Below are 55494 nucleotides of genomic sequence, written 5' to 3' on the forward strand. Positions count from 1 at the left end.
GAACTTCTTCTGGATGTCGGGGACGAAGAACGTCCAGCCGTATTGCAGGTTGGCGATCATCACCATGCAGATCACGCCGATCACCAGCTGACCCCAGCGCCCGAAGGGCGGTGCGGACGCCGTGCCCAGGGTCGGTTGGGCGGTCCCGCCCGAACGTGGGGTGGCGGCGCGAACGGTCATGACCGTCTTCCTCGGTGTCTCGTCTGTTGTTTGCCGAGTTCTAGCCGGGAATATTTTGAATTCAAGAAACTTTGCTGGCAATGGCGCCGCAAGCCGAAACAAAAAATTTGGATCACCCGTATAAAAAATTCAAACTCTTGCTGCCGAGGCCTTTAACTTCACACCAGTGCTGCGATGCGGAGTTCCTCACCCGGATCGGTCGGGAATCGTACAATTCCACGGCCTCGGATCGGAACATTTCAGCAATTGTTATCGTTCGGCTTTCGACTTCGCGGTGCCCGGCGCATGCCGCGTCCCGGCCTCCCCACGCGATCATGAGGATCATTTCGATGAGCAGCACCACCGACAAGATCAAGGGTCTCGCCAACGAAGCCGTCGGCAACATCAAGCAGGGCGTCGGCTCGGTCACGGGCAACGAGAAACTGCAGGCCGAAGGCAAGGCGCAGGAGCTCAAGGGCGAGGCCCAGAAGACCGTGGGTGATGCCAAGGACGGGATCAAGGGCGCGGCTCAGAGCGCAGCCGACGCCGTCAAGAAGATCTGACGATCCGGCCCGAAGGCCAGTCCGGAGAGGGAAGTATCCGTCCACTCACCGTTGGACCGACGTCCAGGCGACGTCCGGCCGAGACAAGATCGAAGACCGAACAACGATTCCGGAGCCTAGACCATGGTTCAGGGCCGAGGCCCGGATCGGTGCGACGGCAGGATGGATCGGGCTTACGCCCTTCCATCGGATCGCGAAAGGAGATGTGTCCATGAACAGAGATCATTTCGACGGTAGCGTCCGCAACCTTCAGGGTCGCGGCAAGACGGCTCTCGGCGCGGTGACCGGCCGCGCGCGTCAGCAGGTCGAAGGCGCGTACGATCAGGCCGCCGGCGCAGCGCAATACGCGTATGGCGAAGCGCGCGACACGGTGAACGACCTGCGTCGCGATGGCGAGCGCTTCATCGACGAGGCGAGTGCGCGTGCCCATGCCCTGGCCGACGAGGCAGAGCAGCGTCGCCAAGCGATCGCCGACCGTGGGTATGCGCTCGCTGACGAAGCTCAGCGCCGCGGCCGTCATTACCGGGGTGAAGCCGTGCGGCACAGCCGGGCCGTGGCGGCTCGGGCGGACGAGAACAAGGCCGTCACGCTCGCCCTCGTGGCGGCAGCGGCCTTCGGGCTGGGATGGCTGCTGCGCCCCTCGCGCTGAGTCCGAGATCCGGACACCCTTCTTGTAGAGCCCCATTCGGCCTAGAAGACCACCCTGGCGGCGCGGGGCCGCGAGGGACACGACGACCATGGCGGTGCGGAACTGGTTCGATCTCACGACCGGCGAGATCGCGTCCGCCATGGACCGCTCGATCGCGGTTCTCCCCGTGGCAGCGGTGGAGCAGCATGGACCGCACCTGCCGCTGTCCACCGACGTCACCATCGCCGAGGGCTATCTCGCCCGGCTGGCCGAACTCGATGCGGGCGACCTCGATATCCTGGTCCTGCCGGTCCAGAGTATCGGCAAATCGGACGAGCACGATGCGTTTCCCGGCACGCTGACCCTCACGGCCGAGACGGCCCTGCGGGCGTGGGGCGAGATCGGCCGCAGCCTCCATCGCGCCGGATGCGGCAAGCTCGTCATCGTCACCTCCCATGGTGGCAATAGCGGGCTCATCGATCTCGTGGCGAGCGACCTGCGCAGTCTCGGCATGCTCGCCGTCACCACGGCCTGGAGCCGGTTCGGCTACCCGCCGGGCCTCTTTCCCGACGACGAAATCAGACATGGCATCCATGCCGGCGCCGTCGAGACGGCGCTGATGCTGGCGCTGAAGCCCGATGCGGTGCGCCGTCCGGCCGTCGCCGATTTCGAGCCCCGCACGGTGGCGATGGAGCGAGACTTCACCCATCTGCGCGCCAGCCGCCCGGCAGCCTTCGCCTGGAAGTCGCAGGACCTTCACCCTTCGGGCGCCATCGGCAACGCGACGCTCGGCACGCGCGAGGCCGGCCTCGCGGCCCTCGACCACGGTGCGAGAGCCTTCCTCGAACTTCTGCGCGACGTGGACCGCTTCCGCCTCGATCCGTGAGGCGCCTTCGCGGCGCCTAATCCTCGTCCTCGGTCTCCGGGGTGCGGCCGGGCCAGGTGACGATCTGGTCGAGGAGTTCGTCGGTGGTGAACTCCTCTTCGTTGCCCGAGATCCGGCCGCGCACCGAGATGCCGGCTTCGTGGACGCTGGCCTGGCGGCCTGAGACGAGGGGATGCCATGGATAGAGATCCTGCCCGTCGCGCACGAGGCGATAGGCGCAGGTCGGCGGCAGCCAGGGGATGGTGCGGACCGCCTCCGGCGTCAGGCGGACGCAATCGGGCACCCGTCTCTGGCGGTTGACGTAATCGCGGCAGTTGCAGGCGAGCCCGTCGAGGAGGGTGCAGCCGACATCGGTGTGGTAGACCTCGCCGGTATCGTCATCCTCGAGCTTGAGCAGGCAGCACCGGCCGCAGCCGTCGCACAGGCTCTCCCACTCGGACGACGACATCTCGTCGAGGGTCTTCTCCCGCCAGAACGGCTTCGATGGCTCGGGCGCCATCGCGTCCGGGGCAAGGAGGGGGGATGTGCGGTCCCTCATCGGGAGCACCTTCGGGGTTCGGAACGGGAGGGCGGAGCGCGCAGGCTCCTTGACGCATGTGGGCCTGATCGGCAAGCCGCGCCACCTCCGCGCCCCATTCCCGGATCAAGGTTGACGAAGGGTTATTCTCGCCGACGTCGCGACGTTTTCGCTTTCCGACGCATTATGATGGGAAGCCGGCCGTGCCGCCCCCGCGGAAGGGCGGACGATGTGCTTTGCCGGGCCTCGCGAAGACGCGCGGAGCTTGGTAGTGCTTGACCTGCGGCATCGGTGAGCGGTGCCGGCCGTGCGTTGAGGGACAGAGATCACGTCGTGCGCCTGCCCAAAGCCACCTCGCTCCTGACGCGCCTGAAACGCGCCGCCCTCGGCTTCGACGCCTGGGTGAATGCGAGCCTGTACGACAGCGGCCGCTCCACCGCCGAGATCTACGAGCGTTTCCAGCAGCGTATGCAGGTCTTCTCGGTGCGCGGCTGGAAGCGCGTCGCCCTCGACCTCACCAGCGAGGGGGTGACGCTCGGCACCGGCGGCGCCGTGCTGATGCTGGCCCTCGCGCAGCCCGCCTTCAACCTCACCAGCGAGAATTGGCTGAAGCAGCAGGATCTCGCCGTCACCTTCCTCGACCGTTACGGCGTCGAGGTGGGGCGGCGCGGGATCAAGCACGACGACTCGCTGAAACTCGACGACTTTCCCGACAGCATGATCAAGGCGCTGGTCTCCACCGAGGACCGGCGCTTCTACGAGCATTGGGGCATCGACCCGATCGGCACGGCGCGCGCGCTCGTGTCGAACTCGCGCGGCGGCGGCAACACGCAGGGCGGCTCCTCCATCACCCAGCAGCTCGCCAAGAACCTGTTCCTCACCAACGAACGCTCCCTGGAGCGCAAGATCAACGAGGCGTTCCTGGCGCTGTGGCTCGAGAGCCATCTCAGCAAGAACGAGATTCTCAAGCTCTATCTCGATCGTGCCTATATGGGCGGCGGCACCTTCGGGGCGGTCGCAGCGGCCGATTACTATTTCGGCAAGCCGCTGAAGGACGTGAGCCTCGCCGAAGCCGCGATGCTGGCCGGCCTGTTCAAGGCGCCGACGAAATACGCGCCGCATGTGAACCTGCCGGCGGCCCGCGCCCGCGCCGTGGACGTGCTGCACAACATGGTGGAAGCCGGCTTCGTCACCGAAGGCCAGATCCAGACGGCATTGCGCAACCCGGCGACGCCGGTGACCCGCACCCGCGACATCACCGCCGATTACTACCTCGACTGGGCCTTCGGCGAGATCAAGGGCATGGCGGATTCCGGCAAGCTGCGCGGCGACCGCGTGCTGATCGTGAAGACCCCCCTCGATATCAGTATCCAGAAACGTGCCGACCAGGCGGTGGAGAACATCCTGCGCCAGTACGGCGACCAGTACGACGTGGACGAGGCTGCCATGGTCATCCTCGATCCGGACGGGGCGCTGCGCGCCATGGTCGGCGGGGCCGATTACGGCGAGAGCCAGTTCAACCGGGCCACCGATTCCCTGCGCCAGCCGGGCTCCTCGTTCAAACCCTACGTCTATGCGGCGGGCCTCGCCGCCGGCCTCTACCGGCCCGACACCCGGGTGGTGGACCGGCCGATCTGCCTCGGCAATTGGTGCCCGCAGAATTACGGCCGCTCGTTCTCCGGCGCCACCAACCTCACCGTGGCGGTGGCGAAATCCATCAATACGATCCCGATCCAGATCTCGATCGCGCTGGGCAAGGCCATCGGCATCAAGGGCGACTTCCCCGCCGCCAAGGCCGGGCGCGCCAAGATCATCGACATGGCCCATCGCATGGGCATCACCACCCCGCTCACCGATTCCGTTTCGCTTCCCATCGGCTCGGCGGAGGTGAACGTCATCGATCAGGCGGCGGCCTATGCGGTGTTCGCCAATGGCGGCCGCAAAGCCAAGCCCTATGCGGCCATGGAGGTGAAGAACTCCTCGGGCGAAGTGATCTACCGCCATGCCGACGAGAAGCCCGAGCAGATCCTCTCGCCCCAGGTCGTGGCCGACATGAACTTCATGTTGAACAAGGTGGTGGAGGAGGGGACCGGCCGTCGCGCGCAGCTCGACGGCATCAAGGTCGCGGGCAAATCCGGGACGACCAACGCCTACAAGGACGCCTGGTTCGTGGCCTATACCGGCAATTACGTGGGCGCCGTCTGGTTCGGAAACGACGATTCCACCTCCACCAACAAGATGACCGGCGGTTCGCTTCCCGCCATGGCCTGGCACGACGTGATGGAGACGGCCCACCAGGGCATCGAGTTGAAGGCGATGCCGGGCCTCAAGGAGAACACCCGTCCGATGGCGCAGGCGGGGTCGTCCTCGCCGCCCAACGCGGCCGCCAGCGCGGCCGGCAAGCTCTCGCGGCGCTCGTTCGAGGTCATCGGCAGCATGAACGGCCTGTTCCGCACCGTGGAGGCGGGGACGCCCGCCGGCGCCCGCGCCGCCGCTGGGGAGACCACGGGCGCCGTCGCCGATGGCGCCCGCCCGGTCGGCCGCATCGGCATTCCGTAGCGACGGTGTCCACACGGCCCCAGGATGTCAGCCGCCGCATGAGCACCACAGATCACCCTGCCCGGTCCGGCGCGATGCCCGGCATCGCGGGCGTCGCCGGCCAGGGAAGCCGCGCCTTTCGCGCCGTTTTGCGCCGAACCTCGCGCGTCGGGCTCGTCTTCTACACCCTCGCCCTCGGCGCGGGCTTGGGGTTGGCGACGGCGGATTACGCCACGCGGGGCGGCTATCCGTTCGGCGGAGTTTCGGTGGGGAGCTGGATCGCGTGGCCGCGCACGGGCTCCCTCGGCGCTGACCCCTATGCCCGCGCGGTGAATGCCCGGCGCGGTGAGATTCCCCTGGCGGTGGGAGAGGGGCTGCTTCTCACCGCCTCCCAGGACGACGAGGGCCGCGCCCTCAATGCCGCCTGCACCTACCGGATCGCCGGCGCGACGCCTCCCGCCAGGGCCTGGACCATCACCGTCGCCGGGCGCGGCAAGCGTGACCCCGAGCGGACGGTGCTGCGCGAGGGCTTCACCTCCACGGAGGTTCTGCGCGACGTGGACGGGCGCTTCTCCATCGTGCTCGCCTCGGACGTCCAGCCCGGCAACTGGCTGCCCATGCCGCGCGCCGCCGGGCCGGTGCGGCTCGCGCTCCGTCTCTACGACACGCCGGTGGCGGCCAGCGCCGGCACGGTGGAGCGGTCTGCGGTTCCCACGATCTCCCGCACGGAATGCGCGGAATGAACCCGACCGGGCGTTTCCTCCTCGCGACCCTCGCCGGGCTCGTCCTGGCAGGGCTGGTCCACATCGCCGTGGTGCTGGCGATCCCGAGCCTGTCGGAATCCGACGCCCTGACGAAGGCGCGCACCAGCGAGGCCCTGGACCACGCGATGCCGGTCTATACGCTCTCCACCGGCATCAACCCGGCCCCCACCGAGGCGTGGCTGCCGATCCCCGATCCCTCGGTCGCGGTGGGTATATGCGCCTACAACCTCGCCGATGGCCCGATGCGGGTCTCCGCCCGGACCGGCGCGCTGATGCTGTCCCTGGCCGTCCATGGGCGGCGGGGAGCCTTCTACGCCGTCACCGACCAAGCGGCGGTGCGCGGCGCCCTGGACCTCGTGATCCTCACCCGCGCCCAATACGACGAGGCCCTGGCCAACGAGGACGAGAACGACGTGAGCCGCGACGTGCGCATCGTCGCCACAGAACGGGAGGGTTTCGTGGTGGTGCGCGTGGTCGCGGCCCTTCCGAGCCAGCGGCAGGCGGCGAACGAGGCGGTCCAGGCCGTCTCCTGCACCATCGACAGTCCCACCGAGGACGCCGCGAAATCCGGCGGCTGACGGCCGACCGACGCCCTGTCCGGGCGGGCAGACCGTCTCAGTATTTCGCGACGATGGGTCGGGCGGCCTGGGGGGCGGGTGCCTCCACCAATCCGCAGCGCGCTTCGGCCGCCGCCGGGAGCAGCGGGTCGAGCATCACCCGGCGCCCGTCGAGACCGGCGAGACTGCGCTCGACCGATACGGCCTCGACCGAGGGGACCTCCACGAGGAGATGCTGCAGGGCGTAGCGGTAACGCTCCGCGCGAACCCCCGTCTCCAGCCGGACCCAGGCCACGAGGCAGCGGTTCTCGGCCACCCGCATGGCGGCCTGCCGGATGCTCTCGTCGTCGAGGCTCTTCACGAAGGGCAGGCTGCGCAGGCGCAGGGTATCGGCATTCGCCACCCGCGCCGCCGTGGCCACGAAGAGCGGGATCAGGCGCGCATCCGCCGTGATGTCGTCCGCCAGTCGGCGATAGCGCGAGACGGGCGAGCGAAAGGGTTCCGCGACCAGGGCGGCATGATAGCTGGTGACGTCGTCCTCGCGCCAGCTCGGCGGCAGCACGCGGGTGCGCGTGAGGTTGGCCAGGGCGTCGGTGAAGGTCTCGCTCTCGGCCGCCGGCATCAGGAAGCGCCAGGCCCGGTCGCGCAGGGTGCGCTCGTCGTCGGTGAGGGAAAAATCCGAGGCCGGCTCGTTGCGATATTGCGCGGCCAAGGTGCCGGTGGTCGCCACGAGGCTGTTCCAGGCGCTCGGGGCCGGGCGGCCGAAATCGCCTTTCTGGGCGCAGCCGCCCATCAGCAGCATCGCGGCAGCGGATGCGGTCTTGATCAAGCGCCCAGTGGGGGGGACGGGGTGGGACGCCGGCATCGCACTTCCTCGGGTTGACGGTGCCTGCTCGGGCCTCACGGTGACCGGAGGCGTGGGGTGTCAGGAGTGCCGGCGCTGCCGGGGAGCGGACATCGCCGGTTCGGGCATGCGCTCGTAGCGGACGCCGGTGAACAGCAGGATCTCGCCGCGCGTGGCTCTGTCGTTCTCGTCATCCCGGCGGAACCGGCGACCGGAGCCCTGGCGGAACGCCACGACGCTGGCCGTATGCAGCGGCAGCGAACGGTCTCCCAGACCGCCCGACGGCTCACCGGGGTGTGTTTTGGCACTCTGGGACTTGCGGTCAGGCGTCATCGCTGGCGATCCCATCGATCCTCGATACGCACCACCCGAACCCGTCGGAAACGTCCCCTCGAACTCTCCCGGGGCGGATCCCGTCGAATTCTCAATCGATCGTGATGCAGAGCGGAGAGCATCACGAGGTGGTTAATGAAAAGTTTCCGCTCTCCATCGAATCGCGGGAGAGAGCCGGGCGGTGGCGGCAGGGACCGAATCTCCGTGGCAATATCGCCGCAGCCGCGACAACCGTCGGAACTGAAGCCACGGAATCTGCTCTGGCTTGCAACTTGCTTTGAATTTTACTGCCCATGGCGGGCGTTTCCTCCCTTGCACTCGGCCCCGCTCCGAAATGAGCGGGGCCTTTTTGTCGAGGGATCTCGAAAAACTGTGACCGGGGCGCCACGCCCATGGTTCCGCTCATATCCAGCCGGAACCGGGACGGTGTCCCGCGCGCTTGCTAAGCCATGGCTGCGCCCGATATGCCGCCACACTCCGATCCGAGCGAAGGACAACGCAGAATGCGCGTGGCGACCACACGATCCTCCAGCCCCTCGAAGGGCCGGTCCCTGGCCCTGAAGGCTGCACCCTTCGCCCTTCTGCTTCTGGCCGCCGGCCCGGCCCAGGCCCAGCGCGAAGACCAGGGCCTGCAACTCGGCTGCGCCAACGATTATTTCCGCCTCTGTGCCGGCGTCGATCCCAACAGCAACGAGGCCGAGAAGTGCATGGAGCGCAACCGTCCCCGCCTGTCGGCCGAATGCCGCAACGCCATCGGCGATTACGACCGTCGCAGCGGTGGCAAGTCCCGGTAAGGGGCAGGCCCGGTCCCGACATCTCCCGGCAAGAAGCCTGTCGACGGAAGCCAGGCCATCGAATAGGCCTGCGACTCCGGTGGAAGACCGGGGGGGCGGCCCCCCCGACCTTCTACCATGCTCGATCGTGAATGAGGCTCGTGCGCCATGGCCCTGACCGTCGCGGTTCAGATGGACCCGATCCAGGCGATCAGGATCGCCGGTGACACCACCTTCGCTCTGCTCTTGGAAGCGCAGGCGCGGGGACACGATCTCCTGTTCTATACGCCGGACCGGCTCTCCATGCAGGGTCAGGTGGTGACGGCGCGGGTCGAGCCCCTCCGGGTCCAGGACGTGGAGGGCGCCCACGCGACCCTCGGGGCCATGCAGCGTGTCGATCTCGCCGATGTGGATGTGGTCCTGATGCGCCAGGACCCGCCCTTCGACATGGCCTACATCACCGCGACCCACATGCTGGAGCGGATCCATCCGCGGACCCTGGTGGTGAACAACCCGGCCGAGGTGCGCAACGCGCCCGAGAAGCTGTTCGTCCTCGACTTCCCGCAGCTGATGCCGCCGACCCTGATCACCCGCGACAAGGCGGAGATCGAGGCGTTCCGCGCCAAGCACGGCGCCATCGTCATGAAGCCCCTGCACGGGCATGGCGGCGCGGCGGTGTTCCGGGTGTTGCCGGAGGACGCCAATTTCGGTTCGATGTTCGACCTGTTCTCGGTGACGTTCCGCGAGCCCTGGGTGGTCCAGCGCTTCCTTCCCAAGATCACCGAGGGCGACAAGCGCATCATCTTGGTGGACGGTGAGCCCCTGGGCGCCATCAACCGTGTCCCGGCGCTCAACGACATCCGCTCCAACATGGTGCGCGGCGGGGCGGCCGCCGCCTCCGATCTCACCGAGCGCGAGCGGGACATCTGCGCCACGATCGGGCCGGAGCTTCGCCGGCGCGGCCTCATCCTCGTCGGTATCGACGTGATCGACGGCAACCTCACCGAGATTAACGTCACCTCTCCCACCGGCATCCGCGCGATCAAGCGGCTCGGTGGACCGGATCTCGCGGTCTCGGTCTGGGATGCGATCGAAGGGCGGCTCTCCGTCTCGGTTTGACGGGATTAAGCCGCCTTTAAGCGCGGCAGCCTAACGATTGGGGCCGGTTTCAAACCCTCCGGCCCGGTCGATGCACCCCATCACGCAAAGCCATTCTTCCGGCCGGTTCTCCGGAACCTGTCGGTGAGTGGTCGCGCCCTGCCCATACGGCTCGCCCGGATGTTCCTGGTCGGCGGTATCGCGACCCTGCTCTATGCCTGCCTGAGCCTAGTGGGGACGACGGTGGTCGGGCTTCCGCTTCCCCTGGCCTCGCCCCTTTCCTACGGCCTCGCCTCGCTCTGGTCCTATGCCGGTCATCGCTGGCTGACCTTCGGCGACAGACGGCCGGCGCCTCGCGCGGCGTTGCGGTTTTTCCTTCTGACGATGGCCGGCTACGGCGCGGCCGCAGCGATCCCCGCCATCGTCGGCGGGATCTTCGAGGGGCCTTCCTGGCTCTCGATCCTCGCCGTCTGCACCGGGATTCCCGCTGGGAATTACGTAATCCTGAGCCGGCACATCTTTTCCGAGATGCCACAGGATCCTCGACAGCCGGTAGGGCATACGGGATGAGATCCGATCCGGCCTCCATCCCGGTCTCGAGGCAGTCCCCCGACGGGGCGTCACGACCGTTCGTGCCGGGGGCGTGGGGTGCCTCGTCGATCCTCGTGTTCCTGGTCGTGGTCCTCACGTTGTCCATCCGCGCCGGTCAGCTGCTCAACGATCCCGACAGCCAGTGGCACATGGCCATCGGCCGCTGGATCGTCGCACATCGCACCGTGCCCTGGACGGACCTGTTCTCCCACACCTTTGCCGGATCGCCCTGGATCGCGAAGGAATGGGCCTCGCAGGTGCTGTTTTATGGGGCCTATGCGGTCGCTGGCTGGTGGGGCGTCTGCATGCTCACCATCCTGGTCGTTGCCGGCTCGCTGGCCGGCCTGCACCAGTGGCTGCAACGCCGTGTTTCCGCCACCGCGGCGCTGTTGGCGGTCACGGCCGTGTTCGTGGTCCTCGCGCCGCACCTGCTCGCACGCCCGCACATCCTCACGGTGCCGGTCCTCCTCGTCTGGATGACGGGCCTCGTGGCGGCACTGGAGCGAGGGAGGGCACCGTCGTTCTGGCTCATCCCGGTGATGGTGGCCTGGGCCAATCTACACGGAAGCTACCCGATCGGCCTCGTCATCGCCGGTATCCTCGCAGGCGAGGGCGTGCTCTCCGGCCCCCGCTCCGAATGGATCGGCAGGGCTTTGCGATGGGCACGCTTCCTCGCCGTCGCCACAGTCGCGTCCTGCCTGACGCCCTATGGCTACGTGCCGTTTCTCGTGAATCTCGGCCTGTTCAACAGTGGCGAATCCCTGCCCTTCATCGACGAATGGCAACCCCTCGGACTGAACGGCGCGGGCATCGTCGCCGTCGCGATGTTCATCGGCAGTATCGTGGTGCTGCTGACAGCCCCCCGAAAAACCCTGTTCCGGCTCGGCGTGGTCACGCTCCTCGGGGTGATGATGATCCGCCACGCGCGCTTCGCGGACCTGTTCGTCCTGGCAGCGCCGATCCTCGTGGCGGGGCCTGCCATGGCGCGATTCCCTGCGCTGCGTGGCGTTCCGACCATCGCCGCCTCACGGGGGCTCGGCCTCATTATCCTGGCCTGTACCGTCGCGGCGATCACGGTGGCGGCCCTGGTCTCGCCGCGTCCCAGCGAAGCGATGACGCCACAGGCCGCACTCGACGCGGCGCGCGCACGGCGCCTCACCGGCCCGGTCTACAACGACTACGATTTCGGCGGTTTCCTGATCCGCTCCGGCGTGCCGACCTTCATCGACGGGCGCAGCGATCAGCTCTTCCTCGGCGGCTTCATGAACGGCCTCGACCGGGCGCTGGCCGCATCGGAGCCCGAGCGCTTCGCCGCCATGCTGGCGCGTTACCGCGTCACCTGGGCTCTCGTGCGGAGGGAGGGGCGAAGCGCCGATCAGCTGCGCCGCCTGGAGGGCTGGCGCCTCCTCCATGAGGACGAGACCGCTGCGGTGTATTATGAGGCCGGCGACGCGCCCGCCGCGCGGTAACAGCCCGTATGTCCCCGGCCGAAGCGAATGCCGGCCGGGATCCGCCGAGCATCGGATCCCGCGCCACTCCGCCTCGGACGCAGCGGCCTCGTCGCTTCAGCCCTTCGAGGCGTGGACCGCCAGTTCCGGCTTGTGGTTCAGGGTCTGGAACACGACGCAATAGCGCTCGGTCAGCTTCAAGAGCTGGTCGAGCTTTTCCTGCGGCGCATCGGTGTCGAGGGCGAAGTTCAGGCGGATCGCGCGAAAACCCACCGGCGCTTCCTTGTCGACGCCCAGCGTGCCGCGGAAGTCGAGGTCGCCCTCGGCGCTGACAGTTCCGGCGCGCAGCTCGATCTCGAGGGCGGTCGCCACCGCTTTGATCGTGACCCCGGCGCAGGCGACCAGCGCCTCGAGCAGCATGTCGCCCGAGCAGAGTTCGAGCCCCGACCCGCCGGTGGCCGGGTGAAGTCCGGCGACGGCGAGCGCCCGGCCGGTCTCGACCTTGCAAGCGATGGAGCTGTCGTCCAGCGTGCCCTTGGCTTTCAGCGTGATGACGGCGGATTCCGGCGCGCTGCGGTACTGGTCTTTCAGCGGGGCCTGGAGCGAGCGCAGGGTGGTGGCGTCCATCGGGTGTATCCTCGATCGTCTTGGTGCGATTGTGATCTTTTTCTTTGCTTGGGCATCTAACCTGGGATGGAGGCAGACGCCAGAGAAGCCCTCACCACCATTGCGCCGCCTCGGTGGGCGCCGCCGCCTGGGCCGGCTTCAGCGAGCGGTCCAGGGCGGCGAGGATGCGCCGGGTGGCGGCCTCGCTATGCGGCGAGGCCGGATCGCGCGGGCGGGCCAGCGCCAGGGGGATGGCATCGTCCAGGCGGCCGGGCTTGGGGCGCATCACCACCGCCCGGTCGGCCAGCGCCACCGCCTCTCCCACATCGTGGGTGACGATGAGGATCGTCGGCTTCGTCTCCTGCCAGAGGGCGAGGAGATGGCCGTGCAGGTCCTTTCGGGTGAAGGCGTCCAGCGCCGAGAACGGTTCGTCGAGGAGGAGCACGCTCGGGTTCGCCACGAAGGCACGGGCGATGGACACGCGCTGCTGCTGCCCGCCCGAGAGTTCCCTCGGCCAGCGGCGGGCATGTTCGCCGAGCCCGACCATCTCCAGGGCATGGGCGACGCGAGCCCTGCGCTCGGCCTTGGGGAGATGGCTCAGTCCGAAGCCCACATTGTCGGCGACATCGAGCCAGGGCAGCAGGCGGGGCTCTTGGAAGACGAGGCCGACTCCTGGATGCGGCGCTGCGATCGTCTCCCCGTCGAGGGCGATGCTGCCCTCGCTCGCCCGGTCGAGCCCGGCGACGAGCCGTAGCAAGGTGGTCTTGCCACAGCCCGATCCGCCGATGAGCGCCACGATCTCGCCCTGTGGCACGGCGAGGTCGATGCGCTCCAGCGCCCGCGTGCCGTCGGAATAGGTCTTGGACAGGCTATCGAGGGTGAGCATCGCGGGGCGCCAGCCTTCTTCGAACCGGTGAGGGGACCTACAACGTCTCCCGCGCCGTGTCCTGCCAGCGCGTGAGAGGCCGGGTCACGGCGACGAGAACGGTATCGGCGAGCTTGCCGAGGATGGCGAAGGCGATGATCGCGGCAAGGATCTGGTCGGCCTTGCTGAATTGCTGCCCGTCGATGAGGAGGTAGCCGAGCCCTTCGGAGGCTCCCATCAGCTCGGCGGCGACCACGAACAGGAAGCCGAGGCCGAGGCCTGTGCGGAGCGCAGTGAGGGTCGCCGGAAGCACGGCGGGGAGCAGGATGCGCCGTGCGAGCTGCAGGGTCGAGAGTCGGAAGATGCGGCCCACCTCGATCAGCTTGCGGTCGACGGAGGCGATGGCCCCCGCTACCCCGATATAGACCGGGAAGAACACCCCCACCGCGATCAGCGCCACCTTCGGCGTCTCGAGGATGCCGAGCCAGAGGATGAACAGCGGAACCCAGGCCAGGGACGGCACGGCGCGCAACGCCTGGAGCGTCGGATCGAGGATATGGCGGGCGATGGGAAGCGCGCCGGTGAGGGCACCCGCAGCGATGCCGGCCACCGCGCCGAAGGCGAAGCCGAGGGCGACGCGCACCAGCGTCGCCTGAACGTGCATCCAGAGGTCGCCGGATGCGGCGAGATCGTAGAGGGTCACCGCGATCCGGCTCGGCGGGGGCATCAGCCGCCCCTGGGCGAGGCCGGTATGGACGGCGGATTCCCAGCCGATCACCAGGGCGAGGGGCAGGATCAGGCCGAGCGCGAGACGACCGCCCCGATGCCAGGCCGTGTCTCCCCGTGGCTTGGGCGAAACCGTCCCGTCAGCCGTGTCGTGCGCGGGTGACATCGAGGACTCGGTCGCAGCGTTCTCCTGCACGGATCAGCGGGCGGCAGGTGCGAATTGCGGATCGATCAGCCCGTCCACCGCCGCCTTCACGTCGGTACCTGCAGGGATCACCCCCGCCTGCTGCAGGGCGATGCCGGCGGCGGCGATCGATTCGGCCTGGGCCCTGCCGATGGCGGGCTGGGTCAGGTCGGTGCGCTCGATCTGCCGGGCGATCACCGGTTCGGGCAGTTTCGTCACCGCCACGAGCGCGCTCTTCAGGGCGTCGGGATTCTTGATCGCATAGGTCCGGGCGGTCTCGTAGGCGGCGATCACGGTGCGGACGAGGTCCGGGTTGGCCTTGGCGAAATCCTCGCGCACGTCGAGGACGCCCCAGGTGTTGGCGGCGGCGTCCCGGTGGAACAGCACGTCGTCGTTCTCGATCTCGGAGGCCGCCATCATCGGGTCGAGGCCGGCCCAGGCATCGACGTCGCCCCGGTCGAGGGCGGTACGCCCGTCGGCATGCTGGAGCAGAACGAGCTTGGCGTCCTTCTCGGTCAGGCCGGCGCCCTGGAGCGCGCGGATGAGGAAGATGTGCGGGTCGGTGCCACGGGTCACCGCGATGCGCTTGCCCTTGAGGTCGGCGGGCTTGGTGATGCCGCTGTCCTTGCGGGTGACCAGCGCCGTCCATTCCGGCCGCGAGAAGACGTAGACCGCCTTGATCGGGTTGCCGTTGATCCGGGCGAGCAGGGCCGCGGCCCCGGCCGAGGACCCGAAATCGATGGCGCCGCCATTGAGGAATTCCAGTGCCTTGTTGGAGCCGAGGGACTGGGTCCAGCGCACCTTAATGCCCTTGTCCTTCAGGGCCTCTTCCAGGAAGCCCTTCTCCTTCAGGATCAGGCTCACCGGGTTGTAGGTCGCCCAATCGAGGCGGATCTCCTTGACCTCCGCCGCCTCACCGGGGCGCGGCATCAGCAGAAGCGACGCGGCGCCGCAGATGACACTCAGGATGGCGCGACGGGACAGAGTCATCGGTCAATCGTCTCCATGGTCCCGGCAGTGACGCGGGGCATCCGAGGTAGCCAGGACCGTTCGTTTCGTCAAACGAATTTTCCGGCAGAGAGAACGATATCCTACGGATTGCCTATCACATCTACGCAGCTGCCTAGCGTTGTCTCTGGTGTCCCTCCGGGAACATGATAACGGGTTTGCGCATGTTCGACGCCGCCGACGCCCTCAAGACGGTCCTCACCACTCTCGACCGCGACGTGCGCGAGGCGACGCAGCTGCGCGCGCTTCTCGTTCCGGAGCTTCGGCGCATCATCGAGCTCGGCCATGCCGATGCCGAAGCCCGGTTGATGGAGGAGCGCGACGGCACCGCCTGCGCCCAGCGGATCAGCAACCTCACCGATGCGGTGATCCGCACGATCCACGATGCGGTGGTGTGGCGGCTCTACCCCAACGACAATCCCTCCACCGGCGAACAGCTCGCCGTGGTGGCCACCGGCGGCTACGGTCGCGGGACGATGGCGCCGGGGTCGGACATCGATCTCCTCTTCCTGCTGCCCTACAAGCAGACCGCCTGGTCCGAGAGCGTCGTCGAGGCGATGCTCTACGTGCTGTGGGACCTCAAGCTGAAGGTCGGCCACGCCACGCGCTCGGTGGAGGAGTGCCTGCGCGAGGGGCGGGCCGACATGACGATCCGCACCTCGCTCCTCGAGGCGCGCTACCTCTTCGGCGCGAGGGCGCTGTACGAGGAGCTGGTGACCCGGTTCGACACCGAACTCGTTATGTGGACGGCGCCGGAATTCGTCGAGGCCAAGCTACGCGAGCGTGACACCCGCGTCACGAAGGCGGGCGCCTCGCGCTACCTCGTCGAGCCCAACGTCAAGGACGGGAAGGGCGGCCTGCGCGACCTCAACACCCTGTTCTGGATCGCGAAATACACCTACCGCGTCCGTGACCAGAGCGAACTCGTCCCCGCCGGCCTGTTCACGCCGGAGGAGTACCGGGTGTTCGAGCGCTGCGAGGAGCTGCTCTGGCGCGTCCGCTGCCACATGCATTTCGTCACCGGCCGGTCCGAGGAGCGCCTGTCCTTCGGCCTGCAGCCGAGGATCGCCGAGCGGTTCGGCTACGAGCCTCGCGGCGGCCTGTCCGGCGTCGAGCGCTTCATGAAGGCGTATTTCCTGATCGCCAAGGAAGTGGGCGATCTCACCGCCATTGTCTGTGCGGCGCTGGAGGCCCGCCACGCCAAGCGCACCCCGGTCCTCGACCGCTGGATCGGCCGCTTCCGCGATCGCTTCCGCGCCACCGCCATCGAAGCGGAGGATTTCATCGACGATCACGGCCGGATCAACCTGCGCACGGCGGATGCGTTCTCGCGCGATCCCGTGAACCTGATCCGCCTGTTCTGGCTCGCCGACCGCCACAACCTGCCGATCCATCCGGATGCGACGCGGGCCGCCACCCGTTCGCTCCGGCTCATCGGGCATTCCCTGCGCTCGGACACGGAAGCCAATGGGCTCTTCCTCGACGTGCTGACGTCGAAGAACTCACCGGAGACGATCCTGCGGCTGATGAACGAGGTCGGCGTGCTCGGCCGGTTCATCCCCGATTTCGGCCGCATCGTCGCGCTGATGCAGTTCAACATGTACCACCACTATACGGTGGACGAGCATCTGCTGCGGTCCGTCGGCGTCCTGGCGGCCATCGATTCCGGCACGGTCTCCGAGGACCACCCCATCGCCACGCGGCTCATCGACACGATCAGCCACCGGCGCGCCCTCTACGTCGCGGTGCTCCTGCACGACATCGCCAAGGGGCGCCCGGAAGACCATTCCATCGCCGGCGCGGCCATCGCCGAGAAGATCGGCCCGCGCTTCGGCCTCACCCAGACCGAGACCGAGATCGTGGCTTGGCTGGTGGAGCACCACCTGTTGATGTCGATGACGGCCCAGAGCCGCGACCTCTCCGACCCGAAGACGATCCAGAAGTTCGCCTGCGTGGTGCAGACCATGGAGCGGCTGAAGCTCCTGATGATCCTCACCGTCGCGGACATCAAGGCGGTGGGACCGGGCGTGTGGACCGCCTGGAAGGGGACGCTGCTGCGGACCCTCTACGACGAGACCGAGGTGCTCCTGTCGGGCGGTCATTCCGAGATCGCCCGGACCGATCGGGTCCGCCTCATCCAGATGGGGCTGCGCGAGCAGCTGGCGGATTGGGATCCGGCCTTCTTCGACGCCTATTCCGCCCGGCACAACCAGGCTTACTGGCTGAAGGTCGACGCCGTCCGCCAGTTCAAGAATGCGGGGTTCGTGCGCGGTGTCATGGAAGACGGGCGCACCGTCGCCACCGTCTACGAGACCGATCCGACCCGGGGCGTGACCGAGATCACGATCTACTCGCCCGACCACCCGCGCCTTCTCGCCATCGTCACCGGGGCCTGCGCGGCGCTCGGCGGCAACATCGTCGACGCGCAGATCTTCACCACCACCGACGGCTTCGCCCTCGACTCGATCTTCATCTCCCGCGCCTTCGAGCGGGACGACGACGAACTGCGCCGCGCCAAGCGCATCACCACGGCGATCGAGCGGGCGCTGAGGGGCGAGATCCGCATCGCCGATCTCGTGGCGGACCGGCACCCGCCGAGCAATCGCTCCAACACCTTCCTGATCCCTCCGGACATGGCGATCGACAACGCCCTGTCGAGCCGGGAGACCGTGGTGGAGATCACCGGCCTCGACCGGCCGGGCCTGCTCTACGAGCTGACCACCGCCCTCGGGCGCCTGAGCCTCAACATCACGTCGGCCCATGTGGCGACCTTCGGCGAGCGGGCGGTGGACGTCTTCTACGTCACCGACCTCACCGGGACCCGCGTCACCCAGCCCGACCGGCAGGCCGCGATCCGCAACGCGGTGATGGAGATCTTCGCCAGCGACGTTGCCGCTTTGAGGGCGGAGGGGCTGGAAGCACTGGTGGAGTCCCCGCCTCCGCGGGAAGCCTGAGCCCCCTGCAGACCTGAATCTCGCGGGGGGCTGAGGCGGAGAAGGGGGGTGGGACGGCGCTCGGCTTGATTTCATCCCGCGCGCGTCTGATATCAGCTGCGATCCCGGAGCATGGTGCCGAACCCCGTCGAGCGGGTTCTCGGCGCCGTGGCCCGGCCCCATTCCGATCGACCGCGTGCCGACGGTCTCCGGCGAACGAGACCGGCGACTGGCGCGGGGCGAGCAACCTTGCGATCGACGAAGAGCGATGATGGCGAACGACATGGAGCATGACGGGCAGCGCGCCGAGACGGCGCCGGAGACCGACGTGAAGCCCGAGGCGCGCACGGAGGACAACGCCGTCGCCTTGGCGAGCCTGATCACCGAGCGCGACGAGCTGAAGGATCGCGTCCTGCGCACCTTGGCCGAAATGGAGAACCTGCGCCGGCGCACCGAGCGCGAGGTCGCCGATGCGCGGACCTATGCGGTCACGAATTTCGCGCGCGACATGCTGAACGCGGCCGACAACATCCGTCGTGCGCTGGAGAGCGTGCCGGCGGAGGCCGCCTCCACCGCCGAGGGTCCGCTCAAGGCGCTGATCGACGGGATCGAGCTCACCGAGCGCGATCTCGCCAAGACCCTGGAGCGGCACGGGGTGAAGCTCATCGAGCCCCAGGGCCAGCGCTTCGATCCCAACCGGCATCAGGCGATGTTCGAAGTCCCCAATGCCGAGGTTCCGAACGGGACGGTGGTGCAGGTGATGCAGTCCGGCTACGTCATCGGCGACCGGGTCCTGCGCCCGGCCCTCGTGGGTGTCGCCAAGGGCGGACCCAAGGCGGCGGCCAATCCTGCGGATGCCGCCTGAGGCATCCGCCCGAACGAATGGCCTCGTCCCGGATGATGCGTCCGCGACGAGGCGACGAGGCCGTTACTTCACCTCGACGCTGTCGATGACCTCCCGGAACTTCGACAGCATGGCGCTGCGCTGGTCGGCCCGCACCACGCCGAGCGCGCGGAGGTAGCCGTCCGGCGCGAAGCGGATGGTCTGGGACACCACCACCGGCGTGTTCGAAGGGCCGTCGACCGCGCGGGCGACGATCTCGTGCCAGTCGACGCCGTTCTGGCGGTAGGTCTGCGAACGCTCCACCGCGAAATCCTTCATCGTCTGGTTCGAATAGAGCGCGGCGCGGGCGAAGGCATCGCGCTGTTCCGGCTGCGGCGGCTGCTGGACGGCCTGGGCCAGGACCAGGATGGGCTGTTCGAGATTCAGCATCTGGTCCTTCGGGCCTTGCGTCATCAGGACCGAATTGCCCGCGAGCACCCGGACGGGCCGGAACCCGGCCGACTCGCGGATGCGGAACGGCAGGGCCGCGACCTGCTCGTCCAGGGTCAGTTCCGGCCGGATCTTCACGCTGGTCAGCATGTTCCGCATGGTTTCTGGCGTCTCGGCATCCGGCACGGTCTGGGCGATGATGATGCCCGTGACCGTGGTGTCGCCGACGAGCAGGAGCCATTTCTTGATGGCCGGGGTGGCCGCGCCCTCAGGCGCTGGCTGCTCTCCGGTGAAGAGCACGGCGTCCACGTCGCCCGCCACCTTGATGGCCTCGCGCGTCGCGACGACGAACCCCTGCGTGCGCAGGTTCTCGTCCGTGAAGCTCTTCTCCAAGTCGACGAAGGCCGTCGGCGGCAGCTCGACGATGGAGAGCGTCGCGCCGCCTTCCAGCCGCTCGAAGCCGGAGAACCGCTTGGACAGCGCCATGTCCGATGCGGGCGAGAAGCCGAAGCGCGAACTCGATGGGAAGACCGTATCGGCGGCCCGAGCCACGGAGATGGCGCCCGACGAGAGCCCGGCGATCAGGGCCAGTGCCACGACCGGACGGACGAGATTGCGCAGACGCATCGGATGGATTCTCCGGGGCGGAGCCGATGATCGCGACTCCGGGTCAGGTGTTCGGACGCGAGACGTCTCCGGTCAAGGCGAAGCGCTCGCGCGGCCTTCGTGAGGAAGGCTCGCTCGACGATGGGTCGGCCCACACCTCTCCACTGTCAAGCGTCCCGGGAGGGCGGCGGCGAGCCCGTGGCGCCGCACCGCCCGGCCGAGCCCGTCCGCCTTGCCGCCTTCAAGGACACAGGCTTTCGACCGGCGGAGGGGGGCACCGCGATATGCCGTCAGGCGTCGTGGTCGATGTCCCGCTCGAGGACGGCCTTGCTCTCCACCGTGGTGTCGGCCTTGAGCTGGTAGACGAGCGGGATGCCGGTGGCGATCTCGAGGCTGGCGATGGTCTTCGTGGTCATTCCGTCGAGCACCATCACGAGCGCGCGCAGCGAATTGCCGTGGGCGGCCACCAGGACGCGCTCGCCGGCCATCACGCGCGGCAGGATCGTCTGGATGTAATAGGGCAGCACACGCGCCGCAGTGTCCTTCAGGCTTTCCCCGCCGGGGGGCGGAATGTCGTAGGACCGGCGCCACTGGTGGACCTGGGCGTCGCCCCAGCGCTCACGGGCATCGTCCTTGTTGAGGCCCGACAGGTCGCCATAATCGCGCTCGTTGAGCGCCTCGGACCGGACCGTCTCGATGCCGCCCTGGCCCATCTCCTCCAGGATCAGCGCGCAGGTATGCTGCGCCCGCTGCAGGTTGGAGGTGAAGGCGACGTCGAACGCATAGCCCTGCTGCTTCAGCCAGCGGCCGGCGGTCCTGGCCTCGGTGATGCCGAGCTCGGTGAGTTGCGGATCGCGCCAGCCGGTGAAAAGCTTCTTGAGGTTCCATTCGCTCTGGCCGTGGCGAGCGAGGACGAGCAGGCGCTCCATCGGACGTCCATCCTATTTCTCGGTGAATGGTGCGACGCAACAGAATCTGCGCCTGCGGGGCTGGTGTACCGGCCGACCTGAACAGTCAATGACCGGGCGCTCGTATCAGAGCCCGAGGACGTCGGCCATGCCATAGAGGCCCGGAGGTTTGTCATGGGCCCACAACGCCGCCCGCACGGCGCCACGGGCGAAGATCGCGCGGTCCTCGGCATGGTGGCTGATGGTGATGCGCTCGCCGGGGCCGGCGAAGGTCACGCTGTGGTCGCCCACCACCGTGCCGCCGCGCAGGGTGGCAAAGCCGATATCGCCGGGGCGCCGCGCGCCGGTATGGCCGTCACGGGTGGAGACACGGGTCTCGGCGAGGCTGACGCCGCGCCCCTCAGCGGCCGCCTCCCCGAGGAGGAGCGCCGTGCCGGAGGGCGCGTCCACCTTCATGCGGTGATGCATCTCGAGGATTTCGATGTCGAAATCCTCGCCCAAAGCCGCGGCGACCTTGCGGACCAGCCCGGCGAGCAGGTTCACGCCCAACGACATGTTGCCCGAACGCACGATGCGGGCATGGTGCGCCGCCGCAATGAGCTTGGCGATGTCCGCTTCGGCGAGGCCGGTGGTGCCGACGACGTGGACGATGCGGGCCTGGGCGGCGAGTTCGGCAAAGAACGTCGTGGCCGCCGGCGTGGTGAAGTCGAGGACGCCGTCGGTGGCGGCAAAGACTGTGAGCGGATCGTCGGTGACGGTGACACCGAGGGGCGGCAGGCCGGCCAGCGCCCCCGCATCCTGGCCGAGGGCCGGCGAACCCTCGCGCGCGATGACGCCGCTCAGGGTGCATCCCTCGGCTTCCGCCACCGCCCGGATCAGCATCCGCCCCATGCGCCCCCCGGCGCCAACCACTGCGAGCCGCATCCTGTCGCCCTTCCTCGAAACGTCGCGCCTGCGGTACAGCCTCGGCCGGCCTATGCCAAGGCGAGGGGGATGAGGGGTGAAAGCTCAGTGTCTCGTGGCGAGGATCGGTCCAAGCACGTCGCCGACGCCGTTCACGGTGATCTGAGTGCCGATGCAAAGCAGCAGGAAGGCGAAGAGCCGGCCGAGGACCCGCGCTCCCACCGGGCCGATGGCCGTCACCACCCTGTCGGCCGAGCCGTAGGTGAATCTCACCAGGATCGCGATGGCGAGGGCCGCCAGCGACATGCCGAGATAGAAGCCGATGCGGTCGGGGCCGGGAGCGGGCCGGTTCGACCCCAGGGCGATCGCTACCGCGATGGTGCCGGGGCCGGTGGTGAAGGGCAGGGTCAGGGGGAAGAACGCCACGTCGGCGACGCTGTCGGTGGTGTCATGGGTCGCCTCGGCATGTTTCCGGGCCTCGCGGACCTCGGGTGCGCTCAGCAGCGTCCAGGCTGAGGCCGCGACCACGAGGCCGCCGGCGATCCGCAGCGCACCCAGGGACACCCCGAAGAAGTTCAGGATCGGCGCCCCCGCCCATAGAGCCGCGAGCATGATCAAGGCGGAGTAGAAGCCGATGCGCTTGGCGATCTCCACCCGCTCCTGATGCGAGTTCTGAGCGGTGATCTGTGAGAAGATCAGCGCCGAGCCCACCGGGTTGACGATCGAGAACAGGCTGGAGAAGGCGAAGACGAAGCTGTGGAGCGCCGCCTCCGGGTCGATGAGGCTGAACATGGAAGCGAATGCCTTGAAGCGGGTGTTCGGGTTCAACCCGGAGAAGGGGTGGGAACGAGGACCCTCGCCGGAGCGAAGCGGGCGGCCCGTTGCACCTGACGGACCGCCACCGGACGGTAGAGCTGCTTCGTGGCGTCGATGACGTGGAGGCCTGCGAAGGGGAGGGAGAGGCCGGTGCCGACCTTCTCCCAGGCGCCGGCCGTCCTCAGCCAGAGCCGGCTGTTCACCGGAGGCATGTAGAGGGCCTCGGCCCATCCTTCCGGCGAGAACTGGGTGGTCCGCATCAGCCGTCCGAGCTGGGAGCGGCTGTAGGGCTGGCCGTGGCCGAACGGCGTCGTATCGCGGCGGGCCCAGACTCCGCGCCGATTGGGCACGACGAGGATCATCCGCCCGCCGGGCGTCAGCACCCGCCAGACGTCCTGCAGCAATTCGGTGGGGCTCTCCACCGATTCGAGGGCGTGGACCAGGATCACCCTGTCCACCGCCGCTTCCGGCAGGGGCATCATGGTCGGGTCGGCGAGGGCCGAGCAGGATCGTCCGCCGCCGGGCCAGTTCACGACGCCCTGGGTCGCCGGCATGAAGGCGAGGGTGCGCTCGGCGATCACGTGGACCGGCCCGAGATAGGGCGTCGCATAGCCGAGGCCTAGAACCCTCAGGCCGGAGACCGAGCCGAGGAACCCATGGATCGCCCGCCCGACGATGCGATGGGTCACACCGCCCAGCGGACTGGCATAGAAGGCGCGCAGATCGGTCACGTCGAGGCGCATGGGGCGGCTTGCTCCGGCGCGGCCGGACGTTGTCGAGGTTGCAGGGTTCTTTGACGCAGGGTCGGAATCGGATCAATGGGGACGAGACCGCTCGCCCACAAGCCGGCATGCCGCGTCAGGGCGGAACTCCGCCCTGACGCGTCGGTTTCTGCCTCAGGACAGCAGCGCCACAGACAGGAACGCCTCGTGACCGTCTCCCGCCCCGAGATCCGCACCTTCCTCTGCCGCAGCGACAATATCGGCGTTCTGATCCGCGACCCCGCGACGGGCGCCTGCGCCGCCATCGACGTGCCCGAGGCGGCTCCCGTGCTGAAGGCCCTCGACGAGACGGGCTGGACGCTCACGGACATCCTCGTGACCCACCGGCATCTCGACCATGTGGAGGGGATCCCGGAGGTGAAGCGGCGCACGGGCGCGAGGGTGACCGCCCCGCGCAAGGCAGGCCCGCACGTGCCGGAGGTGGACGTCTCCGTCGCCGAGGGGGATCTCGTCCGGGTGGGTGACCTCGAGGCCGAGGTCTGGGAGACGCCGGGCCACTGCCTCGACCACGTCACCTACTGGTTCGCCGAGGCGGGGGTCGTCTGCGCCGGCGATACCCTGTTCACCCTGGGCTGCGGACGGGTGGTGGAGGGCACGCCCGAATCGCTGTGGCGGTCGCTGCAGCGGTTTCTTCCTCTGCCGGACGACACCCTGGTCTTCAGCGGCCACGATTACGTACTCGCCAACGCCCGTTTCGCCCTGGCCGCCGATCCCGACAACCAGCCGTTGAAGGATCGCATGGCTCAGGCGGAGGAGGCCAAGGCCGCGGGCCGTTTCTTGATCCCGACGACCATGAAACACGAGCGCGCGACCAATCCATTCCTCCGTTCCACGGAGCCCGATTTGGCTAAAGCAGTGAATCTTGCTCCTAATTCACCATCGGAGGTAGTGTTCACTGCATTAAGGGCCTGGAAGAACAGCTTCTGACCGGCTATGGCCCTCTGGCTGTCTCGGACTCAGCGAGACAAGCGGGGACGACGCCGACTCCGGATACGGCCCGCCCTCCTTATCAGCGCCGGCTGGAGTATCGATGGAGACGGCAGGTACGTCCTTTGTGGTCGGCTATGATTCGGCCGGCAGCGATGATGCTTCACCCATGATGGGTCTTCGTCCGCCCGACAGGTCCAAGGCTCGAATTGGCCGGACCAGCCCCGCACCGCTCTCGGTGGATGCGCGCCTCCTCGCGATTGCGACGGAACATCTGGCGCGCCTGGGGCACAAACGGGTGACGGTCGTGGCCGTGGCCGCCGAAGCGGGCATGACCCATGCCAACGTCTACCGATATTTTCCTTCCAAGGACGCCCTGCTCGATGCCGTCGCGGGGCGCTGGCTCCGGGATGTGGAGGCGGAACTCGCCCGCATCGCCGATGCGCCCGATCCGGCCGACGACAAGATCGAACGCCTGCTGATGGCCCTGGCGAGCGCCCAGCGCGAGGTGCTGGCGCGGGAGCCTCACCTGTTCGCGGTCCATCTCGACGCGACGGTGGCGGCACGGCCCATCGCCCGGCGTCATCGGGTGCGCCTGCGCAGCCTGGTCGAACGGGTGGTGGAGGAGGGGATCGCGGCGGGCGCCTTCGTCGCCAGGGACCGCGAACGGGCGATCGCCTACATCTTCGACGCGAGCTACCGGTTCACCCATCCGCTGGCGATGCAGCACGATTCCGACCTGCCCGTCGACCTGATTCAGGCACGCTTCGGCGCCGTGATCCAGGCCATCCAGAAAGTGCTACGGATGGGCGCACTTTAGGCGAAGTGACAATTATCTCAGCCTGTCACCGAAGCTTTGCCGTCGAACCGGCGGGAGCTTCGGCTGCCTAAATCCTTCGACCAACAGGATTTTATCACAACCACCTTCTTTCGGCCCGATCCGCCTCTGGCCCGAACTCTGCTTGGCGCCGACCACGTCGGGTTGAAGCATGGGGACTTTTCCGCCACACCGTCGCGGCGAAATCAACGTGCGATCGCGACCTCGACAATGAGCCCGTCCGTTCGGACGGAGCATCGCGGATCGGCACCGATACTGGAGGTTCGTTTTCCATGGCACGCAGCAAGATCGCGCTTATCGGCGCCGGGCAGATCGGCGGAACCCTCGCGCATCTGGCGGGCCTGAAGGAACTCGGCGACGTCGTCCTGTTCGACATCGTCGACGGCGTTCCCCAGGGCAAATCCCTCGACATCGCGGAATCCGCTCCGGTCGACGGGTTCGATGCCACCTATACGGGCGCCAGCGATTATTCGGCCATTGCCGGGGCCGACGTGGTGATCGTCACGGCCGGCGTGCCGCGCAAGCCCGGCATGAGCCGCGACGACCTGATCGGCATCAACCTCAAAGTGATGGAAGCCGTCGGTACCGGCATCAAGGAGCACGCTCCGGACGCGTTCGTGATCTGCATCACCAATCCGCTCGACGCCATGGTCTGGGCCCTGCAGAAGTTCTCCGGCCTGCCCACCAACAAGGTCGTCGGCATGGCCGGCGTGCTCGATTCGGCGCGGTTCCGCCACTTCCTGGCCGACGAGTTCAAGGTCTCGGTGGAGGATGTCACCGCCTTCGTGCTTGGCGGCCACGGCGACGACATGGTGCCGCTGGTTCGCTACTCCACCGTGGCCGGCGTGCCGCTGCCGGACCTCGTCAAGCTCGGCTGGACGACCCAGGAGAAGCTCGACGCCATGGTCGAGCGGACCCGCAAGGGCGGCGGCGAGATCGTGAACCTGCTCAAGACCGGTTCGGCGTTCTACGCCCCGGCCGCCTCCGCCATCGCCATGGCCGAGAGCTACCTGCGCGACAAGCGTCGGGTGCTTCCCTGCGCCGCCTATCTCAGCGGCGAGTACGGCATCGACGGCATGTATGTCGGCGTCCCGATCGTGATCGGTGCCGGCGGTGTCGAGCGCGTCCTCGAGGTGGAATTCAACGCCGACGAGAAGGCCATGTTCGACAAGTCGGTGGGCGCCGTGAAGACCCTGATCGAAGCCTGCAAGACCGTGAACCCGGCGCTGGCCTGAAATCTCACAAGAAGCGTCGCGCGCCGGCGGGTTTCCCGTCGGCGTGAACGAGGCCGGTGTGTCGTGTCTTCCAATCCCGCGCGTTGCCGCGGGACGAGGCGAGGAAATGTCCTAATGAACATCCATGAATATCAGGCGAAGGCGGTGCTCAAGGAGTTCGGCCTGCCCGTCTCCCGCGGCGTGCCGATCTTCAAGCCGGAAGAGGCCGAGGCAGCCGCCAAGGAGCTGGGCGGTCCGGTCTGGGTGGTGAAGTCGCAGATCCATGCAGGTGGACGTGGCAAGGGCACCTTCAAGGGCGCGCCCGCCGGTGCCAAGGGTGGCGTGCGCGTCACCAAGTCCATCGACGAGGTCAAGCAGTTTGCCGGCGAAATGCTGGGCCAGACGCTGGTCACGATCCAGACCGGCGAGGCCGGCAAGCAGGTCAACCGCCTCTACATCGAGGAAGGCGCGCAGATCGCCGCCGAGTTCTACCTGTCGATGCTCGTCGACCGCGAGACCGGACGGGTCGCCTTCGTCGTCTCCACGGAAGGCGGCATGGATATCGAGACCGTGGCGCACGACACGCCCGAGAAGATCATCACCTTCTCGGTCGATCCTGCCACCGGGATCATGCCGCATCACGGCCGGGCCGTCGCCAAGGCTCTCGGCCTCACCGGCGCGCAGGCCAAGGAAGCCGGCGACCTCACCACCAAGCTCTACGCGGCGTTCACCGCCAAGGACATGAGCATGCTGGAGATCAACCCGCTGGTGCTCACCGGCGACGGCCATCTCAAATGCCTGGACGCCAAGATCTCGTTTGATTCGAACGCGCTGTACCGTCATCCGGACATCGTGGCGCTCCGCGACGAGACCGAGGAGGACGCCAAGGAGATCGAGGCGTCGAAATACGACCTCGCCTATATCGCGCTGGATGGCACCATCGGCTGCATGGTCAATGGCGCGGGCCTGGCCATGGCGACGCTGGACATCATCAAGCTCTACGGTGAGGAGCCGGCGAACTTCCTCGATGTCGGCGGCGGCGCGAGCGAGGAGAAGGTGACGGCGGCGTTCAAGATCATCACCGCCGATCCGCAGGTGAAGGGCATCCTCGTCAACATCTTCGGCGGGATCATGAAGTGCGACGTGATCGCCAACGGCGTGATCGCCGCGGTGAAGACGGTGGGCCTCGAAGTACCCCTGGTGGTGCGTCTGGAGGGCACCAACGTCGAGAAGGGCAAGGAGATCATCCGGAATTCCGGCCTCAACGTGATCCCCGCCGACGACCTCGACGATGCCGCGCAGAAGATCGTCGCCGCCGTGAAGAAGGGCTGAGAGTACCCATGTCCATCCTGATCGACGCGAACACCAAGGTCATCTGCCAGGGCTTCACCGGCAAGAACGGGACCTTCCATTCCGAGCAGGCCATCGCCTACGGCACCAAGATGGTCGGAGGCACCTCCCCGGGTAAGGGCGGCGCGAGCCATCTCGGCCTCCCGGTCTTCGACACCGTGGCCGAGGCACGCGAGGCCACCGGTGCCGATGCTTCCGTCGTCTACGTGCCACCGCCCGGTGCCGCCGATGCCATCTGCGAGGCAATTCAGGCGGAAATCCCCCTCATCGTCTGCATCACCGAGGGGATTCCGGTCCTCGACATGGTGCGGGTGAAGCGCTCCCTCGAAGGCTCGAAGTCGCGCCTCATCGGGCCGAACTGCCCCGGCGTGGTCACGGCCGGCGAGTGCAAGATCGGCATCATGCCCGCCAACATCTTCAAGCCGGGCTCGGTGGGCATCGTCTCGCGCTCCGGCACGTTGACCTACGAGGCCGTGTTCCAGACCACGAATGCCGGTCTCGGCCAGACCACGGCGGTCGGCATCGGCGGCGATCCGGTGAAGGGCACCGAGTTCATCTCGATGCTCGAACTGTTCCTGGCCGACGACAAGACCGAATCGATCGTCATGATCGGCGAGATCGGCGGCTCGGCCGAGGAAGAGGCGGCGCAGTTCATCGCCGACGAGGCCAAGCGCGGCCGTCGCAAGCCGATGGTCGGCTTCATCGCCGGGCGCACGGCCCCTCCGGGCCGCCGCATGGGCCATGCCGGTGCCATCATCTCCGGCGGCAAGGGCGGCGCCGAGGACAAAATCGCGGCGATGGAAGCCGCCGGCATCCGAGTTTCGCCCTCGCCGGCACGCCTCGGCAGCACCCTCGTCGACGTCCTCAAGGGTTGAGGCTGAGGGGAATCTGTCACTTGTGTTGCGGTGCAAAATCGTCCCGCAGCCTCTATCTAAGAAGCGACGCGGCCTGAGCGCCGCGTCGACTCGGACATCCCCATCGAAGCGCCCGTCGGCGCCACGGGGGGGAGCAGGGGCGGGCCGCAGGGGCGGCTTCCCCGACAAAAGCGGTAGGATGATCGACGATGGCCCGCCAGGACGCGCTTCTCGAAACCTCGTTCCTCACCGGCGGCAACGCCGCCTATCTCGAGGAATTGCAGGCGGCCTATGCCCGCGATCCGCATTCGGTCGATCAGCAGTGGCAGGATTTCTTCAAATCCCTCGGTGACGAGAGCGGCCTTGCCGAGAAGAACGCCGCGGGTGCCTCCTGGCAGAAGCCGAACTGGCCGGTTCATGCCAATGGCGAGATGGTCTCGGCCCTCGACGGTAATTGGGCCACGGTCGAGAAGGCGGTGGGCGACAAGATCCGCGCGAAATCGGACACCGCCAAGCTCGATGGCGCCAAGGTCGCCAACGGCGCGGCGGTGGTCGCTGCCAGCGGCGTATCGGTGGAGCAGGCGACCAAGGATTCCGTCCGCGCGATCATGTTGATCCGCGCCTACCGCATGCGCGGCCATCTCCACGCCAAGCTCGATCCCCTCGGCCTCGCCCCGCGTGGCGACCACGAGGAGTTGCATCCCCAGCATTACGGGTTCGAGGAGAAGGATTGGGACCGTCCGATCTTTCTCGATAACGTGCTCGGCCTGCAATATTCGACCATCCGCGAGATCGTCGAGATCCTGGAGCGCACCTACTGCCAGACCCTCGGCGTCGAATTCATGCACATCTCCAACCCGGAGGAGAAGGCGTGGATTCAGGAGCGCATCGAGGGCAAGGGCAAGGAGATCTCCTTCACGCCCGAGGGCCGGCGCGCGATCCTGAACAAGCTGGTGGAAGCGGAGGGCTTCGAGAAGTTCCTCGACCTCAAATACACCGGCACCAAGCGCTTCGGTCTCGACGGCTCGGAATCGATGATCCCGGCGCTGGAGCAGATCATCAAGCGCGGCGGCGCGCTGGGCGCCAAGGAGATCGTTCTCGGCATGGCCCATCGCGGCCGGCTCAACGTGCTCTCGAACGTCATGTCGAAGCCGTTCCGCGCGATCTTCAACGAGTTCAAGGGCGGCTCGGCCTCGCCCGCCGAGGTCGAGGGCTCGGGCGACGTGAAGTACCATCTCGGTGCCTCGTCGGACCGCACGTTCGACGACAACAACGTCCACCTCTCGCTGACCGCCAACCCGTCCCATCTCGAGATCGTCGATCCGGTGGTGCTGGGTAAGGTCCGTGCCAAGCAGGACCAGCGGGCCAAGCCGAACGTGCAGCGCACCAGCGTCGTGCCGCTTCTCATCCATGGCGACGCGGCCTTCGCCGGCCAGGGCGTGGTGGCGGAGTGCCTCGGCCTGTCGGGCCTGAAAGGACACCGCACCGGCGGCTCGATCCACTTCATCATCAACAATCAGATCGGCTTCACCACCGATCCGCGCTTCTCGCGTTCGTCGCCCTATCCGTCGGACGTCGCCAAGATGGTGGAGGCGCCGATCTTCCACTGCAACGGCGACGACCCGGAGGCCGTGACCTTCGCGGCCAAGATCGCCATCGAGTACCGCCAGAAGTTCGGCAAGCCCGTCGTCATCGACATGCTGTGCTACCGTCGCTTCGGCCATAACGAGGGCGACGAGCCGGCCTTCACCCAGCCGAAGATGTATCAGCGCATCCGCAAGCACCCGACGGCGCTGGAGACCTACGCCAAGAGGCTCATCGCCGAAGGCGTGCTGACGCAGGAGCAGTTCGACACGCGCAAGGCCGAATTCCGCGCCATGCTCGACGGGGAGCTGGAGGTCGCTGGCAACTACAAGGCCAACAAGGCCGATTGGCTCGACGGTCGCTGGTCCGGCTTCAAGGCGGTGCGCGAAGACGTGGACGATCCGCGCCGTGGCAAGACCGGCGTGCCCGCCGACACCCTGCGTGAGATCGCCCAGCGCATCACCACGCCGCCGCCGGGCTTCCATCTCCACCGCACCATCCAGCGCTTCTTCGACAACCGCGCCAAGGCGGTCGAGACGGGCAAGGGCATCGATTGGGCGACCGCCGAGGCTCTGGCCATCGGATCGCTCCTCATCGACGGTCACCGGGTCCGGCTGTCCGGCCAGGACGTGGAGCGCGGGACGTTCTCGCAGCGCCATGCCGTGGTGATCGATCAGGAGAACGAGCAGCGCTACACCTCGCTGAACTCGATCCGCGAGGGCCAAGCGAATCTCGAGGTCATCAACTCGATGCTCTCCGAGGAGGCCGTGCTCGGCTTCGAATACGGCTACTCCCTGGCCGAGCCCAACGCCCTGGTGCTGTGGGAGGCGCAGTTCGGCGACTTCGCCAACGGCGCGCAGGTGGTCATCGACCAGTTCATCTCATCGGGCGAGCGCAAGTGGCTGCGCATGTCCGGCCTGACGCTGCTGCTGCCGCACGGCTACGAGGGCCAGGGGCCGGAGCATTCCTCCGCGCGCCTCGAGCGCTTCCTGCAGATGTGCGCCGAGGACAACATGCAGGTCGCCAACTGCACCACGCCCTCGAACTACTTCCACATCCTGCGCCGACAGCTGAACCGCGAGTTCCGCAAGCCACTGGTGCTGATGACCCCGAAATCGCTCCTGCGCCACAAGCGAGCGGTGTCGAACCTCGACATGCTGGCCGAAGGGTCGACCTTCCACCGCGTGCTCTGGGACGATGCCGAGCACGAGGAGGACGGCGTCCGGCTGGTGAAGGACGACAAGGTCCGCCGCGTCGTGCTCTGCTCAGGCAAGGTGTATTACGACCTCTACGACGAGCGCGAGAAGCGCGGCGTCAACGACGTCTACCTGATGCGCGTGGAGCAGCTCTATCCGTTCCCGCTCAAGGCGCTGGCCAACGAGATGGCGCGATTCCGCAACGCCGAGGTGGTGTGGTGCCAGGAGGAGCCCAAGAACATGGGCGCCTGGTCCTTCGTCGATCCGTATCTCGAATGGGTGCTCGGCCAGGCCCAGTCCCAGGTGAAGCGGGCCCGTTATGTCGGCCGCCCGGCCTCGGCCTCGACGGCGGTCGGCCTTCTCTCGAAACATCAGGCCCAGCTCCAGGCCTTCCTCAACGAGGCGCTGGCGGCCTGACGCCTCCGGCACTCCCCTTCATCCGACACGACCAACCATTCGGGCGGACTACACACCATGGCAACCGACATCATCGTCCCCACGCTTGGCGAATCCGTGAGCGAGGCCACCATCGGCCGCTGGTTCAAGAAGCCGGGCGACGCGGTGGCGGCGGACGAGCCCCTGGTGGAGCTGGAGACCGACAAGGTCACCCTCGAAGTCAACGCTCCCGCCGCCGGCGAGCTCGGTGAGATCTTGGCGAAGGACGGCGAGACCGTGGAGCCCGGCGCCCTGCTGGGGTCCATCGTCGAGGCCGGTGCCGGCGGTGGCGCGAAGGCCGCCGCTCCGAAGAAGACCGAGACCAAGGCCGAGACCCGCACCGAGGAGCCGGCGAAGTCACAATCCGAAGGGGCAGCGAAGGCGCCGGCTGAAGAATCCTCTGCGGCTTACGGCAATCACGGCGACGCCGCCGCGCCGGCATCCGATCGCCCGGCGGGAGATAACGGCCCGGCTGTCGCCAAGATGGCGCGGGAATCCGGCATCGACCCATCGACGGTGAACGGTTCCGGCAAGGACGGCCGCGTCACCAAGGGCGACATGATCGAGGCGACCTCCAAGGCGCCGTCCGCTCCGGCCCCTGCTCAGGAGCCGGCCCGCCAGGCCAAGGCTCCCTCGCCGCCGCGCCCCGCCTCGAAGCCCGACGATGCCGCGCGCGAAGAGCGCGTGAAGATGACGAAGCTGCGCCAGACCATCGCGCGCCGCCTGAAGGACGCCCAGGACACGGCGGCGATGCTGACGACGTTCAACGACGTCGACATGTCCGCCGTCATGGCCCTCCGCTCCCAGTACAAGGACATCTTCGAGAAGAAGCACGGCACCAAGCTCGGCTTCATGGGCTTCTTCACCAAGGCGGTGATCGGCGCCCTCAAGGACGTGCCCGCGGTCAATGCCGAGATCGACGGGACCGACCTCGTCTACAAGAACTACTACCATATCGGCATCGCGGTCGGGACCGATAAGGGCCTCGTCGTGCCGGTGGTGCGCAATGCCGACGACCTCTCCATCGCAGGCATCGAGAAGACGATCGCCGGGTTCGGCAAGAAGGCGCGGGACGGCAAGCTCTCCATCGAGGAGATGCAGGGCGGCACCTTCACCATCACCAATGGCGGCATCTACGGCTCGTTGATGTCGACCCCGATCCTCAACGCGCCGCAATCGGGCATCCTCGGCATGCACCGCATCGAGGAGCGTCCCGTCGTTCGCGCCGGCAAGATCGAGGCGCGGCCGATGATGTATCTCGCGCTCTCCTACGATCACCGCATCGTCGACGGGAAGGAGGCGGTGACCTTCCTCGTGCGCGTCAAGGAGGCGCTCGAGGATCCGGCACGTCTCGTGCTGGATCTCTGATCCGGCTTCCGGCGCAGACGCGATGAATCGGCGCCTCGTGCTCACCGCCGTCCCCGCGTTGGGGTTGGCGGCGCTGGCAGCGGTATGGTGGGGCCGGACGAGGGAGCTGCCGATTTACCCCGTCGACATACCGGCTGGCCCGAACCTTTCGGTCACGGCGCTCTCCGACACCATGCTGGCCGAGCGCGCCATCACCCGGCTGCCGCTCGGCGAGGCGGAGTTTCCGACCGGCGCCATCGTCGCCACCGATCCGGCCGTGCAGCCGGAGCGGCCCGCCTTCGCCCGCCGCGTGCCGCCGGGGCGGTACCCGATCACGATCTACAAGGCGCAGGACCGGGTTGCCCTCGCGGAAATCCGCTTCGCACGAGGCACGCCGTCTCACTGGCAGATGGCCCTGCTTCCTGGGCAGGATGCCCGGACGTTGAAGGACGACGAGGTGTACGGCTTTCCTGTCGATGCCGGGCTCGGCGCCCTGATGGACGTTGCGGCGCGGAGCGCTTTCCTGTGCCGCGACGCCCAGGAGCAGAAGCGGCCCGGTTATGGGTCCTCCTACGACGACATCATTCACGCTCCCCTCGAAGCTGCTGGCGGCACCGAGGTGATGCTCAAGCCGCTGGCTGACGACCCGGCGACGCTCGCCGTGTTCCAGAGCGGCTGGGGCGACGGCGTCTACGCCTCCTATTGGGGCCTCGACGAGGAGGACCGGCCGGTCCTCCTCGTCACCGACCTGTCCGTCATCGAGGACGGCAACGGGGCTCCGTCCAAACAACCTTCGCTCTCCGGTTCGCCGGAGAGCACCGCATCAGGAACCGACCGCCCATGAGCACCTACGATCTCGTCGTCATTGGCACCGGCCCCGGCGGCTATGTCTGCGCCATTCGCGCCGCCCAGCTCGGTCTCAAGACCGCCGTGGTGGAGAAACGGGCCACCCATGGCGGCACCTGCCTCAATGTCGGCTGCATTCCGTCGAAGGCCCTGCTTCACGCCTCCGAGGCGTTCGAGGAGGCCTCGAAGCATTTCGGTGATATGGGCGTGATCGTCAGCGCCCCTGAGCTCGACCTCAAGAAGATGATGTCGTTCAAGCAGGACGGCGTCGACGGCAACACCAAGGGCGTCGAGTTCCTGCTGAAGAAGAACGGGATCGACGCTTATCACGGCCTCGGCCGGGTCGCCGGTGCCGGCCGCGTCGAGGTGTTGTCCGAGGATGGCGGCAACCAGATGCTGGAGACGAAGAACATCGTCATCGCCACGGGCTCCGACGTGACGAAGCTGCCCGGCGTGACCATCGACGAGACGATCGTCGTCTCCTCCACCGGCGCCCTCGAACTTCAGGCCGTGCCGAAGAAGCTCCTCATCATCGGCGCCGGCGTGATCGGCCTCGAACTCGGCTCTGTCTGGCGCCGTCTTGGCTCCGAAGTGACCGTGGTGGAATATCTCGACCGCATTCTGCCGGGCATGGACGGCGAGGTCGGCAAGCAGTTCCAGCGCATCCTCGGCAAGCAGGGCATCGTCTTCAAGCTGTCGTCGAAGGTCACCGGCGTCGAGGTGAAGGACGGCGCCGCCACCGTGTCGGTCGAGCCGGCCGCCGGCGGCGATGCCGAGAAGCTCGAAGCCGACGTGGTGCTCGTGGCCATCGGCCGCGTGCCCTACACCGAGAAGCTGGGTCTCGAAACGGTGGGCGTGCAGCTCGACAACAAGGGCCGCATCCAGACCGACAGCCACTACGCCACCAACGTCACCGGCATCTACGCCATCGGTGACGTGATCGCGGGGCCGATGCTCGCTCACAAGGCCGAGGACGAAGGTGTCGCCGTGGCGGAACTCCTCGCCGGGCAATCGGGCCATGTGAATTACGGGGTGATCCCGAACGTGGTCTACACCTATCCGGAGGTCGCCTCAGTGGGGAAGACCGAGGAGGAACTGAAGAAGGACGGCATCGCCTACAATGCGGGCAAGTTCCCCTTCACCGCGAACGGCCGCGCCAAGGTGAACCACACCACCGATGGCTTCGTGAAGATCCTGGCGGATGCCAAGACCGACCGGGTGCTCGGCGTCCACATCGTCGGCGCGGATGCAGGCAACCTCATCGCGGAACTGGCCGTCGCCATGGAGTTCGGTGCCAGTGCCGAGGACGTGGCCCGGACCTGCCATGCCCACCCGACGCTGACGGAGGCGGTCAAGGAAGCCGCCCTCGCCGTCGGCAAGCGGGCGATCCACATCTGAGAAGCAGGGGCACTTTTTCCACCCCGCGCACCTCATCCTGAGGTGCGGCGACAGCCGCCTCGAAGGAGACCTCCAGGGATCGCTGCGCGAACTGGAGCCCTCCTTCGTGGCATCCGCTTCGCTCCTGCACCTCAGGATGAGGTGGCTGATGGGATGCATGTCGTACTCAGTGGTTTGAAACCTGAGCGAGCCGGATGCCCTACGAACTCTATTATTGGCCGACGATTCAGGGCCGCGGCGAGTTCGTCCGCCTCGCCCTGGAGGATGCCGGCGTCGAGTATGTGGATGTCGCCCGGGGGCGGGAGGAGGACGGACAGGGCCTCGGCGCCATTGCGGCCTTGCTGGAAGATCCGTCGATCGCCCGGCCCGCCTACGCGCCGCCCTTCCTCCGGGATGGCGACGTCGTCATCGGCCAGACCGCAGCGATCCTGCTCTATCTCGGTCCCCGGCTCGGTCTCGCACCCGCCAGCGAAGCCGACCGCCTCTGGACCCACCAGATGCAGCTGACCGTTGCAGATGTGGTGGCGGAAGCTCACGACACCCACCATCCCATCGCGGTGAGCCTCACCTACGAGGACCAGCAGCCCGAAGCGCTTCGGCGGGCGAAGGATTTTCAGGCGAACCGGATTCCGGAGTATCTCGCCTGGTTCGACCATGTGCTCGGCCGTAACGACGGCCTCCATCTCGTCGGAGGGGCCACGACCTACGCCGACCTGTCCCTGTTCCAACTCGTGGACGGGTTGCTCTACGCCTTCCCACGCGCGACGGAACGGACCCTCACCGAGAACCGCCACGTCGCCGCCTTGCACGACGCCGTCCGGCAACGGCCGAGGATCGCGGCCTATCTGGCGAGCCCGCGCCGCATTCCCTTCAACCAGCAGGGGATCTTCCGGCACTATCCAGAACTCGATCCGTAGCGCGCGCACCCGCACGGGGATGGGCTTGATCGAACGCATCCATCAGGCGTGCGGCGTCGACCTTGGTGTAGAGCTGCGTCGTCGAGAGCGAGGCGTGGCCGAGCAGTTCCTGGATCGCGCGCAATTCTCCCTGCCGGGCCAGGAGGTGGGTGGCGAAGGAGTGCCGCAAGGCATGGGGGGTGGCGCTGTCCGGCAGGCCGAGCGCGCCGCGCAGGGAGGCCACCGCATATTGGATGATCCGTGGGGACAGCTTGCCGCCTTTCACGCCCACGAAAAGCGGCCCTTCCGGATCGAGCGCATGGGGGCAGGCGGCGAGATAGGCCGCCACCGCCTCGGCCACCACGGGGAGGATCGGCACCATCCGCTCCTTGCCGCCCTTGCCCATCACCGTCACCGACTCCAATCCCGGTACGGGGGCATCGCGGCGGGTGAGCCCGAGGGCTTCGGAAATGCGCAAGCCGGACCCGTAAAGCAGGGCAAGGACGGCGGCGTCCCGCGCGAGAACCCAGGGCTCGCGCGTCTCCCCCGCGCGGATGTCGATATCGGTCAGGGCACGGGCGGCGACGATGGGGATCGGGCGCGGCAGGCGTCGCTCGACCTTGGGCGAGCGGATCGCGCCGAGGGCGGACACGCTGCCGTGGCCGTCCCGTTCGAGATGGCGCGCGAAGGAGCGCAGGCCCGCGAGTGCCCGCATCAGCGATCGACCGCTCACGCCCTCCGCTCTGCGCGCGGCCATGAACCCACGGATGTCGCGCGGCTTGAGGGCGACGAGCCCGGCGATGCGCACGGTACCGGTGCGGCTCTGCAGATGGCAGAGGAACTGCCTCAGGTCGCGGGCATAAGCCTCCACCGTGTTCGCGGCCATCCGGCGCTCGCGCAGCAGAGAGTCCTGCCACGCCATGGCGACGAACCGGACCGCATCGTCGCCGGGGAAGGCGACGGCGCAGGCTTCCGGAAATGGGGGAGGGACATGGAGCATCGCGCGGTGATCCGGAGGCGAAAAGCCCACTCAACGCCACCGAGGTTGACGGAGCGTTGCCGACGGAGCGAGTCCGTTGCGGCGATGGCCGGCCTTTTCGCGGAACGGCATGCAGGCTAGGCGCTTGACCAACGCATCCGAACCCTGTCGTTCCTCCCGATCCGAGCCCGCATGTCCGAGACACGCATCGTCTGCATCCGCCACGGCGAATCCACCTTCAACGCAGCCCATCGCCTCACCGGACGCGATCCCGGCCATATCGACGCCCGGCTGACGGACCGAGGCCTCACTCAGGTCGCGGCGGCCCGGGAGAGGCTGCGGGACATCCCCTTCGATCTGGTGGTGACGTCTCCGCTCACCCGCGCCATCCAGACCACCGCCGGCATCTTCGGCGATCATCCGGCCAAGCCCGAGATCCTGGTGGAAGTGCTCCATCGCGAATGCCAGGAGAGCAGCTGCGACGTGGGGCGCGCCGCCTCCGTGCTGAAGGCGGAATTCCCGCATCTCGATATCGATCACCTACCGGAGATCTGGTGGCATGCCGAGGGCGAGCCGATCGCGGAGGGCGTGCATGTGGAGCCGCGCCACCTGTTCGATCGCCGCGTGGCGACGTTCCGCGACTGGCTGACCGAGCGGCGCGAGCGCACCATCGCCGTCGTCGGCCATGGCACGTTCTTCTTCCACCTCACCGGCATCTGGCTCGACAACTGCCAGACCACCGAGCTCGACCTCGCATCTGGGCCGGTGGCGGGCTAACTCATCTGCCGGAGACGGCAGGCGTTCGCGCCGCGCCCGCCCGCGCCGCATCCAGCCGCTCCCGCGCCTGAACGAGATCGATGTCGGGCGCCCGTCGCCCGATGGCGAGGGCCTCGTGGAGGATGGTTGCGGCGCTGTCCCAGATGCCCTCGGCGAAGGGTGTTGCACCTTCCGCGACCTCGGCGGCGCAACGGGCATCGGTTGCCGATTTCACCGCGGCCGCCGCGCTGCGAGCGACGGAAGAGGCGAGGGCGCCCCGTCTCCAATCTCTCTGCCGCGAGGCAGCCTGCGCGATCGCACCTCCGCGCCACGCCGCGTCATGGGCCGCCGAGACACCGGCATCGAGATCTCGCGCTTCGTCGCAACGGGCGGCGAGATCCGCGAAACCCGCGCGGTCGAGGAGGGGAGGCAGGATGCGGCGGATGCTCTCGAGGGCGAGAAAGCGAACGCGCCGCTCCTCCACCTCCGGGGTATCGGCGGAGCCGGACAGGCGCAGGACGAAGGCCATCAATCGGGGGCGCTGGTCGTCCGGCATCGCATCGTTGAGGCCGAGGGCGTAGGCGGCGAGCGGTGCCGAGAAGCACGGCGGGCAATCCGACGAGGAACGGATCGCCCGGTAGGGCAAGCCTGCGGCGACGATTGCCGCCTCGTTGATGCAGGTGCCGCCATCGGGACCGGGGAAAGGGTGTGAGCCGGCCAGCAGACGCCAATGGAGGATGTGCTCGAAACCCGTTGCCATGCGTGCCGGCTCCCTCTGGTTTCACGGGAAAACCCCAGCGCGAACCGGCGGGGTACCCGGAACCTGCCACGGGATTGCGTGCCGTGACGAGGAAAATCTCAGTCGCCCACGCCCACGGCGAGCCCTGCCAGCATGGCGATGCCCAGCACGAGGACGAAGGCCCCGGCCAGGAGTTCGAGCCCGCCCACCGCAACGGCGCCGGACGCGCCGCGCCCGCCCGCGAGACGCAGGGCCAGGGCCTTGGCGAAGACCGCCAGGCTCGCCAGCACCCCGGTGGTCAGAGCCGTGCCCAGAGCCATGGCGAAAGTCGCCGCGATGCCCGCCGCCAGGATGCCCTGCGATGCGGAAAAGACGAGGATGAGGATCGCGCCGGCGCAGGGGCGTGAGCCGGCCGCCAGCACCACGCCCGCCCTCTCGCGCCAGGAATCGAGGCGGCCGATGGCGCTGGCGTCGGTGAGGTGGACATGGCCGCAGCCGGGCGCGCAGGCGGCAGCGTCACCGCCGTGGACGAGTCCCGCCAGTCGTCCGGCCTTCCGCCACGTCACCGTGAGCCCGAGGAGGGCGACGAGGGCGAAGCTCACCGTCTCGATCACCGTGCCGGCCCGCGTCATCCCGGCGGCGGTGGCGTTGAGCAGGAGATTGCCGATGGCGACGATGCCGATGGCGACGAGGGCCTGAAGCAAGGCCGCGGCGGCGCTGAGCGAGAAGCCGCGCGCCAGCGCCCGTTCTCCGGCCACGATGTAACCGGCGATCACCGCCTTGCCATGGCCCGGCCCGGCGGCGTGGAACACGCCGTAGCTGAAGCCGATGAGGACCATCGGCCCCCAGCTTCCGCCCTGCTTGATCGCGGCGACGGTGGCCTGCAGGCTGCGCGAGAAGCTCGATTGCATGGCGAGCAGCCAGCCGCCGATCCCGGTGGCCGAGGGCGCCGCCTCGCGAAATCCGACGCCGAATGGGGAGCGGGGCGGCGGCGGAGCCACGCTGGAGCCGAGGAGCCACGACAGCGCCGTGAGGACGAGGGCGACAAGGGCGATGGCCACCAGGGCCAGGGTAATCCGTAAGGCGATCCGGCCGCGCGGATGATCGGCCCATGCGGCGGCCACGCCTACGGACATGCGACGATGATCCGGTTCGCGAACTGGACGCCGTAACTCGATGCGTTGGTCAGCGCTTCGAAGAACGCTTCCGACAAACCCGGCTTGGCATCCGCGGTCTTCGCCTGCTCGGATTTGGGCCGGGTGATCGTGGCGGCGCAACCGGCCGGCGAGCCGACGAGGCGCGCAGTGTCCGCATCCTCCGAGAGGCTGAACGCGACGAAATAGGTCGGGTCGAAGACTTCCAACGCCGCGACTCCGCGCCCCTGCGCCACCGGCGATTTCAGCGGCAGAAGGAAGCTCAGGGTCAGCCTGTCGCCGTCCATTCTCATGCGCGGCTCGATCGGATCGGCGAAGGTCTGCTCCTTGCCGCCGATCTTGAGCTTCGTGAAATAGGCGAATTCCGCGAGATTGGCGGTGTTGTCCGTAGCGAGGCCCGCGAGTTCGTCGGGAGAGACCGTGCCGTCGCCGTTCGCGTCGAGCCCCTGGGTCGCCGAGGCCGAGTAGCTCGCATCGAAGGTCCAGGCGTGACGGATGCCCGTCACCTTGCCGCCCTCGCCGTAATCGATCTCGGCCTTCGAGGTCACCCAGACATGCGGATGGGCCGATGCCGGAGCGGCGGCCCCGAGGCTGAGGGCAAGCGCCGCCAAAGAGGACGCGACGACGGAGCGAGCGGAGAGGAGAGCGGTCGGCGAAGCCATGCTGGACGCTCGCGAGTCAGGGTAAAGAAAGTCTGAACGGGTGCTGCGACGGGGGCCGGGAGTCCGGCCGCCGCCTCGATCTCCTCCGATTTCAGTGGGGCGAAAGCGAGGCGCGACCTTTCGTCAAGCGGCCCGGACGCTGGCGAGAAACCCCGCAATGCTTTCGTCGAGGGCGAGGCTCGCCGCCGCCACGCGGCCGGCGACACTCCTAACCGATTCGGCGGCCTGTGCGCTGGACGCGGCGGCTTCTTCGACCGTGGCGATGCCGCCGGACACGGCGTCGGCGCTGGCCTCGGCATCGGCGACGCTGTCTGCGACGCGTGCGCCCGCGATCCGCTGGGCCTCGAGAGCGAGGGCAACGGCCGCATCCGCGCCCGCCATCTGATCCATCGTTCCGCCGATGGCCTCCACCGCCCGGAGGGTGTCCTGCGCGGCGCCCCGCATCGCTTCGATCTGTCCCTTGATCGCCTCGGTGGCGCCCGCCGTCTGGGCGGCGAGCGCCTTCACCTCGCCGGCGACCACCGCGAAGCCGCGTCCGGCTTCGCCCGCGCGCGCCGCCTCGATCGTGGCATTGAGGGCCAGGAGATTCGTCTGCGCGGCGACGGTGGCGATGGTCTCGACCACGGTACCGATCTCGCGCCCCGCTTCGGTGAGCAACGCGGCGGCGCGGCGCGTGGCCGTGACCTCGCGGTGCGCCAGTTCGCCCAAGCCATCGCGGATGCGCGACTGCCGGTCGATGGCCTCGCTACCTCCCGCGACATCCGCGCTGGCGGCCGCAGCCCTGCGCACCTGTTGTCCCGCGCCGGCCGCACCTTCCGAAACGATGGTGGCCTGATCCCGCGTGAGCCGCACGGCGTCCGACACCGCCTCCGCCGCGCCCGCCATGGCAGTGGCGGCGCTCGACAGATCCTGCGCCACCTTCTGAGCCTCCTGCTCGAAGGCCTGGGCGGCTGCCTCCAGGCGCGCGGCCCGCTCGGCTTCCAGAGCGGAATGGGCGAGCGCGCGCGCATCGCCTTCGACTTTGTCGACGATGACGGTCCGCAGCACCGCAATGGAGCGGGCCATGGTACCGATCTCGTCTCGGCGTTCCATCAACGGAATGGCCCGGGAGAGATCCATGGCGGCAAGGGCATCGATCGCCGATCCGAGGCGGGCCAGCGGTTGGCGGATCTCCTTGAGGACGAGCCAGTGAGCGAAACCGAAGGTGAAGAGGATCACCGCCCCGGAGGCCACGAGGCTTATGCTACGGGTCTGCTCGATCTCCGCCGCGGCGTCCGAGCGTTCGTCGGCGAGACGCACCAGGGTGTCCTTGCCGATCCGCGTGATCGCGGACACCATTCTGGCGCGGCTCGCCACCGTGGCCTCGTCGGTGCCCTGGATCAGCGCCGCCTTCGGGGAGATGGTGAGGCCGAGCTCCGCCGTATCGGTCTGATAGGCCAGGAACTCCTTCAGCATCAGATCGAGCTTGAGGCGTTCCGTATCGGAGACATGCCCCGTGATCCGGCCCAGGAACACGTCCTTCTGCTGGCCGACCTCGGCGAGGGCGGTCTTCAGGCCGCCGAACTTGGCCTTGGCGTCATCGGTATCGTCCGCCGTGTAGACCGTCGTTGCCGCGACCACGGTGCGTTCGATCGCGAGGGCGAGGCCCTGGGCCGACAGGGTGCGTTCCCATACCGAATCCATCTCGGCCGTCCGCGCCTGCTGATGCAGGACCATCCGATCGTTGAACAGGGACAGGGCGCAGGCACCGAGCGCCAGAACGCCCATCACAGCCGCGAGTTTGTTGCCGAGGGAGAGGCGCATGGACTCGTTCCGTCATCGAGGGCTTTCCGAAGCTGATGACGTCCCGAACCTTGCCGGGAGTTTAAATCGAGGCGGCTAACGAGCTGTAATACCTCATAAAAACGCTTGAGGCCGCCCGTTTCGGGGCGGCCTCCGGTGTTGGTGACTGATGAGGAGTCGCTGAAAAGCGTAGCTCAGTAGGCCGTGGAATCGGCGGAGGCGACGTCGACCCGGTCGCCGCTGCGCGAGAAGGCGATGGTGGTCTCGCGTCCGTCAGAACCGAGGGTTCCGGGCACCGAGAGATGCACCGTCTGCTCGGGGTTGAGGGTGGTCACGAGCCGGATCACCTGCGGCTGGTCGTTGCCGGAATTGACGCTGGCCAGGGTGGCGACGACGCGGTAGCGGCCCTTCTCGACCGTATAATAGGCTGAGCCCCGATAGGCACCGAGGTCGACGCTCTGTGCGCTTGCCGGCGAAAGTTCGGTCGCCAGGGAGGCCGTGGCGGAGGCGAGGGTGAGCGCTACGGCAATGAGGGTTTTGGACGAGATGCGCATGATGAGTGAACCTGTGCGGTTACTGTCCGCCGGGAGTGCCCGTTCGGAGAGCCGGTTGCACCGGGAGACCGACATATGCGGATTTTATGCTGCGCTGCGAAGAGGAGAATGTTGCAATGCGTCAATGCATGGATTGCATGACTCGTCAAAAAATATCTTGATACATGTCAATAATACATAGCTCGACAGCATGACAGATAGAAACTGCCGCTCCCAGGACGGGAAATGGACGTTCGATCGAAAGGCGGTTCGATTCGGGATTGGCCTAGGAAGATAACATGCTGCGATGCAGCGCGAGCGTTACGTCACTCGCGCCGGGTCAGCGCGGCGATCTCGGCTTCTTCCGCCGGGCTCAGCTTGGTCTCGTGATCCGCGCGCCGGCGCGACAGACGCCAGAGCCCAAAGACACCAAGGCCGAGGGCCATGAGGGGCGTCAGCCAGAGCAGCAGCGTGTGCAGGGCGAGGACCGGGCGCAGCAGGACGTATTCCCCGTAGCGGCCGACCACGTAATCCTGCACCTGCCGGTCGTCGTCCCCCGCCTTCAGGCGCTCTCGCACGATCAGCCGGAGATCGCGCGCCAGGGGCGCATCGGAATCGTCGATGGACTGGTTCTGGCAAACGAGGCAGCGCAGGCCGGAGGAGATGTCGCGCGCCCGCGCTTCGAGCTTGGCGTCCGGCAGGACCTCGTCCGGCTGGACGGCCAGGGTCGTGCCCGTCGAGCTGGCGAGAAGCGCCAGCGCGACGAGCAGGCGGGGAAGACGGGGCGCGCTCATTCGGCGGGGGCCATGGTGCCGGGCATGGTCTTGGCCTTTTCCTTCGCCCGTGCGGGCGCGCCCACCCGCATCCTACGGTCGGTGAGGGACACCGCCCCGCCCAGCGCCATGACGACGGCACCGAGCCAGATCAACAGCACCAGGGGCTTGTAGTAGAGCCGCAGGCCGATGGCCCCGCCGGGGACCATCTCGCCGAGGCTGGCATAGACCTGGCTGACGCCGACGGTGAGTAGGCCGGATTCCGTCACGTTCATCTTGCGGCTCGGATAGAACCGCTTGCCCGTCTCCACGGTGCCGATGAAGTCACCGGCCGTGTTGCGGATGGTCAGGAAGGCCGTCGTCTCCTCGTAATTCTCGCCCGTGCGCGGGCCGACCCGGTCGAGGGTCGCCACGTAAGGGCCGGAGGCGAGGGACTCGCCCGGCTTCACCGTGCTCAGGGCTTCCGTGGCCCAACCTTGCGCGGCGATACCGAGAACTACGATTCCGACGCCCGCATGAGCGAGCGCCGTGCCCCAGGCCGAGCGGGGCAGGCCCAGCGCCCGTCGCATGACGCCGCTCACCGTCCGTGCCCGGCTGTTGCCGTAGCCACGGGCCCGCGACACAATCTCCATGGCCGAGCCGACGACGAGATAGGCACCGAGGCCGATGCCGATGGGCGCCATCATTGGGCCGCCCCAGGTCCAGGCGAGCACCGCGAGGCCGACGGCGAGGGCGACACCCATGGCGGCGAACAGGCGCTGCGAGGCCGCGTGCACGTCGCCGCGCTTCCAGGCCAGGGTCTGGCCGAAGGGGACGATGAGGAGGAGCGGGATCGCCAGGGGGATGAAGGTGTAGTTGAAGAAGGGCGGCCCCACCGAGATCTTCTCGGAGGTCAGGGATTCGAGGAGCAGCGGGTAGAGCGTGCCGACGAAGACGGTGGCGCAGGCGGCGGCGAGGAACAGGTTGTTCATCACCAGGGCGCCCTCGCGCGAGATCGGCGCGAACAGGCCGCCCTGCCGCAGCATCGGCGCGCGCCAGGCGAAGAGGCTGAGCGAGCCGCCGATGAACAGGATCAGGATGGCGAGGATGAAGACGCCGCGCGTCGGGTCGGTGGCGAAGGAATGCACCGAGGTGAGAACGCCCGAGCGGACGATGAAGGTGCCGAGCAGCGACAGCGAGAAGGTGAGGATGGCGAGCAGCACCGTCCAGACCTTGAGCGCGTCGCGCTTCTCCATGACCACGGTGGAATGAAGCAGCGCCGTGCCTGCGAGCCACGGCATCAGCGAGGCATTTTCCACCGGATCCCAGAACCACCAGCCGCCCCAGCCGAGTTCGTAATAGGCCCAGTACGAGCCCATCGCGATGCCAAGGGTCAGGAAGCTCCAGGCGATCAGCGTCCAGGGGCGCACGGCGCGCGCCCAGACCGCGTCGATGCGGCCGTCGATCAACGCCGCGATGGCGAAGGCGAAGGTGATCGAGAAGCCCACATAGCCGACGTAGAGGAGCGGCGGATGGATCGCGAGGCCGAAATCCTGCAGCAGCGGATTGAGGTCGTTGCCCTCGACCGGCGCCGGGCTCACCCGCATGAACGGGTTCGAGGTCGTGATGATGAACAGCACGAAGACGAAGGTGATGAGACCCTGGACCGCCAGGGTGTTGGCGCGGAGCACCGGCGGAACCGAGTTCCGGGACACGGCGACCAGGGCGCCGAACAGGGCCAGGATGAGGACCCATAGCAGCATCGAGCCCTCATGGTTCCCCCACACGCCCGAGAGCTTGTAGAGGAAGGGCTTGGCCGTGTGCGAGTTCTCGATCACGTTCTGGACCGAGAAGTCCGAGGTGGCATGGGCGTAGGTGAGCGCCCCGAACGAGAACAGGATGCAGGCGAAGGTGCCCAGCGCCGCCGGAGTGGCTACGGCGCGCAGGGCCGCATCCCCAGAGCGGGCGGCCCAGACCGGCATCACCGCCTGGACCAGGGAAAGCGCCAGCGCCAATGCCAGCGCGAAATGTCCGACTTCGATCAGCACGTCGGATTGTCCTTCCTCAGGGTCATACCGGTCATCGTTCGCTGCGTCGTCCGAGCGTCGGCTCGCCGTCGGCGGTCCTCACGCCCTCGGCGGCTTTCCCGGCGGAGGCTCCCTTGGAGCCGCCCTCCTGCCACCGTCCCTGCGCCTTGAGCGCATCGGCGACCTCGCGGGGCATGTAGGATTCGTCGTGCTTGGCCAGCACCGTGTCGGCGCGGAAGATGCCGCCCGGCTCGAGCCGCCCTTCGGCGACGATCCCCTGGCCTTCGCGGAACAGGTCGGGAAGCAATCCGCGATACTGCACTTGGACCGTCGCGTTGGTGTCGGTCACGGTAAAATTGATGTTCTGGTCCGTGCCGCGCTGGAGCGAGCCTTCCTTCACCAGCCCGCCGAGGCGGAAGCGGGTGCCCGGCGCCACGCCCTGCGCGGTCACCTCGGTGGGCGACCGGAAGAACACGATCGACCCGCTCATGGCGGACAGGATCAGGCCGAGGGCCAGGGCGAGCACGGCACCGCAGGCGGCGATCAGGATCAGGCGGCGGCTCTTGCGAGTCACGAGTTTCGTCCCGTTTCTGTTCCGGCGCCTCATGATGGGCGCTGAGGAGGCCCGGATTGGTGGATCCGGCTGTCCTGTCGTCTGGCGTCTTTTAGGTACTGGCGTATCTTGGGTTTCGGCCCCATGGCACTCCGGGTCAAGGGCCGTGGCCGGGGCGGATTGTCAGGGGGCGTCCTGCGGCGCGGCCCGCATCACGGCTTGTCGTTGCCGCCGCGCAGGCCGAGCTCCTGGGCCAGGATGTCGAGCTTCTCCATGGCGCGGGCATCCGGGCTGAGGGCCATGCGGCCGCGGTCGAGGGCATGGCTCGCCTGCTGGCGCTCACCCAATACGCTGTACGAACGCACGAGACGCAGCCAATCATCCACCGTGCCGCCCTTGGAGGCGAGGCGCCGGTCGAGGCCGGCGACCATGCCGCGGATGGCCGCGTCCCGTTCGGGCGCCGGCATCGCCTTCACGGCAGCCACGGCGGCGTCCGTCCCAGCGCGCTCGGCCGCATCCGCAGCAGTTACCGGCGGTATGGGCGCCGAGGCGAGGCCGAACTCGCGGGCGAGCTCATCGAGCTTGGCTCCGGCTCCATCCTCGCTGCCGACCGCGTTCCGCGCCCGGTCGAGGGCCGCCTTCATCTTTTCGCGATCTCCCAGCACGCCGTAGGATCGGACGAGGCGGACCCATTCGTCGGCGGTGCCTCCCTTTTCCGTCAGGCGCCGGTCGAGCCCGTCGACCATGCCCCGGATCGCCGCGTCGCGATTGGCGGCGGGCATCGCCTGCAGATCCGCCGCAGCACTGGAATCGGGAGCCTGGGCCGATGGGCCGGGCTTGGCGGCCGTGGCCGGCGCCTCGCCTTGCAGGCGGGTCAGGGTCTCGCGCACGAGCGGCAGCCAGGGCGCATCGGCCGGGGCGCTCTCCATCAGGGCGGTCAGCCGCCGGACCGCGCCGGGGATGTCGCCCTCGAGTTCGGCGGCGCGCGCGAGGTAGAAGCGCGGCTTGGCGGCGCCGGCATCGAGGCTCGCCGCGCGCTCGAAGATCTCCTTGGCGCGGGGCGTCACGGTCCCGTTGGCGCCGGCGACCAGGGCCTCGCCCCAATCGGAGAGGCGCTGCGGCGACTCGCCGAGCACGCGGGTCGCGGCCTCGTAGGCATGGGCCGCATCGTCGAAGCGCCCGAGCCGGACATAGACCGGCGCGAGCACCGACCAGCCGCGGCCGTCGCTCGGATCGCTGGCGAGCCGTGCCTCGATCTGTCCGATGGCCTTCAACATGTCCTGTCCGCCGGACTGCACCGCCTGCCGGTCGGAGGCCGTCTGGGACGGCATGTGCGGCGAGCCGTAGAGCCCGTAGGCGATGAGCGCCACGAGGGGGATCGTCGAAAGCGCGAAGGCCGAGGCCGCCCGACGCTGGCGCAGGGCCGGCTCGGCGATCCCGTCGGAGACGGCTTCGGGGTTTTCGCGGCTCGCACGCAGAAGACGGCGGCCCGCCTCGGTGCGGGCGGCCTCGGCCTCACCGGGGGCGATCAGCCCCCGCGTCAGGTCGCGCTCGATTTCGCGGAGCTGATCCTCGTAGAAGCCGGTCTCGGTGACGAGCGTCCCAGCCGGTGGCGGGGAAGCGGCGTCCGCCCGCCGTGTCTTGGACCACAGCGACATCGGCCAGAGCAGGGCCAGCACGGTGCCCCCCGTCATCACCGCCAGTATGAACCAGATCGCCGTCATCTCACCCCGAACTCATGCCATACCATGTAAGCGCCGGACGGGTCCGAGCGCAGGGACCGGTCCGGCGACACGGTGTCACGCGAACCTGTGCCGTTTCAGACGGGCCGGCCTCTGCGGCATCCCCGCCTGAAACACCATTCGGCGCGTTTCGCATAGCCCGACGCTCATCCGGCGCTGGCATTCGGCGCGTCTCCGGGCACCTCGATCACGGCCCGCACACCGCCGAGCGTCGCCTCCTCCAGGCGGAAGCGGCCGCGATAGAGCGCCGCCAGATCGGCGACGATGGAGAGGCCGAGCCCTGAGCCTGGCTTGGTCTCGTCGAGCCGCCGGCCGCGGCCGAGTACCGCCGCGCGGTCTTCCGGCTGCAGGCCCGGCCCGTCATCCTCGATGGATACGAGAAGGTGGGGATAATGGTGCTCGCTCACCGTCTCCGCCCGGATCGAGACGCGGCTGCGCGCCCATTTCGAGGCGTTGTCGACGAGGTTGCCGATCATCTCCTCGAAATCCTGGCGCTCGCCGCGAAAGCGCAGGCCCGGCGGCACGTGGACCTCGTAGGCGATGTCCTTGTCGCGGTAGATCTTGCCGAAGGTGCGCACCAGCCCTGCGAGTGCCGGCTCCACCTCGGTGGAGGTGCCGAGGGTGCCGGCCAAAGCCGCCGCCCGCGCCCGGTCGAGATGGTAGTTCACCTGGTCGCGCATCACCGCGGCCTGCTCGCGGATCTTGAAGGCGAGGTCTTCCTGCGCGTCGCTGGCGCCGACCTCGTTGACGATGATCGACAGCGGCGTCTTCAGGGCATGGGCGAGGTTGCCCACCTGCGTGCGGGCACGCTCCAGGATCTCGCGGTTGGTCTCGATCAGCAGGTTCACCTCGCCGGCGAGCGGCGCGATGTCGCGCGGATACTCGCCGTCGATCCGGTCGGCCTCGCCCCGGCGGATCGCGCCCAGAGCCGTGCGGAGCTTGGCCAGGGGGGCCAGGCCGAAGCGGATCTGCAGCAGGGTCGTGAGCGCCAGGAACAGGCCGAGCAAACCGAACGTCACCATCAGCGAGAAGCGGAAGCGGCCGACATCGTTCTCGATCTCGTCGGCCGGGCCGGCGACGCGCACGGTGTAGCGCCCCTCCTCCCCGAGATCGACGTCGCGCTCGATGATGCGCAGGGGCCGGTCGTCCTGGGCCTTGCCGTAGCCCTGGCGGATCTGGCCGATCCCGGCATTGTTGTCCGGCGTGCCCGCCGGCTTCAGCGGCACGCCCACGAGGGAGCGCGAGGTGCGCAGGTCGCGCGGGCGCGCATCCGGCCGCCCCACCTGCCAGTACCAGCCCGAGAGGGGCAGGTCGAAGCGCGGGTCGCTCAGGTTGAAGGAGCGGCTCTCGGGATCGTTGGGCGAGACGAGATCGGTGGCGAGGTTGTTGGCGTAGACGAGGAGCCGGCTGTCGAAGGAGCGCTCGGTGTTCTCGCGGTAGAGCGTGGTGAGGATCCAGGCCGCGATCAGCAGGATCGCCGAACTCGCGATCAGAGCCGAGCCCGCCAGGCGCACGGCGATGGAGCGCCGCCGGAACGGCAGCCAGGAGGGGAAGGCGATCATCTGGGCGCGGCTGTCGTGGGGGCTATGCCCTGGTACACGACAGGTGCCGGAAAGGCGCGTCTTGCGAGGCACAGAGATGGTGTAGACGGCCCGTCCATATTATGTACACATCTCTTGGAAGAGGAACGGACCATGGCTCTTCATATTCGCGACGAGGAAGCGGATCGTCTCGTGCGTGCTCTTGCCGAGCGCAAGCACATTTCGCTGACGGACGCCATCAAGCTCGGTGTGGGCAACGAGCTCAAGCGCGAGGACGAGAAGCTGTCCTTGTGGGAGCGTATTCGTCCGATCCGGGAACGCATCGCGTCTCGGCCGGATACCGGACTCAAGGCGGACAAGGCCTTCTATGACGAGATGAGCGGCGACGTCTGATGTTCGTCGATGCGTCGGCACTGGTCGCCATCTTGACGGGAGAATCCGATGCGTCGGACCTCGCTGCCCGCCTCGAAGGCGCGACGACGCTGATCACGTCGCCCATCGCGGTCTACGAATCCGTTCTTGCCATCGCACGGACCAAGCAGGGCGGTATTGGGGAAGCCCGAATCGATGTCGAGATGTTCCTTGCCGCTGTCCCGATCCGCGTCGTTGCAGTGACGCCTCTCGATGCGTCCACCGCTCTCGACGCGTTCGAGACATACGGAAAGGGCAGAGGGCACCCCGCACAGCTCAATATGGGTGATTGCTTCGCCTATGCGGCGGCTAAGAGCAACGACGTCCCGCTCCTCTTCAAGGGCCAGGATTTCATCCACACCGATATCGCGCAGGCTCCAGCCTGAACCCCATCGAAGCTACACCCGCGGCGCGGGCTGGTTCGGGTCGACGAGGTAGCCCAGACCGCGCACGGTCTGGATCAGGTCCACAGCGAGCTTCTTGCGCAGGCGGCCGACGAAGACCTCGATCGTGTTGGAATCCCGGTCGAAATCCTGGTCGTAGAGATGCTCCGTCAACTCGGCGCGGGAGACCACGCGGCCGGTATGGTGCATCAGGTAGGCGAGCAGGCGGTATTCGTGGCTCGTGAGCTTGATCGGGTTGCCGTCCACATAGACGCGGCCCGAGCGGGTATCGAGCACGACGGGCCCACAGGAGATCTGGCTCGTGGCGTGGCCGGTGGCGCGGCGCAGGAGCGCGCGCACGCGGGCCATCAGCTCCTCCATGTGGAAGGGCTTGGTCACGTAATCGTCGGCCCCGGCATCGAACCCGTCGACCTTGTCCGACCAGCGGTCGCGGGCGGTGAGGATGATGACCGGCGTCTTGATGCCGGCGCGGCGCCATTTCTGCAGCACGGTGACGCCGTCCGCCTTCGGCAGGCCCATGTCGAGGATGATCGCGTCGTAGGGTTCGCTCTCGCCGAGATAGGCACCCTCTTCGCCGTCGAAGGCCTTGTCGGCGACGTAGCCGGCCTCCTCGAGCGCGCTGACCACTTGCCGGTTGATGTCCCGGTCATCCTCGACGACGAGCAGACGCACTGCGATTCACTCCCAAGATGAGGCGGCGCTGAGGCCCCCGTCGCGGAGAACGATAGGCGCCCCCGCCTTTATTTGCCGATAACCCGCCCGGTGGTGGCATCCACCAACACGTGGACGAACTGTCCGTCCCGGCGCAAGGCCGTCAGGAGATAGGCGAGGCCCTCCCCGTGCCGGCAGAGCCGGGCGCGCTGGATCTCGGCCCGGGAGATCACCGTCCGGGCGGCGCGGATCGCGGCCACCGGCTCGATCACTCGCTTGTCCGCCACCGCCTCGCGCAGGTCCGCCGGGCTGAGACAGCTCTCGCTCGGCGGGACCGCTTGCATGGGCGCCGAGACCTCGGCCGTTCCGGGCGTCATCGTCTCCTCCGCCAGCGTGCGAATCGGCCCCGTCGCGAAAGCCGCGACGGTCAGGCCGATAAACAGCAGGGCGAGGAGGATACGCATGGATTGAGTCAATGGTCTTCGGGCACTGAATGCGCCCTGAATGCGGGGTCCGTCGCGCCCCTTGTCCGAACGATCGGATCGTGGCGCGACAGGCGGTGAGCGGGCAAGCCGATGGCGCGCCCTCCGGTTCCCGGACGGCGGCGTCACGAGGGGCCGGCGCGCTGCGCGACGAGGCGCTGCAGGGCGAGGCCGAGGAGGTGCTGGCGGTCGATATGGTCGAGGGCCGCCCGGCACAGGTCGGTCATCGAGCGCTCGAAACGGGTCTCGGCGGCCCGGAGGCGGCCAGAGGCGGCGCGCAGGCGCGAGGAAGGCGGGAAGAGGCGGGTCATCGGGTGTTCTCCGTCGTATGGGCACGGGGCGTCATCGCCCCTCGTGGCGGGTGTCCGACAGGCGGCGCAGGATCTCGTCGAACTTCTCCCGCGCCCGCTCGTCGCTGCGGTCGACTCCGCGCGAGATCTCGCTCGCGAGACGGGACAGGTCTTCGAGCACCCGCGTCCGGCTTTCGATGGCCAAAGCCACGGCGGAATTCGCCTGGGAGGCCCGTTCCAAAGCCGTCGCGGTGGCGCCGGTATCGCCGATGCGGGCCTCCTGGGAGCGGCCCACTTCCCGGTAGAGGTGCAGGCAGGCGAAGCCGAGAAGGGCGGCGACGATCCAGCCCGCGCCCTCCTCCGAGAACAACAGGCGGGCGGCTTCGAGCGCGATCCTGTCCATGGGAACCTCCCTTCCGCGCTGCCCCGAATGGATTCACCCGTCTGCTCGGCGGCTGCTCCCACTATCCACGAGAGTTCGGCACGAGGCGCGACGTGCTCCATTTCCTTCTAGGAGAGGGCACCCGCGCATCCCGCGAGATGTGTGAATGCCGTAGCCTTCCGGGATAGGGGACCCGTCGTACGCGCGAGATGAGTGAATAGCGTAACCCGCTGCCCGCGGAACGCGGCTCAGGTCGGCGATGCCCGGTCCCGGCCCGCTCGCAGGGTGTCGAGGGCGGGGGGCAGGGTGTTGCCGGTCGTGGCCTCCTCGTCGAGGGGCAGGCTGCGGAAGACCTTTTCGGCGAGGCCCTCCGCCCCGCCCGCCGCCGTCACCAGCCAGGCCGGCGCCTGGTCGAGCGCCCGCTGGACCGCCTGCGCGATCACCGCTGAGCCCACCGGCACCGACAATGTCCGCCCGCGCACCGCGCCGGCCACGGCATTGATCGCGTAATCGCCGACGTTGCGCACGAGGCGCTCCACGAGGGAGGTCGTGATCAGGACCTGCAACGGGCCGGCGATCCGCGCCACTGCGGCGGTCGCTGCGGTGATCGCGAGCGGCACCAGGAAGGCGGTGATCAGATGGGCCAGCGCGATCGCGCCGTCGCCCCAGGGCAGGAGGACGGTGGCATCCGTGGGCGACGCCATGCAAGGCGAGGCGGCGCAGGAGGAGAGGAGGGCGGCAAGGCCGGCAAGGACGAGGGGCGAGGGTCTCATGGCGATCTCCGGGATGCGGCAGGGGAGGGAGAACCGGGTGCTCCGGGCTCAGGCGCGTGCGCCGAACAGCGCCCGGAGCGAGGTCTTGAGGCGCGCCCAGGCACTCACGGGCGCGGTGCTCCGCTGGGGCGGCGCGGCCCGCACCGAGGGCGTGCGAGGGAGGGGGCGGCGCTCGGAGCCGATGGCCGGGTTCGGAACGATCCCCGGCCGCTCCATCACCGGGCCGGCCGGGAGCGGTACCGCCTCGGCGGGCCGTGGGATCGCCGTGGGATCGGTGGAGCGGGCGCGCGGCAGGGCCGTCGCGTAGGGCGTGCGGAACTGGTCGTACTCGGCCCGCCGACGCGGGATCAGCGAGGCGGGCCGGTTCCACATCAGGATCGCTTCGGCGGCCCCCGCCCGGTCCCCGGCCTTCAGGCGACGCACGACGGTCGAGCGCCGGAACGCGCCCTCGCCGATGTTGAAGCAGAGGGAGACCAGGGCATCGAAGGCATGGTCCGGCAGATCGGCGGGTGCCACCGCCGCGACGGTGCGCACGAAGCGGCCGACGTCGCGGGCGAAGAGCGCGTCGCATTCCGCCGCCGTCAGGCGCAGGCCCGGTGTCACCAAGGGTGGCCCCGCCGCGCTGGTATGGCCGATGCCGATGGTCCAGATGCCGACGGAATCGCGGTAGGCCTCGAGGCGCCGTCCCTCGCGGGCAACGAGCACGGCATGGCCGATGGCGCTGAGATCCATGGTTCACTCCGGGGTTGGGAACGGGGAAGGCGCGTCGTCCTGCGACGCGCAATCGGGAGGACACGGCCTCCCGGGCGGCTCAGGGCATTGCGAGGCCCCAGAACGCCGTGTCGGCGGCGAGGATGCCGCCCTCGGCGCTGGTGAAATGCGCGAACACCTCCACCGTGTCGCCCGCCGCCAGAGTGAGGGTGGCCGTGAGGGCGAGGGTCGAGACGCCGTCCACGAGACCGGTCACGCCCGCCCGGTGGCGGGGGGACGCCGCGCCGTTGCGGTAGAACCGGGCCTGGAGCGCGGTGGGCGACGCGCTGCCGATCCTGCGGTAGGCGAGGCCCACGCCGAACGTGTAGGTGCCGGGCTCGGGCGCGACGAACCGGTTCGTGGCGGGCACGAACGCGCCCTGGTCGTTCACCTCGGCAGTGTTGAACGCCACCTTGGTCCAGGCGCCCGCCGGAATCGTCGCGTCCGCGCTCATGGCGGCTGCGAAGCGGGGCAGGTTGGTGAGGCGGGACCAGCGCGTCCCGTTATAGCCCTTGAACGCGGCGGCGGTGCCGTCGAACAGGATCTGTCCGGGCGCGAGACCTGCGCCGGGCGTGCCGGCGCGGGCGACGAGTTCCAGGGCGCCGTTGCCCCTGACCTTGACCACGGACCGGCGCGTGCTCGTGCCGATCTCCGTCGTCTGGAAGTCGACGAGCGTCCCCTGTGCCGTGGCCGTGAAATCCTCCTCGGCGAGGCCGTTGAAGGTGACCATGTTGCCGGAGAACCCGCCCGTCGCCTGGTAGCCCCGGCCGAAGAAACCGAAGAACCGGTCTCCGGCGAGAATGCCGGTGGGGGCGGCCGGGGTGCCGCGGGCGATGCGCGTGGTGATGTTGGCCACCGGCGAGCCGGCGCTGTAGCATTCGAGCTGGAGCAGGGCGGAACTCGACGAGCCCGAGACGAAGAGCGGGGCGGCCGGCACCGGGCCGCCCGGTGCCGCGGACGAGCCGAATCCGACATTGCCGCTATTTCCCAGCGCCCGCCAGGCATGGGACCAGTTGTTGCCGTCCGCCGAGACCTTCGCCGTCAGGCTGTCGTCGCCCACGAGACCGATCTCGGCGCGGCCTGAGAAGCCCGATTGCATCAGCAGCGACAGGACGTTGCCCGTGGCCGCCTTGTTCAGGGCCAATCGCAGGTCACCGGTGCCCCCCTCCGCCGTGGCGCGTGCGGTCCAGAGGGCCTTGTTGAGCTTGGCCGAGAACGGGTTCTCCGCATCCGCCTGGGTGCCGAGGCCGAGGAGGACGAGGTTCTGCAACGCGGAGATCGTCGCGGCGAGGCCGGTCCAGGCGATGCCGTCGAAACGGTAGAAGGCGTCCTCATCGGTCAGATAGGCGAGCCACCCGGCCCTCGGCGCGAGCCCGTTCCAGACGCCGTCATGGAAATGGACGATGTGGCCGGAGAGACCGGTCCAGGCGCCCGTGGGCGCGGCGCCGGCGACGAGGTAGCGGTCTCCCTCGGCGCGCGAGGAGGGCGGGGAGGTCAGGTCCTTGTCGAGGCAGGCGAGCTGCACGAGCCTGTCGAGGACCACCAGGGCCTCGTTGTGGGTGACGTGTTTTCCCGCCTGCGCCGCCGCGATCAGCGGCAAAGCGAGGTTGTCTGTCGTCAGCGACATGGGGGTGACTCCGGGTCGGTCGGGTCGCTCAGGCGGAGCGAACGGGCAGGAGGGCGCGGCGGCTCGGGCCGGGTCCGGCGACGGTCCCGACCTGGGCGACGCTCACGTCGAGGCGGGTCTGCTTCGCGCCGAAATCGGCAGCCTCGTCGGCGGTGGCGTAGAGGAGCGCCGGCTCGTTCGTTCGGGCGGTCCGCAGGGTCGATCCGTCCGCCGCATGGATTTCGACGAGATAGGTCTCGCCCGGCTCGTCCTGCGGGATCTCCACCGGCTCCCAGCCATCCGCGTCCCGCCGCGCCCGACGGAGCCAGGA

General features: G+C 68.2%; 56 protein-coding genes and 1 pseudogene (1 of these 57 only partly in view). 25 read left to right on the top strand and 32 right to left on the bottom strand.

Annotated elements, in window-relative coordinates; genetic code table 11:
• A pseudogene (locus ASF34_RS19595) lies at positions 1–180 on the bottom strand (oxalate/formate MFS antiporter); the annotation flags it as partial.
• Between the two features lie 329 nt (positions 181–509).
• On the opposite strand from ASF34_RS19595, the gene ASF34_RS19600 reads away from it, so the two are divergent.
• The 3 genes from ASF34_RS19600 (at position 510) to ASF34_RS19610 (ending at position 2236) form a co-directional block, all read left to right on the top strand.
• A complete protein-coding gene (locus ASF34_RS19600; RefSeq protein ID WP_018045822.1) occupies positions 510–722 on the top strand; it encodes a CsbD family protein in 213 nt (70 codons plus the stop codon).
• 211 nt (positions 723–933) lie between these two features.
• Positions 934–1371, top strand: coding sequence for a CsbD family protein (locus ASF34_RS19605; RefSeq protein ID WP_056163775.1), 438 nt, complete (start codon positions 934–936; stop codon positions 1369–1371).
• Between the two features lie 88 nt (positions 1372–1459).
• Complete coding sequence (locus tag ASF34_RS19610; protein WP_018045820.1) at positions 1460–2236, top strand: creatininase family protein; 777 nt, start codon at positions 1460–1462, stop codon at positions 2234–2236.
• A 16-nt stretch (positions 2237–2252) separates the two neighbouring features.
• On the opposite strand, the gene ASF34_RS19615 is transcribed toward ASF34_RS19610, so the two are convergent.
• The gene (locus ASF34_RS19615; protein ID WP_156462902.1) at positions 2253–2774 is read right to left on the bottom strand and encodes a YcgN family cysteine cluster protein; all 522 of its coding nucleotides are present in this window, start codon (positions 2772–2774) and stop codon (positions 2253–2255) included.
• A 312-nt stretch (positions 2775–3086) separates the two neighbouring features.
• Here ASF34_RS19615 and ASF34_RS19620 point away from each other — a divergent pair, with 312 nt between their 5' ends.
• The 3 genes from ASF34_RS19620 to ASF34_RS19630 all read left to right on the top strand — a co-directional run bounded on the left by ASF34_RS19620 (position 3087) and on the right by ASF34_RS19630 (position 6633).
• On the top strand, positions 3087–5312 hold the full coding sequence (locus ASF34_RS19620; protein ID WP_056163779.1) for a transglycosylase domain-containing protein: 2226 nt from the start codon (positions 3087–3089) through the stop codon (positions 5310–5312).
• Between the two features lie 74 nt (positions 5313–5386).
• Positions 5387–6034, top strand: coding sequence for a DUF1214 domain-containing protein (locus tag ASF34_RS19625; RefSeq protein ID WP_082494237.1), 648 nt, complete (start codon positions 5387–5389; stop codon positions 6032–6034).
• Positions 6031–6633: a DUF1254 domain-containing protein gene (locus ASF34_RS19630; protein ID WP_026176270.1), complete on the top strand. Its 603-nt coding sequence runs from the start codon at positions 6031–6033 to the stop codon at positions 6631–6633. Before ASF34_RS19625 ends, ASF34_RS19630 begins: the two co-directional genes overlap by 4 nt.
• Before the next feature lie 37 nt (positions 6634–6670).
• On the opposite strand, the gene ASF34_RS19635 is transcribed toward ASF34_RS19630, so the two are convergent.
• Together ASF34_RS19635 and ASF34_RS19640 are read right to left on the bottom strand one after the other, a co-directional pair.
• Positions 6671–7477, bottom strand: coding sequence for a hypothetical protein (locus tag ASF34_RS19635; RefSeq protein WP_422395329.1), 807 nt, complete (start codon positions 7475–7477; stop codon positions 6671–6673).
• A 60-nt stretch (positions 7478–7537) separates the two neighbouring features.
• Positions 7538–7789 (bottom strand): hypothetical protein, encoded by a 252-nt coding sequence (locus tag ASF34_RS19640; RefSeq protein WP_018045814.1) that lies wholly within the window; start codon positions 7787–7789, stop codon positions 7538–7540.
• Between the two features lie 503 nt (positions 7790–8292).
• Here ASF34_RS19640 and ASF34_RS19645 point away from each other — a divergent pair.
• The 4 genes from ASF34_RS19645 (at position 8293) to ASF34_RS19660 (ending at position 11720) form a co-directional block, all read left to right on the top strand.
• A complete protein-coding gene (locus tag ASF34_RS19645; RefSeq protein WP_018045813.1) occupies positions 8293–8583 on the top strand; it encodes a hypothetical protein in 291 nt (96 codons plus the stop codon).
• A gap of 147 nt (positions 8584–8730) precedes the next feature.
• Positions 8731–9681: a glutathione synthase gene (gene gshB / locus ASF34_RS19650; protein ID WP_056163784.1), complete on the top strand. Its 951-nt coding sequence runs from the start codon at positions 8731–8733 to the stop codon at positions 9679–9681.
• A gap of 123 nt (positions 9682–9804) precedes the next feature.
• Positions 9805–10230 carry a GtrA family protein gene (locus ASF34_RS19655; protein ID WP_244479054.1) on the top strand — a complete coding sequence of 142 codons (426 nt, stop codon included), beginning with the start codon at positions 9805–9807 and terminating at the stop codon, positions 10228–10230.
• The gene (locus ASF34_RS19660; protein WP_056163789.1) at positions 10227–11720 is read left to right on the top strand and encodes a hypothetical protein; all 1494 of its coding nucleotides are present in this window, start codon (positions 10227–10229) and stop codon (positions 11718–11720) included. The genes ASF34_RS19655 and ASF34_RS19660 overlap by 4 nt, the downstream gene beginning before the upstream one ends.
• A gap of 96 nt (positions 11721–11816) precedes the next feature.
• On the opposite strand, the gene ASF34_RS19665 is transcribed toward ASF34_RS19660, so the two are convergent.
• The 4 genes from ASF34_RS19665 to ASF34_RS19680 all read right to left on the bottom strand — a co-directional run bounded on the left by ASF34_RS19665 (position 11817) and on the right by ASF34_RS19680 (position 15070).
• Positions 11817–12326, bottom strand: a complete 510-nt coding sequence (locus ASF34_RS19665) for an OsmC family protein (protein WP_056163792.1) — start codon at positions 12324–12326, stop codon at positions 11817–11819.
• 91 nt (positions 12327–12417) lie between these two features.
• On the bottom strand, positions 12418–13191 hold the full coding sequence (locus tag ASF34_RS19670; RefSeq protein ID WP_018045808.1) for an ABC transporter ATP-binding protein: 774 nt from the start codon (positions 13189–13191) through the stop codon (positions 12418–12420).
• Positions 13192–13228: 37 nt separating this feature from the next.
• Positions 13229–14062 (bottom strand): ABC transporter permease, encoded by an 834-nt coding sequence (locus tag ASF34_RS19675; protein ID WP_056164019.1) that lies wholly within the window; start codon positions 14060–14062, stop codon positions 13229–13231.
• Positions 14063–14095: 33 nt separating this feature from the next.
• Complete coding sequence (locus ASF34_RS19680; protein ID WP_156465788.1) at positions 14096–15070, bottom strand: aliphatic sulfonate ABC transporter substrate-binding protein; 975 nt, start codon at positions 15068–15070, stop codon at positions 14096–14098.
• A 182-nt stretch (positions 15071–15252) separates the two neighbouring features.
• On the opposite strand from ASF34_RS19680, the gene ASF34_RS19685 reads away from it, so the two are divergent.
• Positions 15253–18042 carry a [protein-PII] uridylyltransferase gene (locus ASF34_RS19685; RefSeq protein WP_056163794.1) on the top strand — a complete coding sequence of 930 codons (2790 nt, stop codon included), beginning with the start codon at positions 15253–15255 and terminating at the stop codon, positions 18040–18042.
• 247 nt (positions 18043–18289) lie between these two features.
• Positions 18290–18886, top strand: a complete 597-nt coding sequence (gene grpE, locus ASF34_RS19690; protein WP_056163797.1) for a nucleotide exchange factor GrpE — start codon at positions 18290–18292, stop codon at positions 18884–18886.
• 63 nt (positions 18887–18949) lie between these two features.
• Here grpE and ASF34_RS19695 read toward each other — a convergent pair whose 3' ends face one another.
• The 5 genes from ASF34_RS19695 to ASF34_RS19715 form a co-directional block, all read right to left on the bottom strand.
• Complete coding sequence (locus tag ASF34_RS19695) at positions 18950–19921, bottom strand: hypothetical protein (protein ID WP_056163800.1); 972 nt, start codon at positions 19919–19921, stop codon at positions 18950–18952.
• 269 nt (positions 19922–20190) lie between these two features.
• Positions 20191–20829, bottom strand: coding sequence for a 2,3-bisphosphoglycerate-dependent phosphoglycerate mutase (locus ASF34_RS19700; protein WP_018045802.1), 639 nt, complete (start codon positions 20827–20829; stop codon positions 20191–20193).
• 105 nt (positions 20830–20934) lie between these two features.
• The gene (gene dapB, locus ASF34_RS19705; RefSeq protein ID WP_056163803.1) at positions 20935–21732 is read right to left on the bottom strand and encodes a 4-hydroxy-tetrahydrodipicolinate reductase; all 798 of its coding nucleotides are present in this window, start codon (positions 21730–21732) and stop codon (positions 20935–20937) included.
• Between the two features lie 84 nt (positions 21733–21816).
• Entirely contained in the window at positions 21817–22503 is a 687-nt protein-coding gene (locus tag ASF34_RS19710) for a MarC family protein (RefSeq protein ID WP_026176268.1), read from the bottom strand.
• A gap of 32 nt (positions 22504–22535) precedes the next feature.
• Positions 22536–23270, bottom strand: a complete 735-nt coding sequence (locus tag ASF34_RS19715) for a class I SAM-dependent methyltransferase (protein WP_018045799.1) — start codon at positions 23268–23270, stop codon at positions 22536–22538.
• Between the two features lie 186 nt (positions 23271–23456).
• On the opposite strand from ASF34_RS19715, the gene gloB reads away from it, so the two are divergent.
• From gloB to ASF34_RS19765, 10 genes are all read left to right on the top strand, one after another.
• A complete protein-coding gene (gene gloB, locus ASF34_RS19720) occupies positions 23457–24236 on the top strand; it encodes a hydroxyacylglutathione hydrolase (RefSeq protein ID WP_018045798.1) in 780 nt (259 codons plus the stop codon).
• A gap of 169 nt (positions 24237–24405) precedes the next feature.
• Complete coding sequence (locus ASF34_RS19725) at positions 24406–25056, top strand: TetR family transcriptional regulator (protein ID WP_244475858.1); 651 nt, start codon at positions 24406–24408, stop codon at positions 25054–25056.
• A 290-nt stretch (positions 25057–25346) separates the two neighbouring features.
• Entirely contained in the window at positions 25347–26309 is a 963-nt protein-coding gene (gene mdh, locus ASF34_RS19730) for a malate dehydrogenase (protein WP_018045796.1), read from the top strand.
• Positions 26310–26423: 114 nt separating this feature from the next.
• The gene (gene sucC, locus ASF34_RS19735) at positions 26424–27620 is read left to right on the top strand and encodes an ADP-forming succinate--CoA ligase subunit beta (protein ID WP_018045795.1); all 1197 of its coding nucleotides are present in this window, start codon (positions 26424–26426) and stop codon (positions 27618–27620) included.
• Between the two features lie 8 nt (positions 27621–27628).
• Positions 27629–28513, top strand: coding sequence for a succinate--CoA ligase subunit alpha (sucD, locus tag ASF34_RS19740; RefSeq protein WP_056163806.1), 885 nt, complete (start codon positions 27629–27631; stop codon positions 28511–28513).
• Between the two features lie 188 nt (positions 28514–28701).
• Positions 28702–31689, top strand: coding sequence for a 2-oxoglutarate dehydrogenase E1 component (locus ASF34_RS19745; RefSeq protein WP_056163811.1), 2988 nt, complete (start codon positions 28702–28704; stop codon positions 31687–31689).
• 57 nt (positions 31690–31746) lie between these two features.
• Positions 31747–33075, top strand: a complete 1329-nt coding sequence (odhB, locus tag ASF34_RS19750) for a 2-oxoglutarate dehydrogenase complex dihydrolipoyllysine-residue succinyltransferase (RefSeq protein ID WP_056163814.1) — start codon at positions 31747–31749, stop codon at positions 33073–33075.
• Positions 33076–33097: 22 nt separating this feature from the next.
• The gene (locus tag ASF34_RS19755; RefSeq protein WP_056163818.1) at positions 33098–33898 is read left to right on the top strand and encodes a DUF4241 domain-containing protein; all 801 of its coding nucleotides are present in this window, start codon (positions 33098–33100) and stop codon (positions 33896–33898) included.
• Positions 33895–35298: a dihydrolipoyl dehydrogenase gene (lpdA, locus tag ASF34_RS19760; protein ID WP_018045790.1), complete on the top strand. Its 1404-nt coding sequence runs from the start codon at positions 33895–33897 to the stop codon at positions 35296–35298. Before ASF34_RS19755 ends, lpdA begins: the two co-directional genes overlap by 4 nt.
• 194 nt (positions 35299–35492) lie before the next feature.
• Entirely contained in the window at positions 35493–36215 is a 723-nt protein-coding gene (locus tag ASF34_RS19765) for a glutathione S-transferase (RefSeq protein ID WP_056163821.1), read from the top strand.
• Here the strand turns inward: ASF34_RS19765 and ASF34_RS19770 are convergent.
• Complete coding sequence (locus ASF34_RS19770) at positions 36169–37194, bottom strand: tyrosine recombinase XerC (protein WP_056163824.1); 1026 nt, start codon at positions 37192–37194, stop codon at positions 36169–36171. The genes ASF34_RS19765 and ASF34_RS19770 overlap by 47 nt on opposite strands.
• Positions 37195–37365: 171 nt before the next feature.
• On the opposite strand from ASF34_RS19770, the gene ASF34_RS19775 reads away from it, so the two are divergent.
• On the top strand, positions 37366–37950 hold the full coding sequence (locus ASF34_RS19775; RefSeq protein WP_056143194.1) for a histidine phosphatase family protein: 585 nt from the start codon (positions 37366–37368) through the stop codon (positions 37948–37950).
• A gap of 1 nt (position 37951) precedes the next feature.
• Here the strand turns inward: ASF34_RS19775 and ASF34_RS19780 are convergent, their stop codons facing one another.
• From ASF34_RS19780 to ASF34_RS19825, 10 genes are all read right to left on the bottom strand, one after another.
• Complete coding sequence (locus tag ASF34_RS19780) at positions 37952–38689, bottom strand: hypothetical protein (RefSeq protein WP_056163827.1); 738 nt, start codon at positions 38687–38689, stop codon at positions 37952–37954.
• A gap of 98 nt (positions 38690–38787) precedes the next feature.
• Entirely contained in the window at positions 38788–39804 is a 1017-nt protein-coding gene (locus tag ASF34_RS19785) for a nickel/cobalt transporter (protein WP_056163828.1), read from the bottom strand.
• The gene (locus tag ASF34_RS19790) at positions 39795–40484 is read right to left on the bottom strand and encodes a DUF1007 family protein (RefSeq protein WP_056163831.1); all 690 of its coding nucleotides are present in this window, start codon (positions 40482–40484) and stop codon (positions 39795–39797) included. The genes ASF34_RS19785 and ASF34_RS19790 overlap by 10 nt, the downstream gene beginning before the upstream one ends.
• A 123-nt stretch (positions 40485–40607) precedes the next feature.
• The gene (locus tag ASF34_RS19795; RefSeq protein ID WP_056163833.1) at positions 40608–42287 is read right to left on the bottom strand and encodes a methyl-accepting chemotaxis protein; all 1680 of its coding nucleotides are present in this window, start codon (positions 42285–42287) and stop codon (positions 40608–40610) included.
• A 173-nt stretch (positions 42288–42460) separates the two neighbouring features.
• A complete protein-coding gene (locus tag ASF34_RS19800; RefSeq protein ID WP_018045782.1) occupies positions 42461–42820 on the bottom strand; it encodes a hypothetical protein in 360 nt (119 codons plus the stop codon).
• Between the two features lie 305 nt (positions 42821–43125).
• Positions 43126–43593: a cytochrome c-type biogenesis protein gene (locus ASF34_RS19805; protein ID WP_056163836.1), complete on the bottom strand. Its 468-nt coding sequence runs from the start codon at positions 43591–43593 to the stop codon at positions 43126–43128.
• A complete protein-coding gene (locus ASF34_RS19810) occupies positions 43590–45599 on the bottom strand; it encodes a heme lyase CcmF/NrfE family subunit (RefSeq protein ID WP_056163838.1) in 2010 nt (669 codons plus the stop codon). The genes ASF34_RS19805 and ASF34_RS19810 overlap by 4 nt, the downstream gene beginning before the upstream one ends.
• A 31-nt stretch (positions 45600–45630) precedes the next feature.
• Positions 45631–46152 carry a cytochrome c maturation protein CcmE gene (gene ccmE, locus ASF34_RS19815; protein ID WP_056163842.1) on the bottom strand — a complete coding sequence of 174 codons (522 nt, stop codon included), beginning with the start codon at positions 46150–46152 and terminating at the stop codon, positions 45631–45633.
• A gap of 191 nt (positions 46153–46343) precedes the next feature.
• Positions 46344–47855 carry a c-type cytochrome biogenesis protein CcmI gene (ccmI, locus tag ASF34_RS19820; protein WP_056163845.1) on the bottom strand — a complete coding sequence of 504 codons (1512 nt, stop codon included), beginning with the start codon at positions 47853–47855 and terminating at the stop codon, positions 46344–46346.
• Positions 47856–48019: 164 nt separating this feature from the next.
• Positions 48020–49435 carry a sensor histidine kinase gene (locus tag ASF34_RS19825; protein ID WP_056163848.1) on the bottom strand — a complete coding sequence of 472 codons (1416 nt, stop codon included), beginning with the start codon at positions 49433–49435 and terminating at the stop codon, positions 48020–48022.
• A 132-nt stretch (positions 49436–49567) separates the two neighbouring features.
• Between ASF34_RS19825 and ASF34_RS19830 the strand changes: the two genes are divergently transcribed.
• On the top strand, positions 49568–49807 hold the full coding sequence (locus ASF34_RS19830) for a type II toxin-antitoxin system VapB family antitoxin (protein ID WP_018045776.1): 240 nt from the start codon (positions 49568–49570) through the stop codon (positions 49805–49807).
• Complete coding sequence (locus ASF34_RS19835; protein ID WP_056163850.1) at positions 49807–50211, top strand: type II toxin-antitoxin system VapC family toxin; 405 nt, start codon at positions 49807–49809, stop codon at positions 50209–50211. The genes ASF34_RS19830 and ASF34_RS19835 overlap by 1 nt, the downstream gene beginning before the upstream one ends.
• A gap of 12 nt (positions 50212–50223) precedes the next feature.
• Here ASF34_RS19835 and ASF34_RS19840 read toward each other — a convergent pair whose 3' ends face one another.
• From ASF34_RS19840 to ASF34_RS19875, 8 genes are all read right to left on the bottom strand, one after another.
• A complete protein-coding gene (locus ASF34_RS19840; protein ID WP_056143225.1) occupies positions 50224–50901 on the bottom strand; it encodes a response regulator transcription factor in 678 nt (225 codons plus the stop codon).
• Between the two features lie 68 nt (positions 50902–50969).
• The gene (locus ASF34_RS19845; protein WP_056163853.1) at positions 50970–51344 is read right to left on the bottom strand and encodes a PepSY domain-containing protein; all 375 of its coding nucleotides are present in this window, start codon (positions 51342–51344) and stop codon (positions 50970–50972) included.
• Positions 51345–51487: 143 nt separating this feature from the next.
• Entirely contained in the window at positions 51488–51673 is a 186-nt protein-coding gene (locus ASF34_RS19850; protein ID WP_018045772.1) for a hypothetical protein, read from the bottom strand.
• Between the two features lie 31 nt (positions 51674–51704).
• The gene (locus ASF34_RS19855) at positions 51705–52055 is read right to left on the bottom strand and encodes a hypothetical protein (protein WP_018045771.1); all 351 of its coding nucleotides are present in this window, start codon (positions 52053–52055) and stop codon (positions 51705–51707) included.
• A gap of 227 nt (positions 52056–52282) precedes the next feature.
• Positions 52283–52807, bottom strand: coding sequence for a hypothetical protein (locus ASF34_RS19860; RefSeq protein WP_056143234.1), 525 nt, complete (start codon positions 52805–52807; stop codon positions 52283–52285).
• 48 nt (positions 52808–52855) lie between these two features.
• Complete coding sequence (locus ASF34_RS19865) at positions 52856–53539, bottom strand: lysozyme (protein WP_056163856.1); 684 nt, start codon at positions 53537–53539, stop codon at positions 52856–52858.
• 79 nt (positions 53540–53618) lie between these two features.
• Positions 53619–55184, bottom strand: a complete 1566-nt coding sequence (locus ASF34_RS19870) for a DUF2793 domain-containing protein (RefSeq protein ID WP_056163858.1) — start codon at positions 55182–55184, stop codon at positions 53619–53621.
• A 28-nt stretch (positions 55185–55212) separates the two neighbouring features.
• Positions 55213–55494 carry the 3' portion of a baseplate multidomain protein megatron gene (locus ASF34_RS19875; RefSeq protein ID WP_056163861.1) on the bottom strand. It continues 3627 nt past the right edge of the window, so 282 of the gene's 3909 nt are visible here — the last part of the coding sequence; its start codon lies beyond the right edge, outside the window; its stop codon occupies positions 55213–55215.

It is taken from the genome of Methylobacterium sp. Leaf106 (assembly GCF_001422895.1).
In the GTDB taxonomy this organism is placed as follows: domain Bacteria; phylum Pseudomonadota; class Alphaproteobacteria; order Rhizobiales; family Beijerinckiaceae; genus Methylobacterium; species Methylobacterium bullatum.

What these genes read in the sequence shown, in the direction of transcription:
- ASF34_RS19600 (WP_018045822.1), top strand. Translation starts at nt 510, where the DNA reads ATGAGCAGCACCACCGACAAGATCAAGGGTCTCGCCAACGAAGCCGTC.
- ASF34_RS19605 (WP_056163775.1), top strand. Translation starts at nt 934, where the DNA reads ATGAACAGAGATCATTTCGACGGTAGCGTCCGCAACCTTCAGGGTCGC.
- ASF34_RS19610 (WP_018045820.1), top strand. Translation starts at nt 1,460, where the DNA reads ATGGCGGTGCGGAACTGGTTCGATCTCACGACCGGCGAGATCGCGTCC.
- ASF34_RS19615 (WP_156462902.1), bottom strand. Translation starts at nt 2,774, where the DNA reads ATGAGGGACCGCACATCCCCCCTCCTTGCCCCGGACGCGATGGCGCCC.
- ASF34_RS19625 (WP_082494237.1), top strand. Translation starts at nt 5,387, where the DNA reads ATGCCCGGCATCGCGGGCGTCGCCGGCCAGGGAAGCCGCGCCTTTCGC.
- ASF34_RS19630 (WP_026176270.1), top strand. Translation starts at nt 6,031, where the DNA reads ATGAACCCGACCGGGCGTTTCCTCCTCGCGACCCTCGCCGGGCTCGTC.
- ASF34_RS19635 (WP_422395329.1), bottom strand. Translation starts at nt 7,477, where the DNA reads ATGCCGGCGTCCCACCCCGTCCCCCCCACTGGGCGCTTGATCAAGACC.
- ASF34_RS19640 (WP_018045814.1), bottom strand. Translation starts at nt 7,789, where the DNA reads ATGACGCCTGACCGCAAGTCCCAGAGTGCCAAAACACACCCCGGTGAG.
- ASF34_RS19645 (WP_018045813.1), top strand. Translation starts at nt 8,293, where the DNA reads ATGCGCGTGGCGACCACACGATCCTCCAGCCCCTCGAAGGGCCGGTCC.
- gshB (WP_056163784.1), top strand. Translation starts at nt 8,731, where the DNA reads ATGGCCCTGACCGTCGCGGTTCAGATGGACCCGATCCAGGCGATCAGG.
- ASF34_RS19660 (WP_056163789.1), top strand. Translation starts at nt 10,227, where the DNA reads ATGAGATCCGATCCGGCCTCCATCCCGGTCTCGAGGCAGTCCCCCGAC.
- ASF34_RS19665 (WP_056163792.1), bottom strand. Translation starts at nt 12,326, where the DNA reads ATGGACGCCACCACCCTGCGCTCGCTCCAGGCCCCGCTGAAAGACCAG.
- ASF34_RS19670 (WP_018045808.1), bottom strand. Translation starts at nt 13,191, where the DNA reads ATGCTCACCCTCGATAGCCTGTCCAAGACCTATTCCGACGGCACGCGG.
- ASF34_RS19675 (WP_056164019.1), bottom strand. Translation starts at nt 14,062, where the DNA reads ATGTCACCCGCGCACGACACGGCTGACGGGACGGTTTCGCCCAAGCCA.
- ASF34_RS19680 (WP_156465788.1), bottom strand. Translation starts at nt 15,070, where the DNA reads ATGACTCTGTCCCGTCGCGCCATCCTGAGTGTCATCTGCGGCGCCGCG.
- ASF34_RS19685 (WP_056163794.1), top strand. Translation starts at nt 15,253, where the DNA reads ATGTTCGACGCCGCCGACGCCCTCAAGACGGTCCTCACCACTCTCGAC.
- grpE (WP_056163797.1), top strand. Translation starts at nt 18,290, where the DNA reads ATGATGGCGAACGACATGGAGCATGACGGGCAGCGCGCCGAGACGGCG.
- ASF34_RS19695 (WP_056163800.1), bottom strand. Translation starts at nt 19,921, where the DNA reads ATGCGTCTGCGCAATCTCGTCCGTCCGGTCGTGGCACTGGCCCTGATC.
- ASF34_RS19700 (WP_018045802.1), bottom strand. Translation starts at nt 20,829, where the DNA reads ATGGAGCGCCTGCTCGTCCTCGCTCGCCACGGCCAGAGCGAATGGAAC.
- dapB (WP_056163803.1), bottom strand. Translation starts at nt 21,732, where the DNA reads ATGCGGCTCGCAGTGGTTGGCGCCGGGGGGCGCATGGGGCGGATGCTG.
- ASF34_RS19710 (WP_026176268.1), bottom strand. Translation starts at nt 22,503, where the DNA reads ATGTTCAGCCTCATCGACCCGGAGGCGGCGCTCCACAGCTTCGTCTTC.
- ASF34_RS19715 (WP_018045799.1), bottom strand. Translation starts at nt 23,270, where the DNA reads ATGCGCCTCGACGTGACCGATCTGCGCGCCTTCTATGCCAGTCCGCTG.
- ASF34_RS19725 (WP_244475858.1), top strand. Translation starts at nt 24,406, where the DNA reads ATGATGGGTCTTCGTCCGCCCGACAGGTCCAAGGCTCGAATTGGCCGG.
- mdh (WP_018045796.1), top strand. Translation starts at nt 25,347, where the DNA reads ATGGCACGCAGCAAGATCGCGCTTATCGGCGCCGGGCAGATCGGCGGA.
- sucC (WP_018045795.1), top strand. Translation starts at nt 26,424, where the DNA reads ATGAACATCCATGAATATCAGGCGAAGGCGGTGCTCAAGGAGTTCGGC.
- sucD (WP_056163806.1), top strand. Translation starts at nt 27,629, where the DNA reads ATGTCCATCCTGATCGACGCGAACACCAAGGTCATCTGCCAGGGCTTC.
- ASF34_RS19745 (WP_056163811.1), top strand. Translation starts at nt 28,702, where the DNA reads ATGGCCCGCCAGGACGCGCTTCTCGAAACCTCGTTCCTCACCGGCGGC.
- odhB (WP_056163814.1), top strand. Translation starts at nt 31,747, where the DNA reads ATGGCAACCGACATCATCGTCCCCACGCTTGGCGAATCCGTGAGCGAG.
- ASF34_RS19755 (WP_056163818.1), top strand. Translation starts at nt 33,098, where the DNA reads ATGAATCGGCGCCTCGTGCTCACCGCCGTCCCCGCGTTGGGGTTGGCG.
- lpdA (WP_018045790.1), top strand. Translation starts at nt 33,895, where the DNA reads ATGAGCACCTACGATCTCGTCGTCATTGGCACCGGCCCCGGCGGCTAT.
- ASF34_RS19765 (WP_056163821.1), top strand. Translation starts at nt 35,493, where the DNA reads ATGCCCTACGAACTCTATTATTGGCCGACGATTCAGGGCCGCGGCGAG.
- ASF34_RS19770 (WP_056163824.1), bottom strand. Translation starts at nt 37,194, where the DNA reads ATGCTCCATGTCCCTCCCCCATTTCCGGAAGCCTGCGCCGTCGCCTTC.
- ASF34_RS19775 (WP_056143194.1), top strand. Translation starts at nt 37,366, where the DNA reads ATGTCCGAGACACGCATCGTCTGCATCCGCCACGGCGAATCCACCTTC.
- ASF34_RS19780 (WP_056163827.1), bottom strand. Translation starts at nt 38,689, where the DNA reads ATGGCAACGGGTTTCGAGCACATCCTCCATTGGCGTCTGCTGGCCGGC.
- ASF34_RS19785 (WP_056163828.1), bottom strand. Translation starts at nt 39,804, where the DNA reads ATGTCCGTAGGCGTGGCCGCCGCATGGGCCGATCATCCGCGCGGCCGG.
- ASF34_RS19790 (WP_056163831.1), bottom strand. Translation starts at nt 40,484, where the DNA reads ATGGCTTCGCCGACCGCTCTCCTCTCCGCTCGCTCCGTCGTCGCGTCC.
- ASF34_RS19795 (WP_056163833.1), bottom strand. Translation starts at nt 42,287, where the DNA reads ATGCGCCTCTCCCTCGGCAACAAACTCGCGGCTGTGATGGGCGTTCTG.
- ASF34_RS19800 (WP_018045782.1), bottom strand. Translation starts at nt 42,820, where the DNA reads ATGCGCATCTCGTCCAAAACCCTCATTGCCGTAGCGCTCACCCTCGCC.
- ASF34_RS19805 (WP_056163836.1), bottom strand. Translation starts at nt 43,593, where the DNA reads ATGAGCGCGCCCCGTCTTCCCCGCCTGCTCGTCGCGCTGGCGCTTCTC.
- ccmI (WP_056163845.1), bottom strand. Translation starts at nt 47,855, where the DNA reads ATGACGGCGATCTGGTTCATACTGGCGGTGATGACGGGGGGCACCGTG.
- ASF34_RS19825 (WP_056163848.1), bottom strand. Translation starts at nt 49,435, where the DNA reads ATGATCGCCTTCCCCTCCTGGCTGCCGTTCCGGCGGCGCTCCATCGCC.
- ASF34_RS19830 (WP_018045776.1), top strand. Translation starts at nt 49,568, where the DNA reads ATGGCTCTTCATATTCGCGACGAGGAAGCGGATCGTCTCGTGCGTGCT.
- ASF34_RS19835 (WP_056163850.1), top strand. Translation starts at nt 49,807, where the DNA reads ATGTTCGTCGATGCGTCGGCACTGGTCGCCATCTTGACGGGAGAATCC.
- ASF34_RS19845 (WP_056163853.1), bottom strand. Translation starts at nt 51,344, where the DNA reads ATGCGTATCCTCCTCGCCCTGCTGTTTATCGGCCTGACCGTCGCGGCT.
- ASF34_RS19850 (WP_018045772.1), bottom strand. Translation starts at nt 51,673, where the DNA reads ATGACCCGCCTCTTCCCGCCTTCCTCGCGCCTGCGCGCCGCCTCTGGC.
- ASF34_RS19855 (WP_018045771.1), bottom strand. Translation starts at nt 52,055, where the DNA reads ATGGACAGGATCGCGCTCGAAGCCGCCCGCCTGTTGTTCTCGGAGGAG.
- ASF34_RS19860 (WP_056143234.1), bottom strand. Translation starts at nt 52,807, where the DNA reads ATGAGACCCTCGCCCCTCGTCCTTGCCGGCCTTGCCGCCCTCCTCTCC.
- ASF34_RS19865 (WP_056163856.1), bottom strand. Translation starts at nt 53,539, where the DNA reads ATGGATCTCAGCGCCATCGGCCATGCCGTGCTCGTTGCCCGCGAGGGA.
- ASF34_RS19870 (WP_056163858.1), bottom strand. Translation starts at nt 55,184, where the DNA reads ATGTCGCTGACGACAGACAACCTCGCTTTGCCGCTGATCGCGGCGGCG.